This is a genomic window from Cylindrospermum sp. FACHB-282 (assembly GCF_014697195.1).
Classification (GTDB): domain Bacteria; phylum Cyanobacteriota; class Cyanobacteriia; order Cyanobacteriales; family Nostocaceae; genus Cylindrospermum.
Genome location: NZ_JACJRJ010000017.1, coordinates 1 through 57,671 on the forward strand (window position 1 = coordinate 1; position 57,671 = coordinate 57,671).

The 57,671-nt window shown below is 41.8% G+C and carries 45 protein-coding genes and 1 riboswitch (1 of these 46 running past the window's edge); of the genes, 20 read left to right on the forward strand and 25 right to left on the reverse strand.

The genetic code is table 11. From position 1 onward, the window contains the following. Positions 1-65: 65 nt before the first annotated feature. Positions 66-1,085, reverse strand: a complete 1,020-nt coding sequence (locus H6G32_RS10895) for an amidohydrolase (protein WP_242046560.1) — start codon at positions 1,083-1,085, stop codon at positions 66-68. A 377-nt stretch (positions 1,086-1,462) separates the two neighbouring features. Continuing rightward, the gene (locus H6G32_RS10900) at positions 1,463-3,187 is read right to left on the reverse strand and encodes a serine/threonine protein kinase (RefSeq protein WP_190458006.1); all 1,725 of its coding nucleotides are present in this window, start codon (positions 3,185-3,187) and stop codon (positions 1,463-1,465) included. A gap of 194 nt (positions 3,188-3,381) precedes the next feature. Between H6G32_RS10900 and H6G32_RS10905 the strand changes: the two genes are divergently transcribed. Then, positions 3,382-3,624: a hypothetical protein gene (locus H6G32_RS10905; protein ID WP_190458007.1), complete on the forward strand. Its 243-nt coding sequence runs from the start codon at positions 3,382-3,384 to the stop codon at positions 3,622-3,624. A gap of 182 nt (positions 3,625-3,806) precedes the next feature. Here the strand turns inward: H6G32_RS10905 and H6G32_RS10910 are convergent, their stop codons facing one another. Next, on the reverse strand, positions 3,807-5,408 hold the full coding sequence (locus H6G32_RS10910; RefSeq protein ID WP_190458009.1) for a peptide ligase PGM1-related protein: 1,602 nt from the start codon (positions 5,406-5,408) through the stop codon (positions 3,807-3,809). A gap of 656 nt (positions 5,409-6,064) precedes the next feature. Here H6G32_RS10910 and H6G32_RS10915 point away from each other — a divergent pair. Together H6G32_RS10915 and H6G32_RS10920 are read left to right on the forward strand one after the other, a co-directional pair. Further along, positions 6,065-6,922, forward strand: a complete 858-nt coding sequence (locus H6G32_RS10915) for an SDR family oxidoreductase (RefSeq protein ID WP_190458012.1) — start codon at positions 6,065-6,067, stop codon at positions 6,920-6,922. A gap of 143 nt (positions 6,923-7,065) precedes the next feature. Continuing rightward, positions 7,066-7,323 (forward strand): hypothetical protein, encoded by a 258-nt coding sequence (locus H6G32_RS10920; RefSeq protein WP_190458013.1) that lies wholly within the window; start codon positions 7,066-7,068, stop codon positions 7,321-7,323. Between the two features lie 53 nt (positions 7,324-7,376). Here the strand turns inward: H6G32_RS10920 and H6G32_RS10925 are convergent, their stop codons facing one another. From H6G32_RS10925 to H6G32_RS10940, 4 genes are all read right to left on the reverse strand, one after another. Beyond that, positions 7,377-8,924 carry a mercuric reductase gene (locus H6G32_RS10925; RefSeq protein ID WP_190458016.1) on the reverse strand — a complete coding sequence of 516 codons (1,548 nt, stop codon included), beginning with the start codon at positions 8,922-8,924 and terminating at the stop codon, positions 7,377-7,379. Positions 8,925-9,383: 459 nt separating this feature from the next. Continuing rightward, the gene (locus H6G32_RS10930; protein WP_190458017.1) at positions 9,384-10,136 is read right to left on the reverse strand and encodes a TVP38/TMEM64 family protein; all 753 of its coding nucleotides are present in this window, start codon (positions 10,134-10,136) and stop codon (positions 9,384-9,386) included. Between the two features lie 55 nt (positions 10,137-10,191). Then, entirely contained in the window at positions 10,192-10,884 is a 693-nt protein-coding gene (locus H6G32_RS10935; protein ID WP_190458121.1) for a TIGR04283 family arsenosugar biosynthesis glycosyltransferase, read from the reverse strand. A gap of 296 nt (positions 10,885-11,180) precedes the next feature. Beyond that, complete coding sequence (locus H6G32_RS10940) at positions 11,181-12,848, reverse strand: flavin monoamine oxidase family protein (RefSeq protein WP_190458019.1); 1,668 nt, start codon at positions 12,846-12,848, stop codon at positions 11,181-11,183. A 201-nt stretch (positions 12,849-13,049) separates the two neighbouring features. Between H6G32_RS10940 and H6G32_RS10945 the strand changes: the two genes are divergently transcribed. From H6G32_RS10945 to H6G32_RS10960, 4 genes are all read left to right on the forward strand, one after another. Beyond that, positions 13,050-13,556, forward strand: a complete 507-nt coding sequence (locus H6G32_RS10945) for a hypothetical protein (RefSeq protein WP_190458021.1) — start codon at positions 13,050-13,052, stop codon at positions 13,554-13,556. Positions 13,557-13,709: 153 nt separating this feature from the next. Then, the gene (locus H6G32_RS10950) at positions 13,710-14,945 is read left to right on the forward strand and encodes an LL-diaminopimelate aminotransferase (RefSeq protein WP_190458022.1); all 1,236 of its coding nucleotides are present in this window, start codon (positions 13,710-13,712) and stop codon (positions 14,943-14,945) included. Between the two features lie 208 nt (positions 14,946-15,153). Continuing rightward, positions 15,154-15,798, forward strand: a complete 645-nt coding sequence (locus H6G32_RS10955) for a Uma2 family endonuclease (RefSeq protein ID WP_190458024.1) — start codon at positions 15,154-15,156, stop codon at positions 15,796-15,798. Positions 15,799-15,817: 19 nt separating this feature from the next. Then, complete coding sequence (locus H6G32_RS10960) at positions 15,818-16,426, forward strand: Uma2 family endonuclease (RefSeq protein WP_190458026.1); 609 nt, start codon at positions 15,818-15,820, stop codon at positions 16,424-16,426. A 149-nt stretch (positions 16,427-16,575) separates the two neighbouring features. Here H6G32_RS10960 and H6G32_RS10965 read toward each other — a convergent pair whose 3' ends face one another. The 4 genes from H6G32_RS10965 to H6G32_RS10980 all read right to left on the reverse strand — a co-directional run bounded on the left by H6G32_RS10965 (position 16,576) and on the right by H6G32_RS10980 (position 20,446). Next, complete coding sequence (locus H6G32_RS10965) at positions 16,576-17,190, reverse strand: RloB family protein (RefSeq protein ID WP_190458028.1); 615 nt, start codon at positions 17,188-17,190, stop codon at positions 16,576-16,578. Beyond that, complete coding sequence (locus tag H6G32_RS10970; RefSeq protein WP_190458030.1) at positions 17,183-18,547, reverse strand: AAA family ATPase; 1,365 nt, start codon at positions 18,545-18,547, stop codon at positions 17,183-17,185. The genes H6G32_RS10965 and H6G32_RS10970 overlap by 8 nt, the downstream gene beginning before the upstream one ends. 109 nt (positions 18,548-18,656) lie before the next feature. Next, a complete protein-coding gene (locus tag H6G32_RS10975) occupies positions 18,657-18,815 on the reverse strand; it encodes a hypothetical protein (protein WP_190458131.1) in 159 nt (52 codons plus the stop codon). Continuing rightward, entirely contained in the window at positions 18,812-20,446 is a 1,635-nt protein-coding gene (locus tag H6G32_RS10980) for a cation:proton antiporter (RefSeq protein ID WP_190458032.1), read from the reverse strand. The genes H6G32_RS10975 and H6G32_RS10980 overlap by 4 nt, the downstream gene beginning before the upstream one ends. A gap of 85 nt (positions 20,447-20,531) precedes the next feature. Next, positions 20,532-20,595, reverse strand: a riboswitch (Fluoride riboswitch). Positions 20,596-21,311: 716 nt separating this feature from the next. On the opposite strand from H6G32_RS10980, the gene H6G32_RS10985 reads away from it, so the two are divergent. Both H6G32_RS10985 and H6G32_RS10990 read left to right on the forward strand, forming a co-directional pair. Further along, positions 21,312-22,184, forward strand: coding sequence for a zinc metalloprotease HtpX (locus tag H6G32_RS10985; protein WP_190458034.1), 873 nt, complete (start codon positions 21,312-21,314; stop codon positions 22,182-22,184). A gap of 70 nt (positions 22,185-22,254) precedes the next feature. Next, on the forward strand, positions 22,255-22,647 hold the full coding sequence (locus H6G32_RS10990) for a hypothetical protein (RefSeq protein WP_190458036.1): 393 nt from the start codon (positions 22,255-22,257) through the stop codon (positions 22,645-22,647). Between the two features lie 54 nt (positions 22,648-22,701). On the opposite strand, the gene H6G32_RS10995 is transcribed toward H6G32_RS10990, so the two are convergent. The 3 genes from H6G32_RS10995 to H6G32_RS11005 all read right to left on the reverse strand — a co-directional run bounded on the left by H6G32_RS10995 (position 22,702) and on the right by H6G32_RS11005 (position 26,409). After that, the gene (locus H6G32_RS10995; RefSeq protein ID WP_190458038.1) at positions 22,702-23,283 is read right to left on the reverse strand and encodes a Uma2 family endonuclease; all 582 of its coding nucleotides are present in this window, start codon (positions 23,281-23,283) and stop codon (positions 22,702-22,704) included. Positions 23,284-23,568: 285 nt separating this feature from the next. Further along, on the reverse strand, positions 23,569-25,704 hold the full coding sequence (locus tag H6G32_RS11000; protein WP_190458041.1) for a pentapeptide repeat-containing protein: 2,136 nt from the start codon (positions 25,702-25,704) through the stop codon (positions 23,569-23,571). A 117-nt stretch (positions 25,705-25,821) separates the two neighbouring features. Then, positions 25,822-26,409, reverse strand: coding sequence for a Uma2 family endonuclease (locus tag H6G32_RS11005; RefSeq protein ID WP_190458123.1), 588 nt, complete (start codon positions 26,407-26,409; stop codon positions 25,822-25,824). Positions 26,410-27,000: 591 nt separating this feature from the next. Between H6G32_RS11005 and aspS the strand changes: the two genes are divergently transcribed. The 3 genes from aspS to H6G32_RS11020 all read left to right on the forward strand — a co-directional run bounded on the left by aspS (position 27,001) and on the right by H6G32_RS11020 (position 31,173). Beyond that, positions 27,001-28,788: an aspartate--tRNA ligase gene (aspS, locus tag H6G32_RS11010; protein ID WP_190458042.1), complete on the forward strand. Its 1,788-nt coding sequence runs from the start codon at positions 27,001-27,003 to the stop codon at positions 28,786-28,788. A gap of 153 nt (positions 28,789-28,941) precedes the next feature. Then, on the forward strand, positions 28,942-30,420 hold the full coding sequence (locus H6G32_RS11015; protein WP_190458045.1) for a Fic family protein: 1,479 nt from the start codon (positions 28,942-28,944) through the stop codon (positions 30,418-30,420). A 48-nt stretch (positions 30,421-30,468) separates the two neighbouring features. After that, positions 30,469-31,173 carry a Uma2 family endonuclease gene (locus H6G32_RS11020; RefSeq protein WP_190458047.1) on the forward strand — a complete coding sequence of 235 codons (705 nt, stop codon included), beginning with the start codon at positions 30,469-30,471 and terminating at the stop codon, positions 31,171-31,173. A 29-nt stretch (positions 31,174-31,202) separates the two neighbouring features. On the opposite strand, the gene H6G32_RS11025 is transcribed toward H6G32_RS11020, so the two are convergent. Both H6G32_RS11025 and pirA read right to left on the reverse strand, forming a co-directional pair. After that, positions 31,203-32,225, reverse strand: a complete 1,023-nt coding sequence (locus H6G32_RS11025; RefSeq protein ID WP_190458049.1) for a tetratricopeptide repeat protein — start codon at positions 32,223-32,225, stop codon at positions 31,203-31,205. 382 nt (positions 32,226-32,607) lie between these two features. Then, positions 32,608-32,763 (reverse strand): arginine synthesis PII-interacting regulator PirA, encoded by a 156-nt coding sequence (gene pirA, locus H6G32_RS11030; protein WP_190458050.1) that lies wholly within the window; start codon positions 32,761-32,763, stop codon positions 32,608-32,610. Between the two features lie 125 nt (positions 32,764-32,888). Here pirA and H6G32_RS11035 point away from each other — a divergent pair, with 125 nt between their 5' ends. The 5 genes from H6G32_RS11035 (at position 32,889) to H6G32_RS11055 (ending at position 38,646) form a co-directional block, all read left to right on the forward strand. Then, positions 32,889-33,692: an SAM hydrolase/SAM-dependent halogenase family protein gene (locus H6G32_RS11035; protein WP_190458051.1), complete on the forward strand. Its 804-nt coding sequence runs from the start codon at positions 32,889-32,891 to the stop codon at positions 33,690-33,692. 116 nt (positions 33,693-33,808) lie between these two features. Then, positions 33,809-34,465: a DUF2301 domain-containing membrane protein gene (locus tag H6G32_RS11040; RefSeq protein WP_190458052.1), complete on the forward strand. Its 657-nt coding sequence runs from the start codon at positions 33,809-33,811 to the stop codon at positions 34,463-34,465. 11 nt (positions 34,466-34,476) lie between these two features. Beyond that, positions 34,477-35,043 (forward strand): peroxiredoxin, encoded by a 567-nt coding sequence (locus H6G32_RS11045; RefSeq protein ID WP_190458053.1) that lies wholly within the window; start codon positions 34,477-34,479, stop codon positions 35,041-35,043. A gap of 130 nt (positions 35,044-35,173) precedes the next feature. Continuing rightward, on the forward strand, positions 35,174-36,289 hold the full coding sequence (gene dprA / locus H6G32_RS11050; RefSeq protein WP_190458054.1) for a DNA-processing protein DprA: 1,116 nt from the start codon (positions 35,174-35,176) through the stop codon (positions 36,287-36,289). A gap of 137 nt (positions 36,290-36,426) precedes the next feature. Beyond that, positions 36,427-38,646: a PAS domain S-box protein gene (locus tag H6G32_RS11055; protein ID WP_206757963.1), complete on the forward strand. Its 2,220-nt coding sequence runs from the start codon at positions 36,427-36,429 to the stop codon at positions 38,644-38,646. A gap of 24 nt (positions 38,647-38,670) precedes the next feature. Here the strand turns inward: H6G32_RS11055 and H6G32_RS11060 are convergent, their stop codons facing one another. Then, the gene (locus H6G32_RS11060) at positions 38,671-40,266 is read right to left on the reverse strand and encodes a serine hydrolase (RefSeq protein WP_190458056.1); all 1,596 of its coding nucleotides are present in this window, start codon (positions 40,264-40,266) and stop codon (positions 38,671-38,673) included. Positions 40,267-40,440: 174 nt separating this feature from the next. Next, positions 40,441-41,181, reverse strand: coding sequence for an RNA methyltransferase (locus H6G32_RS11065; protein ID WP_190458125.1), 741 nt, complete (start codon positions 41,179-41,181; stop codon positions 40,441-40,443). 313 nt (positions 41,182-41,494) lie between these two features. Here H6G32_RS11065 and H6G32_RS11070 point away from each other — a divergent pair, with 313 nt between their 5' ends. Continuing rightward, positions 41,495-41,938: a hypothetical protein gene (locus tag H6G32_RS11070; protein ID WP_190458057.1), complete on the forward strand. Its 444-nt coding sequence runs from the start codon at positions 41,495-41,497 to the stop codon at positions 41,936-41,938. Positions 41,939-42,062: 124 nt separating this feature from the next. On the opposite strand, the gene H6G32_RS11075 is transcribed toward H6G32_RS11070, so the two are convergent. Beyond that, complete coding sequence (locus tag H6G32_RS11075; RefSeq protein WP_190458058.1) at positions 42,063-42,395, reverse strand: low molecular weight protein tyrosine phosphatase family protein; 333 nt, start codon at positions 42,393-42,395, stop codon at positions 42,063-42,065. Between the two features lie 189 nt (positions 42,396-42,584). Between H6G32_RS11075 and H6G32_RS11080 the strand changes: the two genes are divergently transcribed. Continuing rightward, positions 42,585-44,003 (forward strand): AAA-like domain-containing protein, encoded by a 1,419-nt coding sequence (locus tag H6G32_RS11080; protein ID WP_190458059.1) that lies wholly within the window; start codon positions 42,585-42,587, stop codon positions 44,001-44,003. Here H6G32_RS11080 and H6G32_RS11085 read toward each other — a convergent pair. Beyond that, entirely contained in the window at positions 43,946-47,587 is a 3,642-nt protein-coding gene (locus tag H6G32_RS11085) for an AAA-like domain-containing protein (RefSeq protein ID WP_190458060.1), read from the reverse strand. The two genes, H6G32_RS11080 and H6G32_RS11085, sit on opposite strands and share 58 nt — an antisense overlap. Positions 47,588-47,886: 299 nt before the next feature. Between H6G32_RS11085 and H6G32_RS11090 the strand changes: the two genes are divergently transcribed. Next, positions 47,887-49,833 (forward strand): serine hydrolase, encoded by a 1,947-nt coding sequence (locus H6G32_RS11090; protein ID WP_190458061.1) that lies wholly within the window; start codon positions 47,887-47,889, stop codon positions 49,831-49,833. A gap of 53 nt (positions 49,834-49,886) precedes the next feature. Here H6G32_RS11090 and H6G32_RS11095 read toward each other — a convergent pair whose 3' ends face one another. The 5 genes from H6G32_RS11095 to H6G32_RS11115 form a co-directional block, all read right to left on the reverse strand. After that, positions 49,887-50,060, reverse strand: coding sequence for a hypothetical protein (locus H6G32_RS11095; RefSeq protein WP_190458062.1), 174 nt, complete (start codon positions 50,058-50,060; stop codon positions 49,887-49,889). A 14-nt stretch (positions 50,061-50,074) separates the two neighbouring features. Then, entirely contained in the window at positions 50,075-50,386 is a 312-nt protein-coding gene (locus H6G32_RS11100; RefSeq protein ID WP_190458063.1) for a hypothetical protein, read from the reverse strand. A 98-nt stretch (positions 50,387-50,484) separates the two neighbouring features. Then, positions 50,485-52,104 (reverse strand): PfaD family polyunsaturated fatty acid/polyketide biosynthesis protein, encoded by a 1,620-nt coding sequence (locus H6G32_RS11105; RefSeq protein ID WP_190458064.1) that lies wholly within the window; start codon positions 52,102-52,104, stop codon positions 50,485-50,487. Between the two features lie 171 nt (positions 52,105-52,275). After that, positions 52,276-56,979, reverse strand: coding sequence for a non-ribosomal peptide synthetase (locus H6G32_RS11110; protein WP_190458065.1), 4,704 nt, complete (start codon positions 56,977-56,979; stop codon positions 52,276-52,278). Between the two features lie 72 nt (positions 56,980-57,051). Continuing rightward, positions 57,052-57,671 carry the 3' end of a type I polyketide synthase gene (locus tag H6G32_RS11115; RefSeq protein WP_190458066.1) on the reverse strand. It continues 10,318 nt past the right edge of the window, so the window shows 620 of its 10,938 coding nt (coding positions 10,319-10,938); its start codon lies off the right edge, out of view — the gene reads right to left on this strand; its stop codon occupies positions 57,052-57,054.

A 57,671-nucleotide genomic window follows, 5' to 3' on the forward strand; every position in this document is an offset into this window, starting at 1 on the left:
TTAGCATAATCTGATAGTTTCATATTTGTTGTTCTAAACCTTGACAACTATCTTAATACATTTATCTATATTTGGTAATGTCTGTCTATAAAATCAGAGAAGTTTACCAATACTTGAATGCGATCGCTACTCCAAGCTTCTTCGGCGGCTGTTTGACACAATTGGGTGAGGGCGTAATCATTTTGCACACTGGGCACGCCTTGGCAATAATTAACTTGATAACGCGCACCGTAGGCATGGCAGACATTAGCGACAATGTTTTCAATCCAGTTTGGGAGATTGGCGCGGGTTTCTGGATGGAGCGATCGCACAGTACCCAATAACTTCACCTGATCAGCAATCACGTTCGGCGCTCTGCCACCATTAATCTGCCCTATGCTCAATACTACTGGACGCAAGGGATTCTGTGTCCGGCTAATGGCTTGTTGCAGTGAGGTGATTACTTGGCAAGCTATCCAAATTGCATCAATTGCCTCATGGGGACGGGCCCCATGTCCAGATTCTCCCATAATAATAATTTCTAAATCATCAGCCGCTGCTGTCAATGCCCCGTAACGGATACCAATGGAACCTGCGGGGATAGAAGGGAAAACATGCAACCCTAATATAGCTGAGACATTGTCCATCACCCCATCTTTTACCATCCATCTGGCCCCTTGGGCAATTTCCTCTGCTGGCTGAAATAAAAATCGCACCTTACCACCCAAATCTTCTGCCACTTCGGACAGCAGCATTGCTGTTCCTAACCCGACTGTGGTGTGGATATCATGACCACAAGCGTGCATCACCCCATCGGTGCGAGAGGCATATTCTAACCCAGTACGTTCTTGAATTGGTAAGGCATCCATGTCGGTGCGAATTGCCAATAAACGATCATTTTGCTTAGTGCCTTGTAGTTCGCCGATGACGCCAGTTTTGCCGATTCCTTCTTGGACGTGCAAACCGCTAGAAGACAACACACCAGCAACGAAGGCGGCTGTTTGCTGCTCTTGTCCGCTGAGTTCTGGGTGTGAGTGGAGATGGCGGCGAATTTCAATTAGGCGGGGTGCTAGTATTTTGGCTAAGTCTTTAATACGGGTAAGCATCGATTGGTTTTCAGTTTACAGGTTCTGCTTTCATGATAAAGAAGTGTTAATCTACAAAATGCTCTTACTTTACAGCCAGCGGCCCCGCCCCAGTTAATTGAAAAAATCACATCTGTCTAAAGGTGATGAAGAAATTATAAAAATTTGATTAATGTTCATGGAGGGACTACACAAAATGAAATAGAGGCTCTATACTAATCTTAGTCAGACACTATACTGAACCATCTATAGACTACCAAGTATGTGATCCCCCTAGTCCAATGCAAAAAGGCGGCTGGGGGGATCTTGTTTTTGGGTATTTGTTCAAGGCGCTCGAAGAAATAAATTATCCCCTAGGACAGGGTTGTAAGCTGTTTCTAACAGGCGGGACGCCTGTTCTACCGCCAGCCCAACCAGCGCAACCCTGGGACAATCAGGTAGTGACTCACTCCTAACCAGAAGCTAATTAAGACGCCCACAAAACTAAAGAAAGCCATTGGTGGCGCTAACTCTAACCAGCTGGGTTGATGAGAAAATTGGAAGAGTGTGGCGGGAAAACCGAAAAAAATCAATACTGCAAAGAAGCTGGCACAGCCAAAGGCAGCGATAAAAGCATAAACTAGGTGATGGCTACGAATGCCTAAACTCAAGGTGAGCAGGGAAATTGCTACTAAAATCCATCCGATCAAGCCTTCGTCCCTATCTTGTGGGGTGATTAGTTGGTAAATTATCCAGCCTAAGCTATAGCTGATCGTTCCCATCAGGGATGCTACTAAAAACCGCCGCTGTTGACCAAAACTCCCGGATAAGGTTAGTCCCCAAGCGGTTCCCAAACCAGCGACAGCAAAAACTATGATTTCTGCACCTACTATAGGTTGAGTATTGGGTAATAATTCTGGTAGCTGGTACTGCATAAATTCTACAAGGCGATCGCCTAAGTTTGTGCGATAGGCTAAGAGAAAGCCGACAATCGCCCCAATGGCAGCACCGATACTAGCGAGAACCATGGCCCAAAACGTTGCAAGAGTGGCTAGGAGTAATTTGGCGATCGCCTTTATTATAAAAAGACTAGTGTTAGCAATCCCTTGATTCAGGTCGTCTAAAGCTTGTTCAATAGCTTGGATTAGCAGGTTATATTGCTGGGATAGTTGCTGAAGCGCGTTCTGGACTGGGGCAAATAAACCCTGTTGTGATGAGGCTTGAGAGATTTTCACTAAGCGTTTTTGAATGTTAGCTGCATTTGCGGGGCGCGATCGCACATCCTCCTGCACCATCTCATCAATCAAATCTGCTAGACGCGGGTTAAAATTACCCTGATTCCGCCAGCGCAACTGACCAGTTTGCGGATCTTCCAACTCCGGCGGATACTTACCCGTGAGTAATTCAATCATCGTCCGTCCTAGGGCATAAAAATCAGCCGCAGGCCCCACATTACCCCCAGTCACTTGTTCTGGTGGACTGTACCCAGAAGAATATAACCGCGTAGAACTAGATGGATAACGCAGAATTGCGCCGCTAAATTGTTTGGCCCCACCAAAATCAATCAGCACCAACTGATTTGGGTTTGTCCCCCCCAAATTACGCAGCATTAAATTAGAAGGTTTAATATCCCGGTGAATAATTTGGCTTTTGTGCAATTCCTGCAAAATCTTCACAGCTTGGAGAAACCAGTTCAACACCAAGTCTTCTGGACACCCTTGAGGATAAGTTCTGCGTATTTCTTCTAGGTTCTGCCCATTAATTTTTTCCATCACCAGACAAGCCAACTGGTGCGGTTTAGGAACGAGCAAATTTATTTGAAAATACCCTTCAGAGTCAACTCTGGGGACACCGGGATTCCGCAAACCAATTAAAACAGCCGCTTCTTGGGTAAACAATTCCAGTGCTTTTGGTGAGGTTTCCACCAATACTTTAAGCACCTTCTCGGTTTGGGTTTTTTCATCCCAAATCGTGTAAATTTGGGCAAATCCACCCGAACCCAAGGGCTGGATGGGCAAATAGCGGTCTAACAAATGTAGCGGTGCGCCACAGCTGTTGCAAAATTTGTTTCCCCAAGGTTGGGGGTAAGGTCGTTGACAGTCAGGATTTATGCAGTGAACCGCACTCTGAGTGATGTGGGACAAAACCGCTAGAGGACAAAGGCTGAATTGATTTTAGCGCTTATTTACCTTTAGTTCTAAATGTTGCATTTAACCTGTCTTTCAACCTTACAGATGAGATACGCCCTTGTGTGGGGTGCTGTGTGCGATCGTCGCATTTTGTCTCCTCTGGAAAATTGGTAAGATTGGAATGCTTTAAACGATAAGAGGTTTGATAAATGAAAAATGATGTATTTGGTAAATTAATTGCCTTTCTAAATAAATTGGAACAAGATAAAATCACTTATTCTTTAGCCCATAATCGCGATGAAACCGTTATGGTGAATGTGGCGATACCTGGACAAAGATGGGAAGTTGAGTTTTTTGAAGATGGGTCGGTTGAGGTAGAAAAATTCGTTAGCAGCGGAGAAGTTGCTGGGGAAGAAGCTTTGAGTGATTTATTTGCTATGTCTTCAGATTAAAAAGGCTACAGTAGGTAGGGTGTGTTAGTCCACGCAGGTGGACTTCGTTTGTGTAGCCGCGACTTCCAGTCGTTAGGGCTAGGTGCAAGATATCAGTTTTAACTTTAGCTATTAGCCCTGGATGCATCCTGTTTCCATCACAGCTTTTGGATATTCTCGATGCACCACCAAAGCTGAATTACTTAAATGTACCCATCTCCAGCAAGGGGAAAAGCGTAATCTGAAAACAAGGCGTAACGATGATTGTCGCTGCGGGTTTCTTCGTCTAAAACTTTGACGACTTTGTTATAAACGTCTTCCGCTTGTTGGGGTGAATCACCAATGCTGGTTAATCCTAACTTGCCAAATTGAGAAAGACAACCCATGAGATGAAAAACTGTGCCTGTCTCCGTTCCACTGTCAAAATGTAATCTGTGGTGGGCGATAATATCCATTAAATCGTTAGGTAATAATCCCCGATAGCGGTCTTTTTGCAAGTTATCTGTGGCAATATAGTATTTAGGGCGTCCTTGCTGACTGTAAAATAAACCGGTAGACAGGTCATAGCGTCCATTAGTTAATAATTTTAAAGTCATGAAAGGATGAGTTGTGCCGCCTTTACGTAAGTTTATTTCAATGGCTTGAATATCCCATTGGTTATTACCTTCGTCAACGGCGATAAAATCAACGCCATATCTCTCTAATACGCCTTTTTTTGCGAGATGATTGCCAACTTGTAAGCCTAATTGCTGTAATTCTAAGCGATAGCGTTCATCTGCGGGAAATCGGCAACCGAGATAAATTTGTCCGTCTGGGCCTCCGAGAATTTGGTCATGGGTGGAGAGGATTTCTACTTCACCGTTGGGTGTGATGCGTCCTTGCACACTAGGAGAACGTTTTATTTCCCCTTCCACAAATGCCTCAACTATTGCCCCCATCTCTGGTATACGGGATGAAAAATTCTCCCAAGTTTCTTTTGGGGCTTGAAAACGCAGATGTGAAAAGCGATCGCTAATTCCTGCTACCCGTTGATTATGAGAACCTTTTCCCGATGCAACATCCATCAATGGTCTGAGTTCCAACAGCGCATTTCCTTCTCCCGAAATGCCTTCGTTGAGTTTCACCACCATTCGTTGTAATGTCGGTTGACGTTCCCACAAATCTGCGGCTGCTTCCGCCAAATCTGCGGTGTTCCAAATCTGTTCGCTACCATCTGGAAGGGGTACACCACTTTCTTTAAAGATTTGCCGACTACCACTTTTTGTCCCCCAAATCTGCAAATCTGGCGCAGCAGCATATAGAGGTACACCCAATTTAATCGATAATTCCGCTTCCCAAAATGATGAATTGTAACAAGCCATAAAAGATTTATCTAGCCGCAAAGCTTGACGAATTCTCTCTAACAATCGGGGGCGTTCTAAAATCTTTTGACTCAGAGGTTTTAGGGAAGAATCATAAGTAGAAAGTAGCAGCAAGCGGTTGCGAGCATGAGAAAATGGGATTCCTGGTAACAGTTGTAGATAGTAATCAATGATGCTGGGATGCAGTGGCATTGATGTGACATAAATTAGCCTAGTGCGGGGATTCCGCAAGCGCATCAAACTAAATAGCAATCTTTCTTCATAATGCTCACAACCTTCTATCTTCTGGAGTTCTCGCTGGTCGATACTCAAAGAAGGAATAATTAAAATATCCGCTTCACTGTTGTCAAATAACTCGCTAGTTTTCCAACGGTCGCGCAAAGTTAATTGTAAATTGCGAAACTTATCAACCTGCTCTAATTCGGAAATTTTCAGCGTAACCATAACTCATACCCTGTATTTATCCCAATCTAGCTTTACTACTTAGATATATCCCAAGTCGCAATCAGATGACTATATTTTTTTGTAACTTTTCTCTGATGCTCTTCAGTGAGAGATAAAACTATATACTTGCCGATTACTTAAATATTAGAGGCATTAAATATTAACGGTAACTTAAAAAAAGCAAGTATGAAACTTTACCAACCAAATACAAGAGAAACAATGAAAGACAAAGTGTCATAAATAAACCTGATAATTTATCGTTCATGCTTCAAATGTTATAATTTATATAAATTTCTTTTACGTCTTAAGGTTGATTATTTTTGCTGGTTATTTATTTCTAGAGGGTGATAAATTCAAACCAAAGAACAGTTAAATTGAGAACATGATGAAACGGAGGAATCCTTCATCAGATGATAGTTGTCTACTTGTTTTCAGTGGTTGAATTAAGAACGTGTGGTAGATAAACGTGGGGAGAGATAATGTTAGTTGCGTGCAGTTACCAAGACTTTCCTACGTTGGGCAAATATCCGGGGTAAAAAAGCCTAAACCTGCCTTGTGCAAGTGGGCGCCAAAGTTAAAAGCAAACCTTGGGTTGGTTTTTCGATCCAAGGTTTACTTTTGCTATTTATTACTATTCAATTTCCAGGAAAGAAGATATGCTAGAAGAAAAAAAATTACAACCGCCACAGCAACAAAAACCACCAGGTGTGGAATCAGAAATGCAGCCAAAACCCAAAGCAGATGATGAACAATATCGGGGTAGTGGTAAGCTAAAAAATAAGGTGGCAGTGATTACAGGTGGCGATAGTGGGATTGGTCGGGCTGTAGCGATCGCATTTGCTAAAGAAGGTGCAGACGTAGCGATAATTTACCTCAATGAACACAAAGACGCCAAAGAAACCCAAGATTTAGTTGAAAAACAAGGACGAAGAGCGGTACCAATAGCAGGTGACATTACTGATGAAGGCTTTTGTCAGCAAGTTATCCAACAAACAGTAGATGAGTTTGGTAAACTTGATATTCTCATCAACAACGCCGCCGAACAGCATCCACAAGACAACATTGAAGATATTAGCAAAGAGCAATTAGAGCGAACTTTCCGCACTAATATTTTCTCAATGTTTTATTTGACAAAGGCGGCAGTTAAGCACTTGCAACCAGGTAGTTCTATCATCAATACTACATCAGTCACAGCTTATAAAGGTAGTCCGCAATTATTGGATTACTCTTCGACAAAAGGCGCAATTGTCGCGTTTACTCGTTCCTTATCACAAAATTTGGTAGGTAAGGGAATTCGTGTTAACGCTGTGGCACCAGGGCCAATTTGGACACCTTTAATTCCCTCAACTTTTCCAGAAGAAAAAGTTACTACCTTTGGCAAGCAAGTACCAATGCAACGACCCGGACAACCAGAAGAAGTTGCACCTAGTTATGTATTTCTAGCTTCCGATGACGCTTCTTATATGTCTGGTCAAGTATTGCATCCCAATGGTGGAGAAGTAGTCAACGGATAATTATTTTAATCTAAAGGACACAGGAGAATTGGGAATTTATGTCTCAGATATCTCCCTGCGTCCTCCATTAGGTAGATGAGTTGATATTGAATAGGTGATAATCTGTCTAGCAAAGAACACCCAAGAAATAACCTCTAAAATTTATGGCATCCCCAACACCATTGTATGGCACTGATCTAGTAGATTGTGCTAGAGCAAATGCCAAGCAGGGAATTGGAACAGCTGCTTATCAATGTGGCTATGGTGATGATATCAACACATTTTCACAAGAACTAAGGCAAGCTTGCGAAAAAATGAATTTGCAAGTTAAGGAACTCAGCGAACTAATTACCGACCAAGACATGATACTAGAATTGGGAACTGGTGAAATCGTTGCGCCGATTACAGCAACGCAACTTTAAAAATAAATTTCTGGCAAAAGTCAATTTTCTTTTGGGGAATTCAAAATTCACCATCAAGACAACTTTGTGAGAAATCCCAAGAGTTTTTTGGTGTTTGCTGTCAGCAGGGTGCGCCGATAAGTATCCGCCGCTTTTTTAATTGCTTCAGCCTGAGTGGGATAAGGATGAATCACACTACTTAACTTACTCAAACCTATTTTATTCATAATTGCCGTGGTGATTTCAGAAATCATTTCCCCTGCATGATTAGCTACGATGGTTGCACCGAGAATTTGGTCAGACCCTTTCTTGTGGTGGATTTTCACAAATCCTAACTCTTCACCATCTGCGATCGCTCGATCTATACTACTAAAAGGAATCTTAATCGTCGCCACATCCAGCCCCAACTGTTGCGCCTCCTGTTCATACATCCCCACATGGGCGATTTCCGGCACAGTATAAGTTACCCAAGGCATCACCAAACTGCTGAGTCTACTGCGTCCCAAGCCAAAGGGAGAAAACAGCGTATTTTTAATTACAATCCGCGCCGCCGCATCCGCCCCATGGGTAAATTTCCAATTCATGCAGACATCACCAGCTGCATAAATCTTGGGGTTCGTCGTCTGGAGGTAATCATTCACCTTCACACCCGATTGCTGGTCATATTCTACCCCCACCGCTGCTAAATTTAGATTTTCCACATTTGGTACACGTCCCGCACTGGCTAAAATTTCATCAACTGTCACCGAATCTCGATGACCATTCACAGAAAAATAAAGCCGCTTACCCTCGGTGACTGTCACCACCTCTTCTAACTGGCAATTTAGCACCAAGCGAATACCTTCATTTAGCAAAACCTTTTGCATAATTTCCGCAGCATCAGCATCTTCTCGATTGAGGATATGAGAACCGCGATGAAACAGCACCACCTCACAACCCAAGCGGCGGAACGCTTGCGCCAATTCGCAACCAACAGGCCCCCCACCAATCACCGCTAAACGTTCTGGTCGTTGAATTAGGGAAAAAATTGTCTCATTAGTCAAATAACCCGCTTTTTCAATTCCCGGAATCTTCGGTTGCAAAGCCCTAGCGCCGGTAGCAATCACAGCTTTTTTAAACTTTAGGGTTTTGTCGCCCACTCCCACAGTATTATTACTCGCAAACCGACCTTCACCCAAGAAAACATCTACCCCCAAGGAGGAGAAACGTTCCGCCGAATCATGATGACTGATAGCAGCCCTGATTCGTCGCATCCGTGCCATAACTGTGGAGAAATCAACTTCAATATGCTTAGAAATATTAATCCCCAATTCCTTAGCACCCCACATTTCGCCAACCACACGAGAAGACCGGATGACAGTTTTTGAGGGTATGCAACCGAAATTTAAGCAATCTCCACCCATGAGATGCTTTTCAATCAAGGCCACTTTTAAACCCAAATCTAAACCCGCAGCACCCGCCGCTACCACTAATCCCGCCGTACCAGCACCAATCACTACCAAGTCGTAATCATCAACAGGTTGGGGATTAACCCAATTTGGCGGATGGACGTGAGAAACCAACTTTTGATTATACTCATCCATTGGGCGAACTGTGACTCTCTCGAATTCTGAATTTGACATTAGTAGTACCTCTGAAGGGTGAAGTATCAAGTATGTTTTTTATGCTAGTCTTTAGTCCATTTGCCAAGAAACAGCAAAACTGGAAATGTTGTCTTTACTAATGAATATAGCCTGGCAAATATTTTGTCCGTTTGATAATTGACAGATTCTCGAAAAAGATTACTTGATATAAATATTGGGGAACAGTAAGTAAGTATGCAAAAAGAAATCAAGCTATACCAAGTAAAGTAACAAATGCTGAAATTAGCTCGTAGTCAGGGCTTTAGCCCTCTCTATCTCCTGTGGTCGGCTAGGCAAACGAGACGCTACGCGGTAAGCGCAGCAATGCCCGTTCGCGGAGCGTTCTGTAGGAAAGGGCTTTACAAAGTAGGGCTGAAGCCCTTACTACAAACCTTTAATTATTTACGTTGCTCTACTTAACAGGGGAGACGCCTGTTTTACGGTAGAACTTTTAATTATTTACAAGACCTCTTGTTCTAAAGCTTTCTGCGCTATACGGGTAACATAAATTGTCACGGCGACTGTCGCTATAAAACCCAGAATGCGAATTGCCCATTGTAGGTTGGGGTTGGTAGGTTGAGTCTCTGTCCCAATCAGCGCTAAATTCCCAGCTAGAGAACCAATGTAAACATACATAATTGTTCCGGGAATCATCCCCACAGAACCAATAAAATAGTCTTTGAGAGAAACTCCTGTAATGCCAAAAGCGTAGTTTAATAAATTAAACGGAAATATGGGAGAAAGTCGGGTTAACAAGACAATTTTTAATCCTTCTCTCCCCACAGCTTGGTCAATAGCAGCAAATTTTTTGTTACCTGCAATTTTATTGGCAACCCAACCCCTTGCTAAATAACGTCCTACCAGAAATGCTGCTGTAGCACCGAGAGTTGCACCAATAAATACATAAACAGAACCCCAAACTACACCAAAAACAACGCCAGACCCTAAAGTGAGAATTGAACCTGGTAAAAAAGCCACGGTAGCAATAATATAGATGGCAATAAAGGCGATTGCTCCTGCTGTCCCCAAGCTATCAATCCACTGCAAAGCGTTGCGTAAAATTTCTTGCGGGTTAAAAGAATTTGGATTTACAGATTCTTGGGCTAGGGCAAAGTTTGTATTTAATAAAAAACTTATGCTAAGTATAAATAGTGTGAAGATACTCAATGGAAAAAAGTTTCTCAATATTTTGTGAGGAAATTGATTTTTCATTATTTTTCAGAATAGATTTTTTTTGGATGAAACACGCTTTTAAAACTAGTAATTTTTATTGGCGATACCAACTACGAATTCGCTCTGGTGAAACACCGAGTAAATATGCAATGATGACTATCTGATTTAGCAGCGTAGTTTGGAAAATGCCTTTTTGCAACCATCTCCGGGCTGAGGTAGTGACGGGTACGGGAATTAGGGCAATTTTACTGAGGGTTTTTAACCGCTTTATGAGTTCAAAGTCTTCCATGATGGGCAATTCGGGAAAATTACCAATTTTGTGAAATACTTCTTTAGTTAAAAAAATTGCTTGGTCACCATAAGGCATTTGCCAAAAATGCGATCGCCATTTTACTCCCCATTCCACCAACCGCAAACCCCAATGGGATGCATCTATCCGCAAGCTAAAGGCACCAGCCACAATTCCCGGCTGTTGTAGTGTGGTGCGAATCATGACATCAAAACCAGTGGGTAAACGGCTATCTCCATGGAGAAACAGCAGAACAGCACCCTTTGCAGCTAAAGCCCCGGCGTTCATTTGTCCAGCACGACCGGGAGATGAAGAGATAACTTTTACACCTAAACCTTGAGCAATTTCTACCGTACCATCTTGGGAGCCGCCATCAACTACAATTATTTCTATATTAGTGCTGGGTTGGGTGGAGGCGATCGCATTTTTGAGATTCTCCGCTTCATTGAGTGTGGGAATAATAATCGAAATTGTCCCAGCATCAAGATTCTGATTCATCATGTCTGAGGTTGCTTTTCTGGCTGGTTAGGCAATGAACACTCTACCATTACCTTAATAGGACTTACGCAACTGGCATGGCTTTGTAGGGTGCGTCAGACTCGATAATTCGGTAACAATCAACAGATTTTCCATATCTGAGACACCCTACAAGATAGATTCTCGATAATTCGGTAACAATCAACAGATTTTCCCTATCTGAGGCACCCTACAAGATAGATTGAGTGTGACACGCAGCTATAGAAGAAAGTCAACAACGCTGGGGTACTGTCGTCCGACCTATTTTGATGATAAATTTATTCATCCGTAAAATCATCACCCAAACGCTGTTGTCTATTCATCCTACGATTTCTGAATACTGGATTATTAGTAATTGGCTGTTCCTGTTGAGTGGGAATATTTACACCCAAATCTTTGAGAATTCTTTTAGCTGCAACTTCACCTGTTCGACAGCCACCTTCCATATACCCTTGGAAGGATAAAGAGCAGTGTTCACCAGCAAAAAATATATTACCCACACGTTGTTGCTCAGATCCAGCTAGCCTCGTCCATTGTCCTACTAAATAGCAAGCATAGGCGCCGCGTGTGTATTCTTCCCCCGGCCAATAGGCAGTGGTAGCTTGACGATACACATTTCTAATTCCAGGGAAAATCCGATCTAATTGTGGTAGAAATCTTTTGGTATAGTCTGCCGAATTGCGGCCTAATAATAAACCATTTTGACCGCCGCTAAAATTAGTAATTAGACCTTTAGAAGCAGTTTGGTAACGGCTAGGTTCCCAGGTAGTTTGAAAGCCTGTATCAGTAAATGTTGAGCCATTTGAGCCATATTGATTGCGCCACAGTCTTTTTTCATAAGATGTGATTAATTTTGCGTTGGTTCCATATCCCAGTTCTGCAATTGCATTTCGTTTAACTGGTGGTAAATAGATATTCAGCGCCACTAAACGCAACGTGCTAAAAGGCAAAGTCAGCAAAATTCTCTCATAAGTACGAACAAAAGCTCTACCTCCAGATCGTAAACTAACTCGGTAGCGACCATCTGAACTGCTATTAATAGCTTCTAATTGTGTGTTGATTTCAATATTATTTGCCAAAGATTGTGCTAGTAGCTTGGGTACTTGGTCGTTGCCACCAACAATTGTATAACGTTCATCACTTTCTCCAAACACTGTAAATTGATCAGTCTCAGTACCAATCAACAATAGGAGATTCAGAGATGATTGTTCTTCCGGTTCTCGACCATATTCGGCAGTGTAAGCCACCCTTAGCATTTCCCGCAGAATCGGATTAATTTGCACCAAGTCTAAATATTGTGCAATCGAGGTATTATCTAAAGCAAATGCTGCCTGACTATAAGAGCGATAGGTTATAGAGTCATCCCCAATATAACCTAAATCTTGCTCAATTCTTTGTGCTAAAGGGGTGAAGTAATTAATAATTTCTGTTTCCGAAATTTGGCGTCCTTGAAAGTACCATATTTCTGGTGTTAGTCCCTGATCAGTAGCTAACACATCCACTACTGTTAAACCAAGTTTTTTTGCCAGTCTTCGCAAACGGCTATGTCCTGTATCGATGAATTCTCCACCCAACTCCACAGTGTTGGAAGTACCCAAGGCGTTTTTCAAACTCAGCATCCTACCACCGATACGCTTCCTAGCCTCGATAATGTCTACAGGAACCCCTGCTTGGCGCAGGTTATAAGCCGCAGTCAATCCAGCAATTCCCGCACCAACTACAAGTACCTTAGAAACTGAGCCATAAGCGGCTGTATCACGTCCACCATGCCAGGTAGTGGTGGCCACAGCACTTGCTAATCCTAAACCCCCATAGATTAAACGACGACGAGTGGTTCTGTGTTGTAAAATGTCAACTAACTCATCGGTGGGAATACCAGTTTTTACCGATTCTCTAGCAATTGCATAAGCCCGTCGCAACGATTTCATTAGTGGAGACCTAGCCATTTAGCGAACCTCTCTCTACGGGGCAAGTATTAACACATTATCTTCTCACAAAAATTAAGTGTAAATTTTAGTATAAGTAAGATTAATGGATACGCAGTGTTACTAAAATAGTATTTTGTATCATGGCTAAATATTTCCCGCTTGATTGAGAGCGAAAATATATGAAATAAAAGCCTGAAATCCTGATTTAGCGAGGTTGTAATGAAAATTTTGACCCTAACTGACAAAAAATTGGTAATGAAGCACCAGCCAACGAAAATAAGGACTTTGTGGTTAGGAGCGTTGTTATTTGTTTTCGTAATTTATCAATTGAGTCTTTATCTATATAAAGTATTTTTTATCCCGGCTTTCCTAAGTCAACAAAGATGGGATACAAATTTGATTTACGGTGTATTTTTAATTTTTTTAATGGCTTTGGCAATTTCTGAATTGTCAACTCCTGCGGTTACTTGTAATTTCTATAAGAATATTAATCAGGTAGTTATAGAGTACAAAGGTTTACGCACCAGCAAAGTTATAGAGTACTCATTTGCCGATATTCTGCGTGCTGACATCGAAGAATATCAAGAACGCTGGGGGACTGTCGGCAGACCTATTTTGATTTTGAAATCTCAAAAGACTATCCCCATTCACAAAGATTATATCAATGCTCAAGATGTTCGACATGATATCTATACTATCAATAATTTTATTGAGGCGTATAAGTAATCAATCCGGTGGGTTAGAAATGCACCCTACATAAGTGCTTTTTAGATATAGTGAAGCTAATTTTTTAGCTAATCAGCGGTGACTTGATTCAAAATTATTAGTAATCTTTATTTTAGCAGTAAGCTATTTGAGGACGTTTTTCATAAATTTACTATGGCAACTATTAACGACAACTACCTGAAGCTAAAAGCCGGTTATCTGTTTCCCGAAATTGGGCGTCGGGTGAATGCCTTTGCACAAGCCAATCCTGATGCTAAAATCATTAGGCTGGGTATTGGTGACGTCACAGAACCTTTGCCAGAGGCTTGCCGTACAGCTATGATTAAAGCTGTGGAAGAAATGGGCGATCGCACAACTTTCAAAGGATACGGCCCAGAGCAAGGTTACGGCTGGTTACGGGAGAGAATCGCCGCACACGATTTCCAAGCACGGGGAGCAGCCGTTGACGCTGATGAAATCTTCATTTCCGACGGTTCCAAGTGTGATAACGGCAATATTCTTGATATATTTGGTCATGATAATGCGATCGCAGTTACCGACCCAGTTTATCCCGTGTATGTTGACACCAACGTCATGGCGGGAAACACCGGGATAGCTAACGATAAAGGCGAATTTGACGGTTTAGTTTATCTCCCTGTCACCGCTGAAAACAACTTCACCGCCGAAATTCCCTCCCAAAAAGTTGACTTAATCTATCTCTGCTTCCCCAACAACCCCACTGGCGCCACCGCCACCAAAGAACACCTAAAAGCTTGGGTAGATTACGCAAAAGCCAACGGTTCAATCATCTTTTTTGACGCTGCTTACGAAGCTTATATCACCGATTCTTCCCTTCCCCACTCGATTTACGAGATTGAAGGTGCAAGAGATTGTGCGATCGAATTTCGCTCCTTCTCCAAAAATGCAGGCTTTACCGGTACCCGCTGCGCCTTAAGCGTCGTTCCCAAAACACTCACTGCTAAAGCCGCCGATGGTTCCGATGTGGAACTGTGGAAGCTCTGGAACCGCCGCCAGTCCACCAAATTTAACGGCGTGTCTTATATCGTGCAACGGGGTGCTGAGGCGGTTTACTCCGAGGAAGGACAAGCGCAAATCAAAGCTTTAGTTAGCTTCTATCTAGAAAACGCCAAAATTATTCGAGAGCAATTAACAGCCGCCGGTTTGTCAGTTTATGGTGGCGTAAATGCGCCTTACGTTTGGGTAAAAACTCCCCATGGTTTATCCAGTTGGGAATTTTTCGATAAATTACTGCAAACGGTAAATGTTGTGGGAACTCCCGGTTCTGGTTTTGGTGCTGCGGGTGAAGGTTACTTCCGCATCTCTGCATTTAACAGCCGGGAAAATGTCGAAGAAGCAATGAAGCGCATCACCGAAAAGTTTAAGGTTTAGGTTTAGTAAGTTTTGGTGGGCATTGCCCACCCTACTTTTTGTTAGACTTAATCTCAGGACTTAGGCAACTGGCATGGCTTTGTAGGGTGCGTCAGACTCGATAATTCGGTAATTCTCAACAGATTTTCGATATCTGACGCACCCTACAATCTTATATTGAGTGTGACACGCAGCTTTGGTACTAAATCTATCAAAAATAAAAATTGCTATGAGTGTAGCTATCCCCATCTTCAAACCCGTTAGCCAGATGCAACTAACACCCGGTAGTACAGTTACCATTCCAAATGTTACCTGGGAAGAATTTGAATCTATTTTACAAGAACTGGGAGATAAAAGAGCTTCACGAATTGCCTATAATCAGGGTAATTTAGAGATTATGGTTCCTTTACCTGAGCATGAAATTTCTAAAGATTTAATTTCTGATATTGTCAAAATATTGCTGAAGGCGAAAAAGATTAAATATCAACCTTTTGGTTCAACAACTTTTAAACGACAAGGTACAGCAGGAGTTGAGCCAGATGCTTGCTTTTATATTCAAAATTATCAACAAATGATCGGACGTAGGCGTTTACAACCTGATGATCCACCGCCAGACTTAGCAATAGAAATTGATGTCACATCAAAAACAACTCTTGATGCTTATGAAGCTATTGGAGTTACCGAATTATGGATATATGATAGTGGTAAGCTTTCTCTTTATTTGTTAAAAAATGGCAAATATATCAAATCTGAACAAAGTCCCTATTTTGAGAATATAGCTATTACTCAGATTATCCCTGCTGCTATCGAACGTAGTTGGCAAGTAGGAAGTTTTCAAGCTTTAGAAGAATTTGCTGCAATGATTGCACAGTAATTAGAGATTAACAACTTATATGGTATTACTTCAAGAATTATCTGAACTTTTACAAGCAAAAGATCCAGAAGAACGACAAACAATCACCGGTGTCAGTTGGGAGAGTTATGAAGCTTTACTCAATGATTTAGGTGACAGTCTGCAATATAGAGTCACATATTTAGATGGAGTGATAGAACTAGTGTCACCAAATTACCGACATGAAAAGGATAAAAAACGCATTGGTTCTTTACTCGAAATTTACTTTCAAGAAAAACGCATCCGTTATTTTCCTCTAGGTTCTAAAACTTTCCGCAAACAATCAAAAAAAGGTGGTGTAGAACCAGATGAATCTTACTGCATAGGTACAGAAAAAGAATTTCCTGATTTAGCAATTGAGGTAATTATCACAAGTGGGGGAATTGATAAATTAGAAGTTTATCAAAGATTAGGCGTCAAGGAAGTTTGGTTTTTCCAAAATAATCAATTTAAAATTCACCATCTGCGCGGTGAAAGTTACGAACAAGTTACCAAAAGTGAGTTATTACCAAATTTAGATTTAACAATGTTAGCGCAATATACAATTGCAGAAGATCCGTTAGATGCGGCGTTAGAGTTTCGGGAGAAAATTAGAGATATGTTAGGTTAAATTGTAAACAGATAAACCAGGGCTAATAACTAAATTCCGTTAAAACAGACTAGAAATTTCTTTTAGTCGTCTTTAGACAACTTTCGCTATTAGACTCAGAATTCATTCTGAGGCGGTATGAGAATGAAATAGCCCTGACAGATTAAAGATTACCGAATAAATTTATTTAACGCCTCAACTAACAAATGTACTGTAGTTGAAGGATTATCACTTTCTGGATTACAAGGGTTATATTGCTTGAGAAGATTTTTAGCGTGTTTGATAGCCGTAGATTGTCGATTTTCTATCTCTTCATAAATTGAATCACTATTTTTCTTATATTTCTTTTTCAGCAAATTATCTAACTTATCAATATAATCCTTGCGAGGAAGTCCAGTATTTAGAAATTCAAAATGCAATACATACCATAATTCAAATGCTTCATTAGAATAAGCAACTTTAAATCCTTCCCTTTCAGCATTTGCAATAGCATTGTTAAAATCTTGCTTCGGCCAATCATCTCTATCAAATACACACCAAACCTGATCATAATCTTCTTGAGCTTTTAATGCTTTCGCTTCTTGCACTAACTTACTTGGATTATATCCAACTCCTTCAACCTGAATTTCCTTAACAGTCGTGGAAGCGCGAAAGTTTCTAAAGTAATTTGGCTCAGTTTTTGCACCTTCACAAACAATTAAAAATATTTGCCTTAACTCCCTTGTTTCGACTTTTCTATCAGAATATCCACGAGATGGCGTTCTCCCTTCACTTTTTCTAGGCATTAGGTTCACCGATGATTTGACTTAAGTTGCCAATAAAGGGAATAGCGCCATATCTGCCTTTGATGTAGTCACTTTCAAATGAGGCATCATTTCTAACTTTGTATTCAACTAGGGAATATAAATCTGTAGCACCATATTTATTTTTCTCAGTAAACCAAATCTGATCTCTACGAAAGAGTTTGTTACTCAGCAGGTTTGTATCGTGAGTCATAAATATTAGTTGTGCATTTTTATAATTTGTTTCCTTTGAGTTAAATAATTCAACAATTGCCTTACTAATTAAAGGGTGAAGTCTTGCATCAAATTCATCAAATATCAAAACATTACCATTTTTAAGAGTATCTACCAAAAGCCCAGCAATGGCAACTATTTTTTTAGTTCCTTCGGATTCTTGATTATCTAAGTCAAACAATTCCATAGAAATAGAATTACCTTGGCCATCAAACTTTTGATGAGCGGTATTAATTGAATAGACTTCTTTGTTTCCAAATTTTTGATGAGCGGTATTAATTGGATAGACTTCTTTGTTTCCAAATTTTTCTTCAATTTTTGTTATTTCTTGCTGTATTCTTTCTCTGAGAATTTCAGGTAAAGAACGTGTTGTAATTTCTGTTTTCAGTAATTTTATTTCTCTAATACCCAAATCTAATTTTTTAATAAACTGAATAATTTCTTCTTGACGATCATTAGTTTCCGCTAAAGAGTTAATTGTATAATTTAAATGTTCTCTGTCCTCTAAACCTGAAACTATATTTAGTTTTTTTGTAAGCCAATTTAATATTTTATCAGCTATTTCCACATTAAATTGAGCAGCCACTGAAAGAAAAAGCGCATTTCGTCTAGTTTTAGGGTGAATACCTTCACCTTTAAATGTTTTAGATAGATATTCCAATCTATCAATTTCTCCATTATAACCCCGTTCAAAAAGCCGAGTTTCTCTTGTCTTAGGAACGTAAAATAGCCATTCTGAAACTATGCTTTTTTGAGTAGCTTCAAACCCATATCTATATTTTTTAGCATCTAATATAAACACAATTTCAAAGAAAGATGGTTGTGCTTCAGTTTCTGTACTTAACCTAAATGGTTCAACTCCTATTTTATCTGTGCTTTGAGTATCTTTAGAGGAGTTAATCATAAACCATTTCATAAAACTTAATGCTTTGGCTATGTTGCTTTTACCACTAGCATTAGCCCCATAAATCGCAGCACTTTTGAGTAATTTAAGTTCATCATCTACCCCAAAAATATTGTTATCATCAAGTTCCTTTTCTTTAGCGACAATATTAGCCGCCACCATACTAAAAGTAACTTTATCCTTGAAGGATCTGTAATTACCAATACTAAACTCTATGAGCATAGTAACCTCCCATCCCTAAACAGCATATTTGTGAGAATTTCACAAATATATAACTTAAGCATAGCGGTTATTGGGTTATATGAGCTAATTTTAATATTTTTCACCTTACTTACTCATCTTTAATATCATCAGATGGCTCAATTTTTGCCTGTTTGTGAGTAGCTAAAGTCAGCCCTTCTTGCAAATGCACAGAAGAATACTTACTCAAACCAATGCGTTGTAGGGGCAATTCATGAATTGCCCCTACGTCAATAAAGCGCAGTCTCACATAGAATTGGTATCACGGTTTTCTAGCAAGATTACAGGTATGGGACTTGCTTCTAATACTGCTTGGGAGACTGAACCAATCAGCACTTGTTCCCAAGGTTGATGTCCGCGTTTTCCCATGACAATTGCAGTTACATTATACTCTTGGGCGATGCTGATAATTTCTTCGGGAACTGCGCCGGTAACGGTTAAAAACTCATATTTAATATCCGATAGCAGCTTTTTGGCTTGTTGCTGTAGTTGGTTGACGGCTGGCTCGTTTGCGGTGTTAACTACGTGTAAAACGATCGCATCTCCATTACTACGGCGGGCTAAATCTGCTACCTTTATCAAGACTTCTGTCGCTAAATCTGAGGTATCCACCGCTGCGAGTAACAGAGTATGAGTAGCTACTGTAACCTTTGTGGGATCTACTTCTCCCCTGGTTAATAATTTGGGTGCAAAAGCCATAGTTGCCCAAGCCCCTATTGGTGCAGTGGTTATAATGGAAAGGGCTGCGATCGCTAAAATGATCTCTCCTCCCGCTACACCTTGGGCTAGGGGAATCGCCCCAATCGCTGCTTGCACTGTGGCTTTCGCGGAGTTACCCGGTAGCAAAAACAGTCTTTCGCGCCAATTCCAATCACTACCCAAAGTCGAGAGATACCAGCCTACCGTGCGCCCGATAAATAAACCAATCGCCAGAATTAAAATACCGGGTAGCAAAATCTTAGACAATACTTGCAGTTGAATACTTGCACCCAACAAAACAAACAGGAAAATCTCCGCTACTATCCATAAACTATCAAAGCCGTTTCGCAATCTTCTAGCTAAGGGTGCATCTAACTCAATTAAGAAAAATCCTAAAGCCATTGTCGCTAAATAACCAGAAAAATACGGTAACCCATGAGCGACAATTACCAGAAATAAAGCTAATCCAGCAGCGATGATAGTATCTTGAACTGCATTTTGTGTCCAGTTTTGTTTGGTTAAGAGTGAAACCAGCAACCGCGCGGCTAAATATCCCAACAACAGCCCCAAGCATATCTGCATGATAATTTGCAATGGCAGCAGTTGCAAAGCAGTTAAAGTGAATCCGCCAAAAAGAGTAATTTGCTCAACTCCTCCTTTACCCAAAAAACTCAGCAAGAGGCTGAAGACTAGCAGTAGCAGCACATCAGATAAGGCGCTACCAGTTAAAATGGCGTCGGGTATACCTTTAGTGACACCCCAACCTAAACTTTTCAGTCTCAGCATTCCCGGAACGATCACAGCGGGAGATTCAGCGCCAATTACACAACCTAACAGCAAGCCGGTGGGAAAGTCTAACTGAAAAATTACCATAGAAGCGAGGCTTATGGCGATCGCTTCCATAGTCGCCGGCAAAAATCCCAAACGCAGCGCTACAGTTCCCTGTTGAGCCAGTTTTTCTCTATCTAACCCTAATCCCGCTTTCATCAAAATAATCATCACCGCCAAAGTTCTTAACTCATCGGCAGCATTCAACACATCTGGGCTGATAACATTACGCACTTGGGGGCCAAGTAAAATCCCCACCAAAATCATCCCAATTAAAGGTGGAGCACCTAAACGACGGGCAATTTGTCCCACAAAATAGCCCATCAGCAAAATCCACAGCACACTAACTAACATCCCATAACTCCTTGAAGTGCAATTTGTAGATACTTTCTACAGGGGAGTTAGGTTTTAGCAAAGCCCTACTCTCCCGCAGTCAGTGGGAAAAGTAGGAACTATCAGCCTTTTAAAGGGCGGTTTTGGCAAGCTCCATTGCCGTCAATAGCTTTTATTGAAAGATTGAGATTATATCATATATTTTGTTCGATATAAATATATTAACGAAACAAAGGGGTTTTTGATAATATAGCTATATAAATCGTACTGTGTTAACGGAACCGATAATAATGAGCAACGTTATAAAATGGGTCGTAAATCAGGAAATGCCATAACTTTACTAGAAAGTGTGTACTTCAGACCGATTGTTTCTGTAGAAAATGTTCAAGAAATAATTTAATTATCATATCCTAATGCAAATACACTAATTAAGGAAATGTGTGACTTAGGTTTGCTTAGGACTTACGCACTGTACCAATTTACCCTTTTTTCAGGCTTTTTCGATGCGTCAGGGGACGCATCATACAAGTAGTGTGCTGCCCAGCACAACTTATAGAACTTTCAATGAATAAAATTGATTAACATATTTACCATTTTTTGTCAATGCGTAAGTCCTATTGCTACAAGAAATTACAGGACAAAAGCGTAATCGAGTCTTTGCTTATCAACCATTTTTAGATGTATTTAAGGAATCTTAAACATATAAAGTAGCAGCTAAACTCAATTGTATTTTTATAGACGCACCGGGAAAACCGTACCTCAATAACAGGTTTTCATCACTGTACCTCAAGGTTGAAGTCAATACAATTAAGGAGTGGCTAAAAAAATGCTGTTGTCCAGAAAAAGTTAAAAAAATTAACACAGCATAAGTAGGAGAGTTATCAATATGGGAAACCAACTGAAAACCGCTATGTTACTGGCTACTCTGAGTGGCTTATTGATAGCAATTAGTTACTGGGTACTTGGTGGTACTACTGGCTTGATTGTGGGGATTGGATTAGCAGCAGTCACAAACCTGTTTTCTTGGTATCAATCTGATAAGATTGCCTTGGCAGTCTATCGCGCTCAAGCAGTGACTGAAGCCGAAGCACCGGGACTTTATAGAATGGTGCACAGGTTGTCTAAGCGTGCCAAGATTCCCATGCCGGGAGTTTACATTGTTCCTAGCCAAGGTGCCAACGCTTTCGCTACAGGACGAGATCCAGAACATGCGGCTGTTGCTGTTACCGAAGGAATTTTAAATATATTACCAGAGGATGAACTCGAAGGCGTTCTTGCCCACGAACTCACCCATATAATTAATCGTGACACCCTGACACAAGCAGTAGCTGCTACCATCGCCGGGGCTATCTCTTTCCTCGCGCAAATGGTGAGTTACAGCTTATGGTTTGGCTCTGCTGGTTCGCGAGATGACAACAGAGGTGGAAATCCTTTGGGAGTGCTATTAACCGTATTACTTGCACCTGTCGCGGCGACAATCATTCAGTTAGCAATATCCCGCACCAGAGAATTTTCTGCTGATGCTGGTGCTGCGAGATTAACTGGTAATCCCCGTGCTTTAGCTAGGGCGCTGCAACGTTTAGAAGTTACAGCCCGACAAATGCCTTTAAATGCTAACCCAGCTTTTGAACCTTTATTGATTATCCATCCAATTTCTGGGCAGTTTCTGGGTAATTTGTTCTCTAGTCACCCAGCGACTGAAGCGCGAGTTGAAGCATTGCTGAAGTTAGAGCAACAACTGCCAACAATAGCTTATTGAGTGTTTGTAATTTCAGTACAGGGTAAAGTTTTCAACCGAGAGTAAGCTTTGTAATAAGGATGCTTGAAGTATGACTGCTAACAACCTCGAAGCCAAAGAAATATTAGATATTAGTTCTCAAACCCATGAACTAGAAACTGCCTTAGCTGGAGAAACTGATGAAGTCAAGCGGGAAACTAAAGCGCTGATTGAGGCGATCGCCAAACGCGCTCAAGCTGAGGCTGCTGGTACTATTACCCGTGAAACTTATTTGAATACTGTACGCCAAGCACGGGAAGCGATTGAAAGGCAGAAACTCACCGAACGCGATCATCGCCTAGAATACAGTTGGGCAGTAATGCAGGATGAAGCTGAAAGAAACTGGTACTTGTTGATGAAAGAAGCGATAAATTTTAGCGATCGCCTTCAAAAAGCTGCCAAAGCTGCCTGGGAAGCCTTCAATTATCCTCACTCTCAAAGTTAATTCATTCCTAGGGATACAGCATGGCTGTGTCCCTAATCGTTTTTTGTTTTCCAGTCATGATCCAAAAATCGGCTGTAAATCTAAAATAAAACCTGGTAATATATCTTCTCCCGATAAACTGGTAGGAGATTGTAAAACTTCTGTTGATTGATTAAGTCGATAAATTTCTACTTGTTTATCTTGAGGATTAATTAACCACCCTAAAAGTAAACCATTATCAATATACTCCCGCATTTTTGCCTGAGTATCTGCTAAATCATCTGTTTCTGAAAGTAATTCAATTACAAAATCAGAACATAAGGGCAGAAATTTCTTTCTTTGTTCTGGTGTAAGTGCATTCCATCTTTCTATACTTACCCAAGATACATCAGGAGAAAGAGTTGCACCCTTAGGTAATTTAAAACCAGTAGAAGAATCAAAAGCTTTTCCTAAGTTATTTTGACGGTTCCAATACCAAATTTGTCCTCCTAATTCTAGGTTTCTATCTCCCGTTTCTCCTCCCGTTGGTGCCATAACAATTAATTCACCTTGAGCCGATAATTCTAAACGTAAATCTTTATTAGCAGCAATTATTTGCAGAAATTCATCATCTGTGAATTTAAGCGATGGTGGTATTTGTAAAGTTACAGCAGTCATAATTCATACCTAGACATTTTGCCTCTACCTCTATATTCCTCGTTCCCAGTCTCCGACTCTTAATGCTCATCAGGGAGGTTCTACCTCCCATCCTAGCAATAAATGCCGGACGATATAAACTCAAGAGTTTGAAACCCACGGAGGTGGGTTTTGCCTGTGTAGACGCGATTTCTAATCGCCATTTTTTAAATATTCACTAATGAAGAGATTTGAAACCCACGGAGGTGGGTTTTGTCTGTGTAGACGCGATTTCTAATCGCCATTTTTTAAATATTCTCTGCATCTCTAACCTAAACCCAGAAATCCTGAAATTAGCGGCAGAATTTTACTACATTCTTCAACTAATTTTGTTGCTGTGGGTAAACTAGAAATCGTCCCTTTTAAAATTTTTATCGCTGTTTTTGCCGCCTTTTGCATTGCTCCTTCTTGGGGATTTTTACCCGCTTCTGCTAAGGCTTTAACTTGCTCTAATGCCTCAACTTTATCTTCTTGATTTAAGTTTTTATCCGCCTCAATCGCTGCTTGCAATTGCGTCAATAATTCCTTAATTCCCGGTTTCTCTGGTTCGGGTGAAGCTGGTAACTGGCTGATGGTATTTGTCACCACACCGCTAATATCCATTTCACCTAAATTTAAAGATTGTCCACTAGCATTAAAATCTCTGCCAACACTACCAATTTCAACTTTGCGGCTGGAATCATCACCGTTAGCCATATTTTTATTCTCTACTTTTGTTTCAACTTGAACATTTATAGGCTTACTTGCTAATAAACTAATAATATCTGGCATCTTTGCACTTTGTTGGCGATGAAAAAGTATCTCATCATCTTTAGCTTGTAATAGTGATTTATATTTTTCTTCTACTGCTGCTAATGCTAATTGATAATTTTGAGTAAAATCACTATGAATCTTTTCTTTATCAGCGCCTTCAGGTGCATTCACCTTAACGACAACGACGCCGTCACCTTTATTTTCAATACTCTGGATAGATAATTCAGTGTCTTCATTTTGGTTTTGAACTTTGCTAAAGGCGTTAACAAAAGCTTTCCAGTCAATACCGTCGCGAAAAATTAAATCAACAGTATTTAAAACTTCTTCAAATAGTTTGGTAAATTCTCCTGGTTGAAATTCCCCACTACTAGGACGACGTTCACGGTCATCGGTTCCCGGCTTGGGATATTCTAGAAGATAGACAAAGCGACAATCTGCATTATCTAACTTAGTTGTACTTTCAATATTCCAAGCTTCCAAACAAGCACCTGTCATTTGAGCATTGGTGAAATTAGTACCGACAGCTTGAGCAAGAGTCAGGTTTGCCCATTCTAAACAAGCACCTTGGAAAGTCGCTTCAATAATATCAGCATCTTTTAAACTAGCCTCTATCAAGTCTGCACCTATCAGGTTTGCTCCTCTGAGGTTAGCACCAACGTAAGATTTCCCTCTACCATTGCAGCTAACGAGCAAATTGAGAACAGCGCGGTTACTCAATATAGTATTATCTGGTCTAGCAAAATCAAGTTTTTTCGCTTCATAAAAACGAGTGCGCGTTAGATTTGCTTTTCTGAAATCTGTATTTTTCAGGGTTGCACCAGTAAAATCAGCATCAGTTAAATCAGCACCACGAAAACTTGTGCCACCTGTAGCAGCAAAGGCAATAGCTAATGAACGAGTCCAATCATCTATTTCATCTCCAGCTAAACTACGACAGCCAATGTAAGCACTACAAATCACTAAAACTACGGCTCCAGCCAAGGCTCCATATCCGGTGAAGGCTCCAAATATTCCGGCTACCGTCAAAGCTACCGTCAAAGCTACCGTCAAAGCTATCGCCAAAGCTACCCCTACGGCTATATATCCTGCTATAGCTCCTGCTACGCTGAAGGCCGCAGATCCCGCTCCTACTACGACTAAGGCTCCGGCTCCGGCTACAGATCCGGCTGCGGCTGAGGCTGCGGCTCCGATTCCGGCTGTGGTTAAGGCTACGGCTGCGGCTGCGGCTCCGATTCCTACTACGACGAAGGTTAAGGCTACGGTTACGGCTACTGCTGCTGCTCCGGCCACCTTGAAGGCTATTAAAACCTTGCGAATAGTGACAAGACAAAAGACTGCCACCATGACTAGGAGAACTATTTTAGCAATAAAGTTTTCAGAGTTTTTGGTATCAAAAATAAATGCAATCATTGCACCAATGATGATTGAGAAAAACCCTGATATTGCTGACAGTAGCAATGTAACTATGAGCAACCCAATTACCCAACGTCGCTGTAGTCCAGCCGTAGCACGTGTAAAATCAGCACCTTTAAGGATAGCGTCGGTAAAATCTGCCCCTCTAATATCAGCTTTGATAAATTTGGCTCCTGTCAGGTTTTGACCTTTAAAAGAGCGCCCTCGAAGATTTTGACCGATGTAGTCTGGCGGCATAATCGCGTCAGCAAAAGATTATTGATTAGATTTTATACCTCTTTGCTGGGCATTATTTCGGTTTTTGGCAAAATTTGGTTAAATTCGCCTGTTGCACTATTCTCTGTTTCCCAATCTTCAATCGTCGCTCAACTCAAAATTAACCCGTTGGTAAATCTCTGGTAAAGTAATTTCAAAATCAACGGAATGCAATTTTAAAACAGCATTTTCTCCTTCATATTCTTTAAAAATCCATTCTCCTGCTGATTGTTTGGCAAATTGTTCTACAGCAAAACTATATTGGTCAATCATGATATATTCTTGTAAATAAGGAATTGAGCGATAATATTTAAACTTATCTGTTTTATCGTAACTTTTAGTTGAATTTGACAACACTTCAACAACTAATAAGGGATTAATAATGTTGGTTGTTCCAGTTCCTTCATAAATAGGCTCACCTTTAATCACCATCACATCAGGATATGTATAAAGTTGATAATTAGGTATCCATAATTTAACATCGCTCATATATATGTCATAATTCTGACCTTGCACTGTCAAAGGGAATTTTTTACAAAAATTTCCTGCTATTTTATTATGGTTTGTTGTCACTTCTGGTATTGGTAGAATTTCTCCATCTCTGTATTCATTTTTATATTCTGCTGTTTCTTCTAATTCCAGATATTCTTCTGGGGTATAACGGCGTTTTTCTGTTTGTACAATCATATTAATTAACCATGAATTGTAGTCACGGGTGCAAGTATTTTGTTTGCGTTCATTTAAAATTGTAGCTTTATTCATATCTTGCACCTAGCCCTGGCGATTAGAAATCGCGGCTATACAAACAAAGTCCGCGCAGGCGGACTAAAGAAAAATTAAGGATTTCAAACCCGCGTAGGCGGGTTTTGTCTGTGTAGCCGTGACTTCCAGTCGCCAGGTGCTATACAAACAAAGTCCGCCTGCGCGGACTAAAGAAAAATTAAGGATTTCAAACCCGCGTAGGCGGGTTTTGTCTGTGTAGCCGTGACTTCCAGTCGCCAGGTGCAAGATGTGTGTTTATTTCAGCTATGTCCTGGTGTACTAATATAGTAAGGTAAAAAACACAACATAGTAGACAGCGGCACTGTTGCCTATCCCTTGTGACTTGACGCCAGATTAATCGCACCCAGCAGAGGATTTTACCTCTTCGTTGCCAGTTTGCCGTTTTTGCTGATTTTTATTGACTCAGAATTACTACAATTAGTGTTGATGCTAGATAATGGGAAGGCTTTGACTATTTACCAAACCATCTAGCCCGGAAAAGAAGAACTAATAACTATGCGAACTCACTATTGCGGCGAACTCCGAAAAGAACATATTGGAGAAACTGTTACTTTATACGGATGGGTAGACCGTTACCGCGATCATGGGGGCGTGACATTTTTGGATTTACGCGATCGCTCTGGGCTAGTCCAAATCGTCAGTGATCCACAACGGACTCCCGATTCTTACGAACAGGCTAACACACTGCGAAGTGAATATGTTGTGGAAATCACAGGCAGGGTAACACAACGTCCCGCTGAATCCCTAAATTCCCGCCTCCCCACAGGGGATGTGGAAATCTACGCCGATAAAATTGTCTTACTCAACGCCATCCATAAGCAATTACCTTTCCAAGTCGCCAGCGGAAATAACGATCCAGTGCGGGAAGACTTGCGGTTAAAATATCGTTATTTGGATTTGCGGCGCGATCGCATGGCCAGCAACTTGCAACTGCGTCACCAAGTCGTCAAAGCCGTCCGTCGTTACCTAGAAGATACCGCCAATTTCATCGAAGTAGAAACCCCCATCCTCACCCGTTCCACCCCCGAAGGTGCGCGTGATTACATCCTACCCAGTCGCGTTAACGCTGGCGAATGGTTTGCTTTACCCCAATCACCGCAATTATTCAAGCAATTGTTGATGGTATCCGGCATGGATAGATACTATCAGGTTGCTCGTTGCTTCCGCGATGAAGACTTACGCGCCGACAGACAACCAGAATTTACCCAATTGGACATGGAAATGAGCTTCATGTCTCAAGAAGAAATTATCGAACTTAACGAGAAGTTAGTTGCTCATATCTTCAAAACCGTAAAAGGTATTGAGTTACCCCATCCTTTCCCCCGTCTCACCTACGCCGAAGCAATGGAACGCTACGGTAGTGATAAACCCGATACCCGCTATGGCTTAGAACTAGTAAATGTTTCGGATATCTTGAAAGACTCCGGTTTTAAAGTCTTTCGGGAAGCTGTCGCTAATGGCGGTATCGTCAAAATCCTCCCCATTCCCAACGGTAACGATGCAATCTCTAATGTCCGCATTAAACCAGGTGGTGATTTATTTAAAGAAGCCAGTGAAGCCGGCGCTAAAGGTTTAGCCTTTATTCGCGTCAGAGAAGATGGCGAAATTGATACCATTGGCGCGATCAAAGACAACCTCACACCAGAACAAAAACAGGAAATTATCAGCCGCACAGGTGCAAAAGCAGGTCATTTGTTATTATTTGCTGCTGCTGATGCGCCAACTGTCAATAAGACTTTAGACAGATTGCGGCAAGCGATCGCTAGAGAATTTAAATTAATTGATTCTGAAAAAATCAACTTACTCTGGATTACAGATTTCCCCATGTTTGAGTGGAATGCTGACGAAAAGCGTCTCGAAGCATTGCACCACCCCTTTACAGCACCCCATCCTGATGATTTGAGCGATTTAAAGACAGCACGCGCTCAAGCTTACGACTTGGTGTTTAATGGCTTTGAGGTTGGCGGCGGAAGTCTGCGAATTTATCAGCGAGAAATTCAAGAACAGGTATTTGAAGCAATTGGTTTTTCTCCTGAAGAAGCACAAAATAAATTTGGTTTTTTGTTAGAAGCTTTTGAATATGGTACACCCCCCCACGGTGGCATCGCCTACGGTTTAGATCGTTTGGTAATGTTGCTAACTGGAGAAGAATCTATTCGTGATGTAATTGCTTTTCCAAAAACACAACAAGCCCGTTGTTTGTTAACAGATGCACCTTCGAGTGTAGATGCCAAGCAGTTGAAAGAATTACACGTTTCTTCAACTTTTAAACCCAAAGCTTAAAGTGTAGGGTGCGTTCCCAACGCACCTTATTAAAAAATTCGGTGCGTTCCTAACGCACCCTACTACTGCACTCTCAGAGTTCAGGGTGTTGCAATTTCAGAAGAGCTATAATATGGCCTGTATTATTTTGTTATTTAAAGTAACTCAGAGCCTATGCACTGGCAACCCATAGATGATTTACCTCAAGATTGGCAAAACTTAGCTAGCTCTGAACTACCACCCTTAGTTACTGTGTGGAACGAACAAGCTGAACGCCTTCGTAACTCTGGTGCGTTCAAGATTTTTATGGAAAAAATGCGCCGGGAAATAGCCATTGAAACTGGAATTATAGAGCGGCTATACACAATTCCTCAAGGAATTACCCGATTATTAATTGAGCAAGGTATAAATGAGGCACTAATTCCACATGGAGCTACAGACCGTCCTATAAAGCAAGTTATAGCCTTGATTAAGGATCAAGAAATGGCTATTGAGGGCCTATTTGATTTTGTGGGCGGACAACGTTCTCTTACTCCATTCTATGTTAAAGAACTGCATCAACTTCTCACTCGGAATCAGACTAGTACAGAAGCCTTAGTTCCATCTACTGGAGAAATTATTAGTGTTCCTCTGATACAAGGTGATTGGAAAAAACAGCCTAATAATCCGTTGAGAGCAGATGGTTCCATTGATGAGTATTGTCCACCAGAGCAGGTAGCTTCTGAGATGGATAATCTGGTTCAATGGCATCATCAGCATCAAGAAAATTGTGTTGCACCAGAAGTTGAAGCTGCATGGCTACACCATCGATTTACTCAAATTCATCCATTTCAAGATGGTAATGGAAGGGTCGCTCGCTGTCTTGGTAGCCTAGTTTTTATTCAGGCTAGATGGTTCCCACTTGTACTTACTCGTGATGATAGATTAGCTTATATTACATCTCTGGAACAGGCAGACCAAGGTGACCTTTCTGGCTTAATTAATTTATTTGCTAAAAGTCAGAAACAATCATTTATCCGTAGCCTTGGTTTATCAGAACAAATCTTGTCAGAAACAAGACAGACTCGTACTATCCTGGCATCTATCAGTGATAAACTCAAACAACGTCAGACGGAATCAATTCAAGAAAGATGTCAAAAAGCTGAGAGATTTGCTGAAGTCTTGTTTGAGATAGCATCTAATCGCTTGCAAGTTCTTTCTGAAGAAATCAAGCTATCTGTGCAAAATTTATTAGAAGATGCTCAAGTATTTACGGTAGCGGCTTCAGCAAGGGATGAGCGTTCATATTATCACCGTTATCAAATAGTGGAGACAGCAAAACAGCAAGGATACTTTGCTAATCTTGGTAGCTATCATAGTTGGGTACAGCTAGTAATTAAAATAGAAGCCCCCACAGTTATTTTGCTTTCATTTCATGTTCTAGGACGTGAACACTTAGGCTTACTTGTATGTTCTGTATGTGCCTATCATAGAGATGATACAGAAGAAGGATATCCTAACATCAGTCGCAGCATTAGTGATATTCAACCTTTAACAGAATCACCATTTCAGTTTTCTTATGCAGATGAAAAAGAAAACTTAGTGAAGCGCTTCCATGAATGGCTAGAAGAAGCTATTATTACAGGACTTGAATACTGGAATAGAAGCCTCTAAATGATTCTGTCACAATAGAATTAAGTGCCCATCGCCCCTAACCGCCCTATGACTGATATCACCTTGACAGACACTGCCTTATTACCAGAAGATTTGTTACCAGATGTCAATCATCTAATTACAGAGGATGATCAGCCTTTGGATAATCTACCATCGGAAAAACAACAACGGCTGCTCACAGAACCCCTCTACAGTTCTTGGAATGGCGCAAGTAACGCCGAAGGATTTCTCGTTGCGGCTAATGTAGCTTTGTATTTCAGCAGCAAAAAACCCCCAGTTGTGCCAGATGTGTTTTTAAGTCTGGATGTGCAGGTAGCGGAAAACTGGTGGGAAAAACGCCATCGTTCATATTTTTTCTGGGAATTTGGCAAACCACCAGAAGTAGTAATTGAAATTGTCTCTAATAAAGAAGGCAACGAAACCGGGCGCAAAATGCTGGATTATGCCCAGATGCGGGTTATTTACTACGTTATTTTTGACCCAACACAGCAACTTGGCGGTGAAGTTCTCCAGATATACGAGTTACAAGGGCGGCAATATGTGCGTAAGAGTGAACAAGGGCTAGCTGATGTAGAACTCGGTTTATGTCTGTGGGAAGGGGTTTATGAGGGTAAGCGCAATATTTGGTTGCGGTGGTGTGATGTCGGTGGTGTGATAATTCCTACAGGTGCGGAAAGGGCTGAACAAGAGCGATCGCGATCTGAATGTTTAGCAGCCCAGTTACGCGCATTGGGAGTAGAGCCTGAGGTTTAAGTGCATCAGACTCGCTTTTTTTACCGTAATTACAGGCAGTCCATGAACCGCCGTACTTTGTCTAAGAGTGGCTGATGTTGGATTTTATCGGCTAATTTATGGGCTTTTTGGTAGGAAGATAGGGCCAAGGTTTTGCGTTTCGTTGTGGCGTAAAGGCTCCCCATATTCAGCAAAGTTGAAATTTCTCCGAGACAATCGCCCAGTTGTTGATAAATGGCGATCGCGCCTTTGTAGAATTTTAGTGCCTGATGGTGATGGGCCAAATTGCTGTAGATAAAACCAATGTTGTTTAAAGTTGTGGCTTCACCGGCGCGATCGCCTATTATCCGACGTGTCAACAGAACTTGAGAGTAAAGCAATAACGCTTTTTTCGGTTGTCCTAAATCACTATAGATCGAGGCAATGTTGTTTAAGGTGGTGGCTTCACCAACTATATTCTTGACGGCTCGTTGAATTGGCAGGGCTGCTTGCAAATATTCTAGCGCTTTCTCAAATTGGCCTAAGATGCTGTAGGCATAACCAATCCCATTTAGTGTTGTGGCCTCACCAGAAAAATCTCCTAGCGATCGCCGCATTAGCAAAATTTGATACTGTAGCAATAGCGCCCGTTTTGGTTCTCCCGACCTGGTATAAATCAGTGCCACATCATTGAGGGTAGAAACTTCGCCTTGAGTGTCCTTCAAGTTCCTAAAAATTTGCACTGCTTTGTCAAAATACTCTAATGCTTGTGAAAACTGCCCTAGACGGTTGTAGGTAGAACCCAAATTGCTAAGTGCAGTTGCCTCTGCTCCCGCGTTGCCAAGTTCTTGAGCAACCACAAGGGCCTGATAAAAACACTCTAATGCGCTTTGTTGTTGCCAGCAACCGAGATGAGCTAAACCGATATCGTTTAATGTATAACCTTCTCTGGCGCGATCGCGAATTGCTCTAGCTAACCGTAAGTTCTCAGTTGCCAGATCCAGATATTCTTGAAATTTACCCTGTTTGTAGTATGGGTTTGCTTGCTCACGTCGTTGTTCCCACTCTTTGACTTGATTTAAAGGTTGCGTCATCTGACCTTGGTTACACTCTTGGGTGAATAGGCAGGTTAGTCTTTGGCGGGTACCTCTTGGGAGCGATTTCCTTAAAGGTTTCCCCAATTTAAGTTAACCATTATATTCTACCTTTAGAGATAAGACGTAAAGAGTGAAGTGTGGTATTATTGAACACCGACAAAGTAAATTTCTCAAATCAACAAGGCAATGAAACCGGGCAAAAATGCCAGCTTATGACAGGATGAGCGTGATTTAAAAGATTATTTTTCACTCAACTCAGCAGCTTGGGGAGTTGAAAAATTTTTTCTAATTTTGAAACAACAGCAGATTTATTACCAAAAAAAAGAAAACCCGCTTTAGCGGGTTATTACACAACAAACTTCAACAATGAAAACTTGATTTAGCCGTAGCACGCCATCTCTGCTTCTAGTTGGCGAATCAGTTGTTCGTTACCTGTAGCTCTGGCTACTTGCAAACGATGCTCTAGGCTTCTTTGAATATTCTGTTTGTGAACTGCTTCTGCTTTCACAGCAGCTTGCGCTCTGTTGCTACTCATAGCGATTGCCTGTCTAAGTCTATTTTTATGTGTTGCAATCCTAACATAACACAAGTTTTGTAGCTGTTGTTACAGAAAATTATAATTTATTATATATTAATAATCAAGCCGTGTCCGATCAGCAGATGAGTCAACAACCACTTCTGACCTTGTTGAGCGATTTTGGCGATCGCGATGTGTATGTGGGCGTGATGAAAGGAGTAATTGCTCAAATCCACCCCCTAATTCGGGTTGTAGACTTAACGCACCAGATTCCGCCGCAAAATATCGCCGCCGCTAGGTTTTGTCTGATGAATGCTTATCCCTATTTTCCCGTTGGTACGGTGCATCTAGCAGTGGTAGATCCGGGTGTGGGAAGTAGGCGCAAAGCGATCGCCATAGAATTGGCTCAAGGTTTTCTCGTCGGCCCAGATAATGGCATTTTTAGCGGCGTACTCAGTCAAAATCTGGCAATTGCCGCCGTAGAGTTAACAAATCTTAACTATTGGCGCACGCCTCAACCTAGCGGGACATTCCACGGTAGAGATATCTTTGCACCAGTGGCGGCCCATCTTGCTAGTGGTGTTTCTCTGCAACAACTTGGAGAGAAAATTGAAATAGCCACTTTGGTAAATCTAGATATCGGAAGATGTCAGCAGACAACAACAGGTCTAACGGGCTGTATTCAATATATAGACCACTTCGGCAACTTAGTCACCAACATCCCCGGAAGTGCCGTTGAAGGTAAAACCTGGTGTGTGCAAGTATCTGGGTTGAGGATACCAGGGTGTGAAACTTACAGTGATGTCCAGATTGGGGAAGTCATCGCTTTAGTTGGTAGTCACGGTTGGGTAGAAATTGCCATCAATAGCCAGAATGCACAGATAGAGTTGCAGCTAAACTGGCAAGATGCTGTAGAAGTCATTAGGGAATTAAAAATTAACAATTAAAAATTTAAAAAGTAAATTCCACTCTTCTTTTGAGTTGAATCTCACTGGTTAGTTATTTTTGCCGCGCTGCATTAGTGGTTAGACTAGATAGTGGGACTACTTTTCATTCGTTTCCTATGACTACGCAAACATTATCTGCACCATTGGTATATCAAGGTCAGTTTGGAGAATTTACAATAAATCAAAGCGATCGCCAAAGCGTGATTATCTACCGTACAGGATTAATGGTAGCTGCACTGAGTTTTGCGATCGCCAGCGCTTTGGTTTTGCTGAATCCAAATCCCGCTGTTTTCATAGCACTAACCCCTCTCTACGCCTGTTTTAGTCTCGGACTTGGTGTGAGTTTAGCTACGATTCACATCTATATGGCACCGCTGCACCGACTTTTGCAAGCCTTTTGGGCGATTGGTAGCATTACATCCATCATCCTGGCATTTTCTAGCAGTACACCACTGGCTGTCACCGTTTACAATCAGCCCCTGACTTTATTCGGCGTTGGTTGTACCTTCGCAGCTTTGACAGGTATTTATTTCAAAGAAGCTTTTTGCTTCAATCGTCTAGAAACTAAAGTATTAACCCCACTCGTACCATTACTTTTACTGGGGCATTTGGTAGGAATTTTGCCAACGCCAGTAGAACAGTTTTTATTAGGAATTTGGGCAATTCTATTTTTAGTATTTGCCCTGCGTAAAGTAGTACAAGCAATTCCCCCAGATATTGGTGATAAATCTGTATTTACTTATTTGCATGCACAACGTGCAGCCAAGGTTTAAAAATAAATTGCATGACAATCACAGATAATCTCTATGAGTTGCCCCAAAATCTGCTAGTTCCTGTTGATGATGGGGCTTGCAACCATCTTTTGGGAATGAAAATTCCTGCGGTTCCCTTGATGTCAACGGCGGGAAAAATTGTGGATTTGGCCAGCCTAACGGCAAGAACGGTTGTGTACTGCTATCCACGCACCGGTAGACCTGACAAAGACCTGCCCCAAGGTTGGAATGAAATTCCGGGAGCTAGAGGATGCACACCACAATCTTGTGCATTTAGAGACCATTACCAAGATTTACAAGCACTTGGTGCAGGGGTTTTTGGTCTCAGCACACAAAATACAGCATATCAGCAAGAGGCAATTGAGCGGCTTCACCTCCCCTTTGAACTATTGAGCGATTTAGAACTAGCTTTTACAAAAGCTCTAAATTTACCAACTTTTGAAATAGAGTCGATGACCTTGATCAAGAGGCTAACTTTGATCATCTGCAATGGTCAAATTGAAAAAGTTTTCTATCCTGTATTTCCCCCCGATCAAAATGTAGAAGAAGTGATTGAGTGGCTTTTACGAAACCAGTGATAATTAACTAGTACCGCCTGGCGGAATTAAAAATTAAAAATTAAGAAAGCTTATAACATGAAGTTTTCGTCTATTTTAAATGATAGCTTGATTTCCGCCGTGTCGTACTAATGGGTTTGAGGATAGAAAAGTGGTAGAAGAACGCGCTTACTGGCTAGCTTGGGCACAAATTTCCGGGGTTGGGCCAGTATTGCTGCAACGGTTGCAACAGCATTTTGGTAGTTTGGGGACAGCGTGGAAAGCTAGTGCAGCAGAGTTGCGAGGAGTAGAGGGGTTTGGTTTTCAGACATTAGAAAAAGTGGTACAACAGCGATCGCGTTTGCATCCAGAACAACTACTCACCCAACACCAGCAAGAAAACCCCCATTTTTGGACACCAGCAGACGCAGATTATCCCCACTTACTGCGAGAAACGGCTAGCCCACCGCCAATGTTGTACTATCGTGGAGAAGTTGACCTGCAAGAAAATCTTGGTCAAAAACCCCTAGTTGGCATTGTCGGGACAAGGCAACCTACAGAGTATGGTATCCGTTGGACTCGCAAAATTAGTACAGCTTTGGCTAAAAACGGCTTTACAGTTGTTTCGGGGATGGCAGATGGAATTGATACTGAAAGCCACTTCGCTGCGATGAAAGCTGGAGGACGCACCCTAGCAGTTTTGGGTACGGGTGTAGATGTCATCTATCCACACAAAAATCGGGATTTGTACAAGCAGATTTTGACTGCGGGATTAGTATTGAGTGAATATCCCGCCAAAACTCCACCCAATCGCACCCATTTTCCTCGACGTAATCGAATTATTGCGGGTTTAAGTCGTGCTGTATTGGTGATAGAAGCACCGATAAAGTCAGGTGCGTTAATTACAGCGGCTTATGCCAATGAATTCGGTCGAGATGTCTATGCACTGCCGGGAAGACTGGACGATTTGCCATCTCAAGGGTGTTTAAAGCTCCTTAATCAAGGTGCTTCTTTGATTCTCCCAGAACTAGGAGAATTGTTAACAATGCTGGGAGCCATACCACAACTCGATGTAGAGACACAATTAATCGCCTCTGCACCTTTGCCTGATTTACCACCAGAATTGCAACGGGTAATGAATGCGTTTGCCCTGGATACTATATCATTTGATTTGATTGTCCAACAAACAGATATGTCTGCTGGCTTGGTTTCTAGCGCTTTGTTACAGTTGGAACTTATGGGTTTAGTTTCCCAACTACCAGGAATGCGATATCAACGATGTTCATAAGCAATTCAAAATTTAAAATGTACTGTTATGGCTGCTGAATGAGTGCTAATTAAGTATGGATAAGCTGAGTTTTTATAACTAGGAACTTGGGTTAAAATGAATCCGACAATGATTAGGGAATACTAAGAGATGAATATTTGTGGGTTCATCTCTCCAAAGAATATCGGAGTCCTACAGTGCAGATACAGCCTTCAGGTATCGAGAGATATCCAGATCCCAATGATACTGAGTCCACTGAACCAGATTTTAGGCAGGGAGGCTCTCCTGAGTTTCTCAACTCTATCATCAACAAAATGACGGATCTGATTTTTGTGAAAGACCGTCAGCACCGATGGGTTTTGCTGAATGACGCCTTCTGCAATTTTATGGGTTGCACTCAAGCAGAACTAATTGGCAAGTCAGACCAGGATTTTTTTCCAAATGAGGAGGCTGATGAACTCCTTTTCATCACAGGTATTGACAATGAAGATCAGGAATTTTTTCCCGATGCTCAAGGAAAAACTCACATTTTCTCGATCCGAAAATCACTATTTCAGGATCAGGTGGGTAATCAATTCCTCTTTGGTGTCATGCAAGATGTGACTTGCGCTAAACAAGTTGAAGCTGAACTGCGGAAAACAAATGAGCGACTGCTAATATCTGTTAGGGAATCCACCCAAGCGCTATTAGAGAGCGAAGCCAGGTTGCAACGCCTGACAGATAACGTCCCAGGACTAATTTACCAGTTTCGACTTGATGCCGATGGTACGATGTCTTTTCCTTTTATCTCTTCTGGATGTCGAGATATCATGAACCTGGAGCCAGAAGAAGTACAACAAAATTCAGCGCTGATTTTTGCTACGGTTCATCCAGATGATGCCGAAGCTGTACAATCGGCGATCGCCTACTCTGCCCAAACTTTGCAAATATGGAAATCTGAGAGTCGAATTATCACTGCTGATGGTCAAATAAAATGGGTAAAGGCAATTTCTCGTCCTACATCTCAGCCAGATGGTTCTATTGTTTGGGATGGTTGCTTAATTGATATTAGCGATCAGCAAGCTGCCCAAAGAGATCGCCAACGGATTGAGGAAGAGTTGCAAAAACAAACCAACATCCTGCAATTAATCCTGGATAGTATGAGCGATGGCGTGATTGTTGCTGATAAACAGGGAAGGGTTCTAGTTTTTAACCCAGCGGCTGAACGGATATTTAGCAATGGAGAGCCTGATTCCCTGAAAGCGGAATTGTCACAGGACTACGGGATCTTTTTGCCCGATATGAAGACCCCATTCCCAAAAGCACAAATGCCCCTGCTACAGGCAATTCAGGGCAAAAATGTAGATAATATTGAGATGTTTATCCGCCATAGACAGTCACCAGATGGCATTTGGGTGAGCATTAGCGGCAGACCGATCACAGATGTTGATGATATCTTTAAAGGTGGGGTAATTGTCTGCCGGGATGTTACCGAACGCAAACAAGCAGAAGCCCAATTGAAGCAGCAGAAAGAAAAGCTAGAAGCCACCTTGATAGAATTGCAACGCACCCAAGCTCAGATGTTGCAAAATGAAAAAATGTCCAGTCTTGGTCAACTGGTGGCGGGGGTAGCACATGAAATCAACAACCCCGTCAATTTCATTCATGCCAATCTCACCTACGCTGATCAGTATACCCAAGACATACTGGAACTGCTGCATCTTTACCAGGTGCATTACCCCAATCCCATCTCGGAAATTCAAGCTGTTGTCCAAGCTATTGAACTAGATTTTTTACAGGAAGACTTACCCAAGCTGGTCTCATCGATGAAAGTGGGTACACAAAGAATTAGTGACATTGTCCTCAGCTTGCGAAATTTCTCGCGATTGGATGAAGCTGAAAGGAAAGCAGTCAATCTCCATGAAGGTATCGATAAAACTTTGATGATCCTGCAACATCGGCTGAAGAAGAATAGCCATCGTCCGGAAATTAAAGTTATTAAAGAGTACAGCAACCTGCCAGCGGTGGAATGCTATGCGGGGCAACTCAATCAGGTATTTATGAATATCATCGCCAATGCTATCGATGCCTTGGAAGAAGCAGTGGCAGGGGGCAAAAAATTCACGCCTTGGATTAAAATTCGCACGCAAGTCGTTGAGCAAAATCAAAATTATGTGGTAATTAGTATCGCTGATAATGGAGCAGGTATTCCAGATGCAGCAAAGCAACGGTTATTTGACCCTTTTTTCACCACAAAACCAGTTGGCAAGGGCACGGGGATGGGATTGTCGATTAGCTACCAAATTGTTACAGAGAAACACGGCGGCTCTTTAAACTGTGTTTCTGAACTTGGACAAGGCACTGAGTTTGCGATCGCAATTCCCCTAGTCCAGAAATAATCTTGTGGGTTAATTAACAGATATTTATCTTGGGGGGTAATATTGTGGATTCATAAATGGGGCTTGATAGCCAGGTACGGGCATGGTGTTCATTGTCCCGTTGGGTAAAGTCGGATTCATAAATGGGGCTTGATAACCAGGTAGGGGCATGGTGTTCATTGTCCCGTTGGGTAAAGTCGGACTCATGACTGGGGCTTGATAACTAGATAGGGGTATAGTGCTTGTTGGACTACTAGGTGCAACAGGATTTTGGCTCAACTGTTGGTAAGCAGCACGAGAAATGGAGCTAATTAGTTTTTCGGCACGGGGGTCATTATTGGGGCGTCGAACCATGACAGCAGCGATGTAACGCTTGCCAGTTGGGATATCCACTAAACCCACATCTGCCAGCATTGTGCCAATGTCGCCTGTTTTGTGATATATCCGGGCGCCTACTCCCAAGCCAGAGGGCAGCAAATTGTCTCTCTCTGTGCGGCGCATAATATCGAGCATTAAATCCCGCGATCGCATACTCACGAAATTACCTTGATTCACCATAGCCATCAAATTTCCCAATTCTCTGGGGCTGGTGGTGTTTGTCCCTGGCAAATCTGGAAGTTGATTGCGAATTATCGTGCTTGACAATCCCCAAGTGCGAAAACGTTCGTTGAGCGCCTCCATGCCTCCCAGTCGGGCAATCAGCATATTTGTTGCCGTGTTGTCGCTGATTGTAATCATTTTTGTGGCGACTTCCAGCGCTGAGTACTGGGTGCCGACGGGTTTGTATTGCAGATTTCCCGAACCGCCTGCAATCATAGCCTGTTGCATGGCCAACATTTCGTCCAGGCGAATTTTCCCTGCATCCACATCCTGGAAAAACGCAATCAGAATCGGTACCTTAATTGTACTGGCCGCTGGAAAACTGGTAGTGCCATTCACATCTATGTAACTGCCAGTATCCAAGTCTACGAGAAAAACGCCGGGGGTCAGATTTGGGTTTGCCGTCGCCAGAGTTTGCACGGCAGTTTTCAACGGCATCATTTCTTGAGATAGATATAAGCCATTCGTCCCTACTGGCGGATTGGGATTAGCTTGTGAGGGGGATTGATTAGTATTAGAGATCAACGAAGCAGGTGGGGTAACGCGATTAGCGGGGTCTAGAACTGACAATAGCGTGCCGACAATTGCCCCCATGCCAACTCCCACAATCAACAACCGCAAGCCGTATAACAGGGTTCTGGCCATGGGCTTTAACCGCGTCTTGCGCGATCGGTTCGAGCGGGGCGTAGCCCATTGCTTGTCTATTTTTGCCATAGCCTGCTTTTGTACCCGCACTGTCTTGAATTTCTTCGTGCTGGGTTGCAAAGGTGGAATCTTGCCCTTAGCAGTGGGTATTGATTTGACTGCTGTGGGCATTACTACCCCTGATCGTGGTTTGCGCCCCCCAGCTTGGATTGCTGGCGGACTGATATGATTATTTACGCGTGCTAGCGCTGTTGCTTCTCCTTTTGAGGCAATCGGCTGCTGGCTGTTAACTTTGACTTTCTTCGGCCCCGGCTTTTGGACTTGGCGCGGACGCTGACGGCGCTGTAAAGGTTGACGCCCCCAGATTGCTGCTAATTTGTCAATTGACTCTGACACCGCTACTCCTTGTGACCCACTCAACTGTATTTCTTGTAGATTTTCGACCCTAAACCAATTCTTCAAGCACCCTGATACTCAGATTACCCTTATGGTACTAAGTAGCAATTTTGTCTTTAGTGTAAGCCATATTAATTCTTTTAGGGAATGATTGCGTATATATTAAACGAAGAATTACAAGTTTTCTTGATCGCTCTGACTCGTGAGCGCCCATTCAACCTGTCGCAACATCCCTCTTAGCATAGCTACTTCCCCACTTTGCAGGTGAGCGCGATTATATAGGTGGCGGAATTTCTCCATTCGGCTAGCTGCTGTATGGGGATACAAATATCCTATCCTTAGCAAGAGGGATTCTAATTGTTGATAGTAGGTTTCAACAACTTCTATTGGTGCGTGTTCAGTTGCAGGTAAGCGTTGAGTCGTCGATACCTCAGCAGACTGTGATAGTTCGTAGCAACAGATTGCTACCGCAGTCGCTAAATTTAGGGATGAATAACTCTCACTTGTGGGAATGCGAACAAACCGTTGGGCATAATTTAATTCTTCGTTACTTAATCCCCTGTCTTCCCTGCCAAAAATTAGTGCTGAAAGCTCTTCTGGTTCCTCCAATAACCAGGGTAGGGCTGTGCGGGGGTTCTCTAAGGGTACTTCCCAACTGCGAAGGCGTCCGGTAGTGGCAATTGCCCGGACACATCCCTGCAAGGCTTCTGGTAATGTCTTTACTAATACCGCAGATTCTAAAATCTCCTTGGCATGAACTGCCATTTTCATCGCTTCCGCTGACAACGGATCGCATTGGGGATTTACTAATACTAAGTGATGTAGCTGGAAATTTTTCATGACCCTGGCGATTGAACCCACATTTAGAGGCCCAGCTGGCTCTACCAACACAATTCTTAACCCAGCCCAGCCCATGTTTTGCCTCCTGCGATCGCACAATTCAAGTAGTTTTCCGCTAATTCTCGGCATAGTGCCTACTGCCGCGGATTTTGCTTGATTATATTGTAGCTGTGCAAGGCACATATTATCTTCGTATAATTTAACGCTTTTTTCTAAAAAGATGAAGTATAACGTATGTGTGCTGAAAGAAGGTCAGCAGCAACAAGAATGAAGCATAAAAACTCTTGTGAGATTAATACTTCATCCTCCAAAATATTTTTTGTCAACAATCACCAATCTATTCTCTTTAACCAAGCTTACTAGAAGGTATTCGGAGATAAAATAACAGATGCAACGCCTGTTTAAACAAACTTTTCTGCTTTCAACAACTGCGGCGATGGCATTGCTATTTGCAGGTTGTGGAGAGACTAAAGTTGCTCAATGTAATAAACTGATAAAAGTTGCCAATGAGGCAGTTACAAGTCAGCAATTTAGCAAAAATACACAGCCCCAAAAAGGTTCTAAAGCCTTGACTGAAGCTGCTGTCAAGGTAGATAATATCGCCAAACAATTGCAAGCACTAGAAATCAAAGATGAGAAATTGCAAGGATTTAAGGGACGCTTTCTCAAACTCTATCAGGATACTAGCACGGGATTAAAAAATACTGCAAAAGCCGTAGATAAAAAAGATATCTCATCTGCGAATCGCTTTTTGGCATCTCTGAAAAACATTGCTAGTGATGAAAGTAAATTAGTGAAAGAAATTAATAGTTACTGCATTGATAGTAGATAAATTATGATATCAATTATAGCGGTTTTTATTTGAATGAAATACAAGTTCGTCGTCATTGCTTCAGCGATTTCATAAACTTGATTGATGAGATTTCAATGTAAACCGCTATATTGAATCAACTTTTTTACTCAGGAATCTTTAATAAAGGCAAAACCTTCTGCTTTAATAACTCAATTAAAGCAGGTTCCATGTATTCATAATCATCTGGTATATCCAAACAGATAACTCTCTTACCTTTGAGAAAAGGTTGAAAATTTTTCGACAACTTGCTTTTATGAGATTTTTCCATAACAAAAATCATATCAGCCCATTCAATGGCTTCTGTTGAAACTGGTACTTCAGCATATCTGTCTAAACCTGCTGATTCTACCTCTAGTTCTGCATATTCAGCAAACACAGCCTCAGCTGTAGGACTGCGTAATTTATTTCTGCTACAAATAAATAAAAGCTTTTTCATGCACTCACAAAATGTTGAGGTAGGTTGGATCACAATTTAACGGTAAAACCCGCAATTTATTCTATAGCAACACATACGCTCCGGGACACAGCGACGCTATATCTATCTACCCCAAGTCAGTATCCGTATCTCGGCGGCCACCCTGCAAGATGTGAGAGTATGTAAACGTATTCTTACAAAGCTGCTTCTATGATTGATCAAGTGGCTGGCGAGTTCTGTCATTGGCCTCTCGGTGACGGTGTAGTCCACTGGGCGGACTCAGAATCGGAATTTTCTTGGATAAAAGCCAAAGAATTTGCTGTTCGAGTTGTATTCACAAATACGGGGAAATACCTGAGTGATATTGAAATGAAAGTACTTCAGGGTTCCTGGGAAGGGAAAACTTATGATGAACTAGCCAAAATTTACGGCTATAGTGCTGAGTATCTTAATAAAGATGTTGGCAATAAATTATGGAGCAAGCTTTCAGAGGCGTTAGGACAAAAGGTTAGTAAAAAGAATTTTAAGGAAGCGCTTCTCAGAGCAGGAGAGGAACAACGGAATACATTTAGTAATAAAAATGAACTACTGCCAGCATCCCCATCTGCGACGGAGGTACCATTTCCAGAGGGGTCAGAAGCTCTAGATTCTCCTTTCTATATAGAACATTGCGGTATCAAGTCTCTCTGCTACGAGACCATTTTGAAGCCTGGTTCTCTAATTCGGATTAAAGCACCGAAACTAATGGGCAAAACCTCATTAATGACCAGAATTCTGGCTCATGCTGCTAATCAAAATTATCAAACAGTGTATTTGGATTTGAGCAGTGTAGATCGAGCAATTTTAACGAATTTGGATAAATTCCTGCGGTGGCTCTGTCTGATGGTTGGTCGGCAGTTAAGGTTAAAAAACCAGTTAAATGATTATTGGGATACTGAGATTTTAGGCAGTAATGATAACTGTACAGTGTACTTTGAGGAGTATTTATTGGCAGAAATAGACTGTCCAGTGATACTAGGGTTGGATCAAGTGGATCGGGTTTTTGCCTATACTGAAGTGATTGAAGACTTTTTGGGGATGCTGCGAAGCTGGCATGAAAAGGGGAAAATTTCCCAGAGATGGAAACAACTAAGACTGGTAATGGCACATTCCACCGAAGTTTATATCCCCTTGGACATGAATCAATCTCCGTTTAATGCAGGAGTGCCAGTGGAGTTGCTGGAGTTTGATGTTAAGCAGATACAAGATTTAGCTCACCTTCATGACCTGAATTGGAATCATAGCCAGGTTGAGGAATTAACGAGGATGGTTGGGGGACATCCCTATCTAGTGCGGTTGGCAATGTATTATGTTAGCTCTCTTAAGGTGACACTGGAGCAGCTATTGCAAGAGGCTCCCACAGAAGCGGGAATTTATAGCAACCATTTGCGGCGACACTTGGAAACGTTGCAAAAATCCCCTGAACTAGCTTTGGCATTGAAACAAGTTGTTACGTCATCAGAACCGATTGAATTAGATTCAATGCAGATTTATAAATTGCACAGTATGGGGTTGGTGCAGAGGCAAAACAACTATGTCACGCCTCGGTATAACTTGTATCGCGAGTATTTTCGCAGAGTTTTGGTTTGACAGATTTCGCTAAATTTTCTCGCCTCTTCAGGATGGGAAGCAAAGTAATCTTCCAGCCACAAGCAACCTTGGTTAATAAAACTATCTAAATCAAGTTCTAAATTCCACAACTTGATAGTATTGTCAAGCCCAGCAGACGCTAGTGTTTTACCATCTGGACTAAACATCAGGCTAGTAACGCTGCCGAGGTGTCCTTCTAAGGTTGATATTTCCAGACCATTTTCTACATTCCATACCCTCACAGTACCGTCATCGCCAGAGGAAGCTAAAGTCTTACCATCTGGACTGAAACTGATATTAGTTACATCAGATAAATGTCCTTTTAGGGTAAACAATAATCTGCCATTTTCTGCATTCCATAGTTTGACTTTACTATCGGAACCACCAGAAGCTAAGATTTTACCATTTGGACTAAAACTAACGGTCTGTACCCAACCGCTATGTGCGGGAAAAGCCTGCGTTAAAGTAGCTGTTTTTAAATTTAATAGTAGTATATTACCGTCACTACAAGCCACAGCTAGAGTTTTTCTATCTGGATTAAAAGTTAAATCCGCTACAATACTGCGAGGTTCTTTAAAGGTTTTCAATAACCTACCATCTGCTACATTCCAAAGTTTTACAGTACTATCGGAACTGCCAGAAGCTAAGGTTTTTCCATCTGGACTAAAGCGAACTCTCCTAACCCAAGCCTGATGACCTTTGAGAGTTTTTAGTAATCTACCATCTTGCGCATTCCATAACTTAACTGTTTTGTCATAACTGCCGGAAGCTAAAATTTTCCCATCGGGACTAAAACTTACACTTACCACCGGAGCTTGATGACCGTTAATAGGTTGAAGTAAAGTACCATTTTTGCTATTCCATAGCTTTATTTTAAAGTCGTCACTACCAGAAGCAAGAATCTTCCCATCGGGACTAAAACTTACAGTTTGAACGTTAGCGCTATTTCCTGTAATCGTTTGCGGTTCCCTAACCTCTAAATTCCAAAGCTTGATTGCACTATCCATACTTCCAGAAACAAGAGTTTTGCCATCTGGACTAAAACCGATACTCCAAATTCTCCCACGATGTCCTTTGAGAATTTGCGGTTCGATTCTGTTGTCGTTTATGTCCTCTAAATTCCACAACTTTACATTACTATCGGAACTGATAGTGGCTAGAGTTTTGCCATCTGAACTAAAAATCGCACTCCAGACGGCTCTGCGATGGGTTGGGAGATTTTGCAGTAGAGTTCCATCTGCTACATTCCACAGTTTCACTATGCCTTCTTCATCGGTAGAAGCTAAGGTTTTCCCATCGGGACTAAAACTTACACTTCTGGTATTAGTTTTATGATCTTTAAGAGTATTTATGAGGGTTCCATTGCCAATATTCCACAGCCTCACAGTTGTATCAAAACTTGCAGAAGCGAGAGTTTGACTATCGGGACTCCAACTAATATGAGTAACAATGTGGGTATGTCCTTTAAGGGTTTTTAATAACGTAGCATCTGCTGTTTTCCACAACTTGATAGTACCATCAGAGCTACAGGAAGCGAGAATTTGACCATCAGGACTAAAACTAACAGTTCTCACCCAGTCACTATGAGCGTTAATAGTTTTAATTAAACTCTTGTGCGTTACATCCCACAACTTTACTGTTCCATCTTCACTGCCAGAAGCTAAAATCTTGCCACGAGGATGAAAACTCACACTCCAAATTCTACCAGTATGTCCTGTCAGGGTTGATATTAATGTAGCGGGTCTAGCATTCCACAGCCTTACCGTACCATCTTCACTGCCAGAAGCTAAAATCTTGCCATCGGGACTGAAAGTTACACTTCTGATAGCACCAAGATGACCAAGTGTGCGATCGCGTTCTCTAACATGATAAATTGCCTGTTGTAGCCCCCTCGTTACTTGTGTCTGTGTATCGGTGCTGGCTGATTTTTCTAAGTTTTTCATTTGTTGTGCTGCTTGTAACGCTTTCAGCAGTGCTTCAAAAGGATTTGAAACTAAATCTGCTTTAGAGAATAAAGTTTGCAGCACAACTTGTTTTTCTGCTACTTCATATTGAGCTTTTTTTACTTGCAATTGGATCAAGATTGCTGTGATTACAGAAAGTAGCAAAACTACAGAACCGATACTAACAATGCGGGTAGAACTGCGTTTGGCTTGAGTTAGTTCAAGCTTTGCTTGTTGTTGAGCTAAAACTAAAGTTTCATTCGCATTTGCTAATATCCGACTTTCTTCTTCTTGGACAGCTAAAGCCTGTTGAACTTCTCGCTTATCTAAATCCTGGCTAGTTGCTAAAAAACGATAATCAAGTGGACTTAAACTTTGATTATTTGACCATGAAAGTGCATCTTGCAATGCTTTCCCTCGCAATAGCCGCGATTCATCCTGATAAGTGGAAGCCAGCCAAGCATTAAAAGCCTCAAAGTAAGGGCGCAGCTTTTTTAATTGTTTCTCTACCCACTCCCAATTAAAAACTTGCTCGTAAATCCGGTTGTAAACTTTTAATTTTCCCTGGTGTTGCACGACTAAACCTGACAGTCGCAATTCTGTTTGTTCGGGACTACCATCCGCAGAGATCCCCCCAACCTCCCTTTTAAAGGGGGGGTTTAGATTCTCCCTCCTTTGGTAAGAGGGGGATTGCAAAATTTGTTGATATAACCCCAACAACTGCCCTGCTTTTTGCTGATTTCTCAGGATGCGATCGCGAATCGTCCTCAAATGCTCTGGTTCATCTTGGGATTCCCAATTTTCAATAATTCGTGACTTCACCACCTGTTCAACTGATGGGGAATTTCCTGATGCTGATTCCTCAATCATCAGCTTGCACAGCTTTTGGGTGAGAAAAGGTTGTCCACCTGTCCAGTCTAGTATTTGGGCGATCGCTTCTTGGGGATTGCTCACCTTTCCCGTCAAACCATCGGTTAATGGTTGGACTTCGTGAATCTGGAAGCCTTGGAGTGCGATCGCTCTACCAATATTAAACGGTGTTTGAGTTTTATCTGCAATTAAATCTGAAGGAGTCGCCACTCCCAACAGAGCAAATGTGAGACGCTGATATTTTGGTTCATCCACCCGCCGATTATAGAAAAATCGGATCAGGGCAAAAAAATCATCTACGGAAAAACTCTGGCTCAAAACTCGGTCAATTTCATCGACAAAAATCACAACCTTTTGTTCAATCTCTTCTAATAAAACTTCTTCAATAAACAAACTCAATCGCTGCACGGGTGACAAGAATTCCCGCTGCTCTTTCCACCAATTCCGCCATTGAAATTTATTACCAAGCTGACAACTGCTTACCAGAGATTGGACAAGTCCGGCATACCACTTTTCTACTGTGACATCTTCCTTACCAATTCCGGTTAGGTCAATAAAAGCACACAGAACCCCTTCTGCTTGCAGTCTTTGCATCGTCCGCACCCGCAGGCTAGATTTACCCATTTGCCGCGAATTCAGCACGTAACAAAACTCACCTGCTTTCAAAAGAGTGTAAAGGTTTGAGTCTGCTTGTCGCATTACATAGCTTGACGCATCAACTGGAAGACTGCCGCCTAAGTGATATTCATAATTAGCTATATCTTCTCTCATGATTGCCATCAGCAAAAGCTTGGTTTGATTATACGATAACTGCCTTGACTATCTAGAGTTTGACTAGAAAACCTGATTTTTTCCTATTTGGGTGATGTTTCCTCAGTTTGTCCCTGATTTTTTCCTATAAATTCTGAAACTAAAACTATTTATCAGTTGCTCTAAATACCTGATTTCCCCCCATTGTTACTCTAATGTTTTAGCAAGAAACTGATAACAGAAAGCGAAAGGTGCAGTCAAAAACACAAACAGCAATTATCGCTTTCAATTCAATCAATTAAAAATACAAGAGATTAATTATGAATACAATACCGTCTACAGGCGAAGCCTGGCCAGCACTTGAGCAAAAGGTCGATAGTCTTGTCGAAGCCTTAATTGCTAAAAATAATTTGCCGGGAATGACCATTGCCGTTACCAAAGAGGAGAAGCTTATCCTCTTGAAGGCCTATAGCTACGCTCTCGTGGACGGAACAAGAAAGTTACCGATGAAACCGTGCCATCGCAGTCTATTCGGAAGTGCCTGCAAGCCTCTCGTCACCGGAGCAGCCGCCTTCCAGTTGATGAAATCGAAGAACATCGATCCCAAGTCAACGAGGCTCTATGGCCCGAAAGGATTTTTTGGTGGCATTTTTGATGCAGACATCGATATCGGCATCAAAGCCCACGCTCCCGAATCAGCCAAGTGGAAGGAATGGTACGAAAAAATCACCATTCAACATCTGCTGGATCATAAAGCTGGCTTTATAGGAAGTGGGAATGTGAAAGGTGCGGCTCAGATGTTTGGCGTATCGGAAGATCAGCTGACCTATGAACAAGTGCATCGTCACTTTCTGCGTACCACTCAACTCTATTATGAACCTGGGACGGCTCACCCAAAGTATATGCCTGGGACACAAGAGGAGTTCGATCCGTACTCAAATCAAGGCTTTGGCTTGTGGACTATACTCATCCCGAAGATGTCAGGCAAATCTTACCTAGATTACGTCCGGGAAGACTATCTTAAACCCATGAAACTACTCAATGCCGTGCAGCCAGGAAGAGTAAATCCAGATTCATGCGATGCGTGGGGTCATAAATACGATGCGGATAAAAAGCTGGAAGCATTGCCCTTTATGGATTACAAGCTAGGCTTGGCGGCTGGAGGATTCAGAGCCTCAGCTGAGACTCTGGCTCGGTTGATGGTCGAACTTGATAAAAAGTATACGACAGAAGAACTCGACAGCATGGGCTGGTTTAATGAATCAAAACGTAAACTAGGACACACCGGTGGGCTTGGAGGCGGGACAGCCTATGTGACGATGTTCCCCAAAGGCAATATATCTAGTCCTAATGTGGATCTGAGCGAGGTTCACGTTGCCATTCTCACCAACATAGGCACCAAAGGCAAAGATTTGGTCAGCCTTGCAGAAAAAATTGCTTTAGCTGTTCCGCCTGCCAATGTACCTGCAACTTTCGATATCTGGAAAAATGGCAAGTCCGACTGTTCCTGTGAATACGTTCGACGCGGAGTGCCGGCGAACCAGTATCAACAGGTTTTTAACGAAGCTTTTGAATCGGGCTATCGACTCGAATGGATTGATGGGTATACCGATGACGGGAAGGTACATTTCAACGTGATCTTCCGAACCAATGACCCGGCGATCGCTTGGGCTAGTCATCACAACATGACGGGTACTACCTATCAGCAAAATTTCGACAAGTACCGCGATCAGGGTTTTTGGTTGGAACACGTCGATTCTTATGCGGTCGGTAATGAAGTTCGTTATGCGGCTATCTGGACTAAATCGAATAACGCATATACTGCTTATCATGGCAAAACCCAAGCAGATCATCAGGAAGCATTCGACTCACTGACGAGCCAAGGATGGAAACCCAAGGTTATATCTGTAGCTTCAGTTCAAGGTAAACTGTTCTATACTGCTCTGTACACCAAGGAGGCGATCGGCAACTTTGAGGCCCGCTCATTCCTTACCCCCTCGGAATACCAGACCAAGTTCGATCAGAACACTGCTAACGGCCGATATCTCCACTATCTGAACAGCTATGTCCACGAAGGGAAACCCCGCTTCACAGCTATTTGGGCTTCTCTGCCCAAAGTGTCGGGTTTCAAAGCCAACCACGGGCTGACTGGCGATAAATTCCAAACCATCTGGGAAGATGCGCTCAGTGCCGATTTTAGGACACAGGCGATCACTGGCTATGAAGATGCTGGCAATGTTAGATTTGCTGCCTACTGGACTAAGTAGACAATTAAAGATGTAGGGTGCGCTATGCGATCGCTCTTTGAGTCTACAAACAACTAAGAGCGATCGCTGATGGTGAAGTCCTTGCTTGTTGGCGGAACGCCCCCAGCAATCCCCGTCCGGGCGAATCCCATCCGGGACGATTGTCCAATGTCAAAACCATCTCTGGCTCCGGCAACTTTCTTGTTGTCAAGATGGCAAACGAGAATCGGACTGTATTGTACGCGCATTTGAAGTTCTCACGTTATTTTAAAGAAGACAAGATATCTAGAAACATATCTTGCAGTCCATAGCGACTTAAAATTTCATCCAATCTTTCCCTACGCTCTGTCATTTCTACCTGCTTAATTTCAAATATATTTAATAACAGCGAAATAACTTCTTGAATTTGTTCGGTTGATGGCTGATTGCTAGCTAGTTGTTCAGACAATTGGCGAATTCGACGAGCCGCTGGCAGCACTTCTTGCTTGTATGCTTCCGTATCATCATTATTATTCGGAGTGCAAGCGATCGCTTTCTGCACGCTACCAAGAAATGTGGGTACGTAATTAACCATATTATCCTCTTTTGAATTGTTACGAATTTTTAAATGAGAGTGTTTTTCTGTCAGCTATCTAAGATGAAAATATGTAGACTAGATAGAAGTTATATTGATTAAACTTCAAATCGTCTAGGTGCAAATTGAAATGCTTCTTCTGGTAAATTTATGCCTTGCATAGATAACATCCTGGCTCGAACTACTGCCGCTGCACCGTGTAAAATGTTTAGTCCTACAACTGCAACGTTACGTTCCTTGTGATTTTCCATAAAACTACCTTTTACCCAGTGGTTGAACGACCCCATAACTGGACCGCACCAAATTTGAAAATCAACGCTGCGATCACTTATTCCTTTTTGCGCCCAACGCGAACTCAAACCCAAGTACCAACGAAATACTAGTGCTATTTTATATTTGGGTTGTTTGGCTGCTTTTATTAGTTGCTGGGGATCTCTCAAACTAAAATATTCAGACACTAATTGCCACACTTCCTCGAAAGAAGCACGTAAATAACGTTCTTCGATGTCCTTACGTTCCTCTTGGGGAATTTGCTCCCACGAAGGGTAATTGCGGTATAGTTGGTAAAGTTTTTTAGCACGACTAGGGAATAGAGTACGGTTTTTTAAAACTTGTACTTGTGAGCCTAACTCAAACATATCTGCTGCTGGTGCTATGTCAGTTTGATTCATTTCGGCTTCTGCTAACATTTCTTTGACTATTTCTGAAGTGCCAGCTTCCACACAAGATTGATTGATCGAACCTGTGACAATATAATCTGCACCAGCAGTAAAAGCAGCAGCTGCTGTTGTCGGCGTACCAATTCCACCTGCTGCACCTACTCGTATTCGTCGAGTATAATTTCTTTGCGCCATAACTACATCACGGACATTTTGGATGGCAGACAGGAGTGCTAGTGTAGGCATTCTATCTGTGTGTCCCCCAGAATCACCTTCTACTGTAATATCCTCTGCCAAGGGAATTTCTAAAGCTAACTGGGCTTCTTCTTGAGAAACTAACCCGTCAGCCAATAGCTTCTCTACAATTCTCCATGGTGGAGGTTCCATGAATTGCTGTGCTAACTCCGGACGCGAAAGTTTGGCAAAAATATGATGATTAGCGATCGCCTGATTATCTTTCCCTCTTTGGAGACCTTTGATTCGGTAGTAAACCAGTGCTGGGGTAATTTGTGTAAATGCGGAAGCTTCGATACGGTTTACTCCATATCGCAGGTAAAGATTAATTGTATCCCATTCAATTTTAGGTGAGATGGGATTGCTTAAAAGGTTAAAGCCGTAGTTTTCCCGTCCTGGAATAGATGTTTGAATCGTTATAATTGCTTGTTCAATCTGATTCAAGTCTAATCCTCCAGAACCAAAAAAAGAGAGCATATTGTTTTTTGCCATAGCAATAACCATCTCGGTAGAATTAATACCTCCAGCCATTGCTCCCGCGACATAAGCATAAATGACTTTATGGGTATCTAAAAAAGTTGAACACCCTAAATTACTTGGTGAAAAAGAGGGAATAAAACCTATTAATGGGTAGGCATTAGTAGGAAGATTATCAGTGAGGTCAGTGATGAATTTACCAGTATTAGTAAAGCGAATATCACCAGATGGGTGTAAATAAGCGAAGACACAATTTCTCGAATTAGCAAGAACTGCTAAAGAAGAAAGATATTCTTCGTCTGATAAAATAAGGTATCCCAGCGTTGTAGTTTTAGTTGTTAGCTGCATAATCTTAAATACATTTGATTTAATATCATGTTTGTTTGCTGCCTCATTTTTATATCTTTTTTCTTTTCTTGGTGTTCTTAGAACCTTGACGGTTTAATCATTGAGACGTCGATGTAGGTGCAGGAGCAGGAAAGAGACCCAAGAAAAGTAACAGTTGTTGGATTTCGTGCCTCAACTTAACCTACTTGGTGCTTCTTGCAAAAACCCAACTCGAACAAAGAAATCTATGTAAGTACCTAGTAAAGTTTCATCAACTGGAGGACATTTAATCGAACTCCCTTCTAGTGCTTGCACAGTTTTCTGACAGTCATATTTAGGAAAGTTTAAGTGTACTTCATGAAATTCTTCCAGCACTGCCCCATAGGGGTAAAGCGCATTATCCGCAAAGTTGACGCTATTCATTAATCCGTAACGCCACTTCTCTAAAGGCATTTCTTCAAATTGATAGCCAATACTCCGCAGCCAAGTAAACATCTGCGTGGTATGGATCGGTGAACGGTTGGTAACGTGGAATGCTTCACCAAGAGATTGGGGTTGTAAGCTCAAATATACCATCGCCTCTGCAACATAATCTACTGGGGTGAGGTCAATTAAGCAATTGGCTATTGGCAAAGATTTCATCTGAATTGAGCCAGCCAAAATCGCATAAATGAAGTGTTGGGGAACGCACATTCCTGTTTTGCTGTGTCCCGATACCTCCCCAGGACGATAAATTGTCACTGGCAATCCGCGATCGCGAGCTTGAAGCAGCATCTTTTCTGCTACCCATTTTGTTTCATCATAAGCCATATTTAGGTGCAGGTTATGGTCGATACTACTGTCGTTATTAAAGACGCGATCTGCTCCCATAGGCCAAATTGCAATTGTGGAAACAAAATGAACAGGCTTGATTTTGTTTTTGAATCCTAATTTAATAATCTCCCGCGTTCCATTAACATTGATATCCTTAAGTGCTTGGTAGGGATAGATAAAATTCACCGCCCCACCGCTGTGGAAAATCATGTCGATGCTTTGAGAAAGTTGTTCAAACTCGTTTTGAGCAATTCCTAAATTCTCTTGAGATAAATCTCCTATCACGGGCAAAATTCTTGCTTTGTAGCTATCGTCCCAAAGGTCAAAATGTTTGAGACTCTTGATCAATTTGGCTTTACCTGATTCTACTTCTTCACACCGTACTAAACAGTAAATATCAGCTTTAGTCCTTGCCAGAAATTGTTGTAACACATAAACACCAACAAAACCCGTAGCACCTGTCAGGAAAATTTTATTTAAAGTTTGCTTTGGCTCATAAACAAGTCCATCACCGTTAATTACCGGGTCAAGTAATGCTTCTTGATTGAGGAATTTGAAGCGTTCTTGGACAGCAGTACTTGCTTGATCATAAACTTGAGGGTTGATAGTAGTCGCTGCTACCGATTGTTCCTCCCGCAATTTATCTATTTTCTGCGCTAATTCTGCTATAGTTGGGTCGGCAAAAAACTCCCTCATGGAAAGTTTGGTTTGGAACATTTGCCGGATTTTTAAGATAAGTGGTGTCATCAATAGTGAGTGACCGCCTAATGCAAAGAAATCGTCATAGACTCCTATCTTTTGCACTCCCAGTACTTCTGACCAAATACGTTTTAATATTTCTTCTGTTGGGGTGCGTGGTGCGATGTAATTTTTACCCAATTTCATCTGATTGGTGCTATCTGGTGCGGGTAAAGCCTTGCGGTCAACTTTACCATTGGGCGTGCGCGGCATTTGTGAAAGTATGATGAAAGATGCCGGAATCATGTATTCGGGGAGTTTTTCTTTCAGGAATATTTGAAACTCATCCATCGTATTGGAATTACCCTGATGCAAAACTAAATAAGCTACTAGTTTTTTATCCTCTGATGATCCTTCCCAAGCTACCACTACAGTTTCCTGCACTGCTGGATGTTTGAGTAAAAGGCTTTCTATTTCTCCCAGTTCAATACGGAAACCACGAATTTTGACTTGATGGTCTATACGACCCAAATAGGCAATGCGACCATCGCTGAGATAGCGTACTAAGTCACCTGTTTTGTAAAGACGAGAATTAGAAACTGATGTAAATGGGTTAGAAATAAATTTTTCTGCTGTAATTGATGGGCGATTTAAATAACCTCGTGCTAACCCCATACCGCCAATTAATAATTCTCCTGGTACACCCACAGGCACTGGTTGGAGATATTTGTCTACAATGTAAACCTTAGTATTTCCTAAAGGCCGACCGATTGTAACTGCTTGTGTTGTCCCTTTTTCTATTAGTGTAAATGTGGAATAGGTTGTAGATTCGGTTGGCCCGTAGAGGTTGTAAACCTTCTCCACAGCCGTTTGATTGTATAGTTCCTGAGTTAACTTGTTAGCAAGTGCTTCACCAGCCAAATTTACTGTTCGTACAGAACTGGGAATTGTATTTTGTCGCAATAGTTCTGCGATTACACTTGGTACTGTATTAATCAGAGTAACTTCTGAGACTGCGGGTAAAGTTGGCAGGTGTAAAGCATTATCTGCAACAATTACTTTACCGCCAGTGCTTAAGGGGAAGAATAATTCAAAGATAGAGAGGTCAAAGCAGACAGAGGTAGAAAATAAGACACCATTGCTATCTTGGACATCAAATGTTTCTAGTGCCCAGAACAGGAAATTTACCGCGCTACGGTGTTCAATACCAACGCCTTTTGGCGTACCAGTTGAACCAGAAGTATAAATTACGTAGGCGAGATTCTCAACTGCTACTTGCTGATGTAAATTGCTGGTTTGCTGTTTAGCAATTTCACTGGCATCTTGATCAATATCAATTACCTTAACTTGTTGTTCGGGTAATTGCCCGATTAATTTGGCTTGGGTGAGTAATACTGATACACCAGCATCCTCCAACATAAATGAGAGTCTTTGTTTCGGGTATGCTGGGTCTAGGGGTATGTAGGTAGCTCCTGCCTTCAAAATACCCAATAATCCTGCAACTAAATCAGCAGAACGTTCTAGGCAAATACCAACCATCGTCCCAGTACCAACACCTAGCGTTTGTAAATACCGCGCTATTTGATTAGCGTGATCATTGAGTTGTTGATAGGTTAAACGTTCTTCACCAAAAACAACAGCAGTATTGTTCGGTGTTTTCTCGCACTGCCGTTCAAACATCTCGTAAATGGTAAGATTTTGAGAATAAACTTTGTCAGTTTGATTCCAGTCTGACAATAATTTTTTCAGGTCGGCCTCAGAAACTAATGGTAATTTGTAGATGGGGTCTGCACTACTTTGAGCAATTGCTTTGATCGTGGTTTTGAAACTAGCCATCCAACGACTTACTGTAGCGCGATCAAGTAAGTCCGTGCTGTAATCACACTGGAGTTGAAGATTTTCTCCCGTACCTACAAGTGTTAAGCTCAGATCGTAACGAGTGTATTGAATCGGTGGCGTTACACTTTCTACTTGTAAATTTCCAAACTGCGGTAGCGCCGTCTCAGGTTCCATGTCTAGGGAAACTGTAAACATTACAGAACGACTTTGATCGCGTTCCGGGTTAAGTTTTTGAATCAAAGAAGCAAAAGGATATCCTTGATGGTCAAAAACATTGAGCATTAGCGATCGCAAGGAAACCAAATACTCAGCAAAAGTTAAGCTGTCTTCAATTTTGGTACGCAGAGACAGAGGATTAACTGTATTTGCTACAAGTTTTTCTGTATTTGCTTGCAGCGAATCAGCTTGGCTAAAAACACCAAGGACAAAATCATCTTGTTGAGTGATGCGATGCAGAAAGATATTGAAAGCGGCTAAAAATGTCAAAAATACCGTTGAATTGTACTGCGAACTGAATTTCTTGAGGCTGGAAACTAGCTCGGCATCTAAAGGAACAACCAAGCGCGAACCGCGATAAGATTTAACTGCTGGACGTACTTGGTCTAGGGGTAAATCTAAATTGGGAATGCCATCTTGGTATAGTTGAAGCCAATAAGCTTCTGCCTCTGAAAACTCTGGTGAATCTTCTTGTTTTTCGATCAGTTCGATATAATTACGAAACTGAAGCGGTGGTTTTAAATTTGCTGGTGTACCATTGACTTTTTCGCCATACAAACTAGCAATTTCTGAGGAAATGATGTTGAGCGATCGCTTATCCACAATCAAAGCATGACCTGTCATCACTAGCAAGTGAATATTACTATGCAGTTTGACAACGCTGGCGCGGAACAAGGATTTTTCCATGTCAAAGCTACGTTGACCTTCTGCACCTAGCCAAAAACTAACTTGTTGCTGTAATTCTTCACCTCTGTAGTGAGAAAAATCAGTCAGAGGTATTTCAAAATTCATGGATGAGGCGATCCGCTGCACATCTTCATCCAAACTTAAACTAATGCGTAAAACTTCATGGCGATTAACTGTTGTTTGGAGTGCCTGTTGCAATGCTTCGATATCTAAAGCACCGCTCAGTTTGAAAATAATTGTTTCATGATAAGCAATCGAAGCTCCCTCAGAGTAACGCGCTAAAAACCAGATTTGCTTTTGCATTTCTGTGAGGGGAATCTCGATGAAATCTGAGTCAATTGATTGTTCGCTGTCTAGGGAAAAATTATTTAGATCAAGACTAGATATTGATGCCCGGTTTTGTATCAATTCGACGATGTACCCAGACAAGAGGTTGATATTTGTGTAATTGTCAAATACCTTCCGCATTGAAGGTCTAACTTGGAAGGTTTCAGAAACCACCCGAAAGACATCCACTAGCACTAGGGAACTTGCGCCCATTTCTAAAAATGGCATGTAGACATCAATTTCTGAAAGTTCGAGTTTGAGTGCTTCTGCGATGATTTGACAAAGAGTAGCTTGTACTTCTTTTTGGGTGATTGATGTATCAATTTGAGCAGACATTACTAATCCTTTTGTTATTTATTAAAAAGCCAGAAAAACCAACAAAAAAGAGCAGATAATACCACCAAGTTTTTACTCTTGGAGAATATCTACAAAACTATTTAGTAGAATATCTGGGGTTGGTGCTGCTTTGGGGGAGGAAACCACAGAAATATTGGTACTGTCGTCATTTAGCCAGTAACGCTTGCGGTTAAATGGATAGGTTGGTAAAGAAATTCGCTGATGGATGTAATCTTTGTCAAATCCTTCCCAATCTATAGATGCACCAAGGGTATAAAGCTGTCCCAAAGATTCGAGAATTGCCTGCCAATCACTTTTGCCTTGCTGTAAGGAATGCAACCATACAGATGTATCAGTAGGTAAAATTTGCCGTGCCATATTATTTAAAATTGAGTGCGCTCCAATTTCTAAGAAGATGCGGAATCCTCTGGATGCAAGAGCTTGGATGCCTGAAGCAAATAGCACTGGTTGGCGGATATGGTTACGCCAGTAGCTGGCATCGGGAATTTGACCGCTTTCCAGGAATCCACCAGTCAGGTTGGATACTAAAGGAATTTCTGGTGCATTGTAGGTGATAGTTTGAGCAAATTCGTAAAATTCATCCAGGATGGGTTCCATCAAAGGCGAATGGAAGGCATGGGAAACTGCAAGGGTGTGGCTGTTAATGCCTTGGTTTTCCAAGTTTTGCAAGA

Bases quoted from the DNA above. Each gene is read 5' to 3' on its own strand.
- H6G32_RS11045 (WP_190458053.1), top strand. From the start codon at position 34,477: ATGACAATCACAGATAATCTCTATGAGTTGCCCCAAAATCTGCTAGTT.
- H6G32_RS10930 (WP_190458017.1), bottom strand. From the start codon at position 10,136: ATGAAAAATCAATTTCCTCACAAAATATTGAGAAACTTTTTTCCATTG.
- H6G32_RS10950 (WP_190458022.1), top strand. From the start codon at position 13,710: ATGGCAACTATTAACGACAACTACCTGAAGCTAAAAGCCGGTTATCTG.
- H6G32_RS11070 (WP_190458057.1), top strand. From the start codon at position 41,495: ATGCAACGCCTGTTTAAACAAACTTTTCTGCTTTCAACAACTGCGGCG.
- H6G32_RS11015 (WP_190458045.1), top strand. From the start codon at position 28,942: ATGCACTGGCAACCCATAGATGATTTACCTCAAGATTGGCAAAACTTA.
- H6G32_RS11065 (WP_190458125.1), bottom strand. From the start codon at position 41,181: ATGGGCTGGGCTGGGTTAAGAATTGTGTTGGTAGAGCCAGCTGGGCCT.
- H6G32_RS10910 (WP_190458009.1), bottom strand. From the start codon at position 5,408: ATGGTTACGCTGAAAATTTCCGAATTAGAGCAGGTTGATAAGTTTCGC.
- H6G32_RS11085 (WP_190458060.1), bottom strand. From the start codon at position 47,587: ATGAGAGAAGATATAGCTAATTATGAATATCACTTAGGCGGCAGTCTT.
- H6G32_RS10925 (WP_190458016.1), bottom strand. From the start codon at position 8,924: ATGTCAAATTCAGAATTCGAGAGAGTCACAGTTCGCCCAATGGATGAG.
- H6G32_RS10980 (WP_190458032.1), bottom strand. From the start codon at position 20,446: ATGTTAGTTAGTGTGCTGTGGATTTTGCTGATGGGCTATTTTGTGGGA.
- H6G32_RS10965 (WP_190458028.1), bottom strand. From the start codon at position 17,190: ATGCCTAGAAAAAGTGAAGGGAGAACGCCATCTCGTGGATATTCTGAT.
- H6G32_RS10985 (WP_190458034.1), top strand. From the start codon at position 21,312: ATGGGAAACCAACTGAAAACCGCTATGTTACTGGCTACTCTGAGTGGC.
- H6G32_RS11000 (WP_190458041.1), bottom strand. From the start codon at position 25,704: ATGCCGCCAGACTACATCGGTCAAAATCTTCGAGGGCGCTCTTTTAAA.
- H6G32_RS11040 (WP_190458052.1), top strand. From the start codon at position 33,809: ATGACTACGCAAACATTATCTGCACCATTGGTATATCAAGGTCAGTTT.
- H6G32_RS11090 (WP_190458061.1), top strand. From the start codon at position 47,887: ATGAATACAATACCGTCTACAGGCGAAGCCTGGCCAGCACTTGAGCAA.
- H6G32_RS11100 (WP_190458063.1), bottom strand. From the start codon at position 50,386: ATGGTTAATTACGTACCCACATTTCTTGGTAGCGTGCAGAAAGCGATC.
- H6G32_RS10945 (WP_190458021.1), top strand. From the start codon at position 13,050: ATGAAAATTTTGACCCTAACTGACAAAAAATTGGTAATGAAGCACCAG.
- H6G32_RS10990 (WP_190458036.1), top strand. From the start codon at position 22,255: ATGACTGCTAACAACCTCGAAGCCAAAGAAATATTAGATATTAGTTCT.
- pirA (WP_190458050.1), bottom strand. From the start codon at position 32,763: ATGAGTAGCAACAGAGCGCAAGCTGCTGTGAAAGCAGAAGCAGTTCAC.
- H6G32_RS10955 (WP_190458024.1), top strand. From the start codon at position 15,154: ATGAGTGTAGCTATCCCCATCTTCAAACCCGTTAGCCAGATGCAACTA.
- H6G32_RS10970 (WP_190458030.1), bottom strand. From the start codon at position 18,547: ATGCTCATAGAGTTTAGTATTGGTAATTACAGATCCTTCAAGGATAAA.
- H6G32_RS11105 (WP_190458064.1), bottom strand. From the start codon at position 52,104: ATGCAGCTAACAACTAAAACTACAACGCTGGGATACCTTATTTTATCA.
- H6G32_RS11110 (WP_190458065.1), bottom strand. From the start codon at position 56,979: ATGTCTGCTCAAATTGATACATCAATCACCCAAAAAGAAGTACAAGCT.
- H6G32_RS10960 (WP_190458026.1), top strand. From the start codon at position 15,818: ATGGTATTACTTCAAGAATTATCTGAACTTTTACAAGCAAAAGATCCA.
- H6G32_RS10935 (WP_190458121.1), bottom strand. From the start codon at position 10,884: ATGAATCAGAATCTTGATGCTGGGACAATTTCGATTATTATTCCCACA.
- H6G32_RS11025 (WP_190458049.1), bottom strand. From the start codon at position 32,225: ATGACGCAACCTTTAAATCAAGTCAAAGAGTGGGAACAACGACGTGAG.
- H6G32_RS10915 (WP_190458012.1), top strand. From the start codon at position 6,065: ATGCTAGAAGAAAAAAAATTACAACCGCCACAGCAACAAAAACCACCA.
- H6G32_RS10940 (WP_190458019.1), bottom strand. From the start codon at position 12,848: ATGGCTAGGTCTCCACTAATGAAATCGTTGCGACGGGCTTATGCAATT.
- H6G32_RS11020 (WP_190458047.1), top strand. From the start codon at position 30,469: ATGACTGATATCACCTTGACAGACACTGCCTTATTACCAGAAGATTTG.
- H6G32_RS11035 (WP_190458051.1), top strand. From the start codon at position 32,889: ATGAGTCAACAACCACTTCTGACCTTGTTGAGCGATTTTGGCGATCGC.
- H6G32_RS11080 (WP_190458059.1), top strand. From the start codon at position 42,585: ATGATTGATCAAGTGGCTGGCGAGTTCTGTCATTGGCCTCTCGGTGAC.
- H6G32_RS11095 (WP_190458062.1), bottom strand. From the start codon at position 50,060: ATGCGCGTACAATACAGTCCGATTCTCGTTTGCCATCTTGACAACAAG.
- aspS (WP_190458042.1), top strand. From the start codon at position 27,001: ATGCGAACTCACTATTGCGGCGAACTCCGAAAAGAACATATTGGAGAA.
- H6G32_RS11075 (WP_190458058.1), bottom strand. From the start codon at position 42,395: ATGAAAAAGCTTTTATTTATTTGTAGCAGAAATAAATTACGCAGTCCT.
- H6G32_RS10995 (WP_190458038.1), bottom strand. From the start codon at position 23,283: ATGACTGCTGTAACTTTACAAATACCACCATCGCTTAAATTCACAGAT.
- H6G32_RS11005 (WP_190458123.1), bottom strand. From the start codon at position 26,409: ATGATTGTACAAACAGAAAAACGCCGTTATACCCCAGAAGAATATCTG.
- H6G32_RS10920 (WP_190458013.1), top strand. From the start codon at position 7,066: ATGGCATCCCCAACACCATTGTATGGCACTGATCTAGTAGATTGTGCT.
- H6G32_RS10905 (WP_190458007.1), top strand. From the start codon at position 3,382: ATGAAAAATGATGTATTTGGTAAATTAATTGCCTTTCTAAATAAATTG.
- H6G32_RS10895 (WP_242046560.1), bottom strand. From the start codon at position 1,085: ATGCTTACCCGTATTAAAGACTTAGCCAAAATACTAGCACCCCGCCTA.